General features: G+C 74.4%; 47 protein-coding genes and 2 pseudogenes (1 of these 49 running past the window's edge). 23 read left to right on the top strand and 26 right to left on the bottom strand.

Going from position 1 to position 56,060, the window contains the following annotated elements:
• The 3 genes in view from ACZ4U1_RS18100 to mug are tightly spaced (at most 59 nt apart) and all read left to right on the top strand, a layout consistent with a single transcriptional unit that may run on beyond the window.
• Window positions 1–301, top strand: the 3' portion of a protein-coding gene (locus tag ACZ4U1_RS18100) for a hypothetical protein (protein ID WP_467904309.1). The gene continues 146 nt to the left of window position 1, outside the view; only the last 301 of its 447 coding nucleotides appear in the window; the start codon falls outside the window, past its left edge; its stop codon occupies window positions 299–301.
• A gap of 59 nt (window positions 302–360) precedes the next feature.
• Window positions 361–1,803 carry an adenylosuccinate lyase gene (purB, locus tag ACZ4U1_RS18095; RefSeq protein WP_467904307.1) on the top strand — a complete coding sequence of 481 codons (1,443 nt, stop codon included), beginning with the start codon at window positions 361–363 and terminating at the stop codon, window positions 1,801–1,803.
• A gap of 53 nt (window positions 1,804–1,856) precedes the next feature.
• Window positions 1,857–2,387, top strand: coding sequence for a G/U mismatch-specific DNA glycosylase (gene mug / locus ACZ4U1_RS18090; RefSeq protein WP_467904305.1), 531 nt, complete (start codon window positions 1,857–1,859; stop codon window positions 2,385–2,387).
• Here the strand turns inward: mug and ACZ4U1_RS18085 are convergent.
• Genes ACZ4U1_RS18085 through ACZ4U1_RS18075 form a run of 3 tightly spaced genes read right to left on the bottom strand, consistent with a single transcriptional unit; the run spans window position 2,348 to window position 4,484 of the window.
• Entirely contained in the window at window positions 2,348–2,791 is a 444-nt protein-coding gene (locus ACZ4U1_RS18085; RefSeq protein WP_467904303.1) for a hypothetical protein, read from the bottom strand. The genes mug and ACZ4U1_RS18085 overlap by 40 nt on opposite strands.
• Window positions 2,792–2,850: 59 nt before the next feature.
• On the bottom strand, window positions 2,851–3,561 hold the full coding sequence (locus tag ACZ4U1_RS18080) for an ABC transporter permease (RefSeq protein ID WP_467904302.1): 711 nt from the start codon (window positions 3,559–3,561) through the stop codon (window positions 2,851–2,853).
• 2 nt (window positions 3,562–3,563) lie between these two features.
• A complete protein-coding gene (locus ACZ4U1_RS18075; RefSeq protein WP_467904301.1) occupies window positions 3,564–4,484 on the bottom strand; it encodes an ATP-binding cassette domain-containing protein in 921 nt (306 codons plus the stop codon).
• Between the two features lie 107 nt (window positions 4,485–4,591).
• On the opposite strand from ACZ4U1_RS18075, the gene ACZ4U1_RS18070 reads away from it, so the two are divergent.
• From ACZ4U1_RS18070 to ACZ4U1_RS18060, 3 genes are all read left to right on the top strand, one after another.
• Window positions 4,592–5,746 (top strand): sensor histidine kinase, encoded by a 1,155-nt coding sequence (locus tag ACZ4U1_RS18070; RefSeq protein ID WP_467904299.1) that lies wholly within the window; start codon window positions 4,592–4,594, stop codon window positions 5,744–5,746.
• Window positions 5,747–5,760: 14 nt separating this feature from the next.
• Entirely contained in the window at window positions 5,761–6,411 is a 651-nt protein-coding gene (locus ACZ4U1_RS18065) for a response regulator (RefSeq protein ID WP_467904297.1), read from the top strand.
• A 112-nt stretch (window positions 6,412–6,523) separates the two neighbouring features.
• Window positions 6,524–7,681, top strand: coding sequence for an ROK family transcriptional regulator (locus ACZ4U1_RS18060; RefSeq protein WP_467904295.1), 1,158 nt, complete (start codon window positions 6,524–6,526; stop codon window positions 7,679–7,681).
• A 66-nt stretch (window positions 7,682–7,747) separates the two neighbouring features.
• Here the strand turns inward: ACZ4U1_RS18060 and ACZ4U1_RS18055 are convergent, their stop codons facing one another.
• The gene (locus ACZ4U1_RS18055; protein ID WP_467904294.1) at window positions 7,748–8,509 is read right to left on the bottom strand and encodes a GntR family transcriptional regulator; all 762 of its coding nucleotides are present in this window, start codon (window positions 8,507–8,509) and stop codon (window positions 7,748–7,750) included.
• Window positions 8,510–8,686: 177 nt separating this feature from the next.
• A complete protein-coding gene (locus tag ACZ4U1_RS18050; RefSeq protein ID WP_467904292.1) occupies window positions 8,687–9,571 on the bottom strand; it encodes an RNA polymerase sigma-70 factor in 885 nt (294 codons plus the stop codon).
• Between the two features lie 121 nt (window positions 9,572–9,692).
• Between ACZ4U1_RS18050 and ACZ4U1_RS18045 the strand changes: the two genes are divergently transcribed.
• From ACZ4U1_RS18045 to ACZ4U1_RS18030, 4 genes are all read left to right on the top strand, one after another.
• Entirely contained in the window at window positions 9,693–10,346 is a 654-nt protein-coding gene (locus ACZ4U1_RS18045; RefSeq protein ID WP_467904291.1) for an NADPH-dependent F420 reductase, read from the top strand.
• A gap of 91 nt (window positions 10,347–10,437) precedes the next feature.
• Entirely contained in the window at window positions 10,438–11,268 is an 831-nt protein-coding gene (locus tag ACZ4U1_RS18040) for an alpha/beta fold hydrolase (protein ID WP_467904289.1), read from the top strand.
• A gap of 122 nt (window positions 11,269–11,390) precedes the next feature.
• Window positions 11,391–12,977, top strand: a complete 1,587-nt coding sequence (locus ACZ4U1_RS18035; RefSeq protein WP_467904288.1) for an alkaline phosphatase D family protein — start codon at window positions 11,391–11,393, stop codon at window positions 12,975–12,977.
• Between the two features lie 129 nt (window positions 12,978–13,106).
• Window positions 13,107–14,519: a GNAT family N-acetyltransferase gene (locus ACZ4U1_RS18030; protein ID WP_467904286.1), complete on the top strand. Its 1,413-nt coding sequence runs from the start codon at window positions 13,107–13,109 to the stop codon at window positions 14,517–14,519.
• A gap of 64 nt (window positions 14,520–14,583) precedes the next feature.
• Here ACZ4U1_RS18030 and ACZ4U1_RS18025 read toward each other — a convergent pair whose 3' ends face one another.
• Complete coding sequence (locus ACZ4U1_RS18025) at window positions 14,584–15,786, bottom strand: trans-sulfuration enzyme family protein (RefSeq protein WP_467904285.1); 1,203 nt, start codon at window positions 15,784–15,786, stop codon at window positions 14,584–14,586.
• Window positions 15,787–15,846: 60 nt separating this feature from the next.
• Here ACZ4U1_RS18025 and ACZ4U1_RS18020 point away from each other — a divergent pair, with 60 nt between their 5' ends.
• The 6 genes from ACZ4U1_RS18020 (at window position 15,847) to ACZ4U1_RS17995 (ending at window position 22,177) form a co-directional block, all read left to right on the top strand.
• Window positions 15,847–16,332 carry an Lrp/AsnC family transcriptional regulator gene (locus ACZ4U1_RS18020; protein ID WP_467904283.1) on the top strand — a complete coding sequence of 162 codons (486 nt, stop codon included), beginning with the start codon at window positions 15,847–15,849 and terminating at the stop codon, window positions 16,330–16,332.
• 53 nt (window positions 16,333–16,385) lie between these two features.
• Window positions 16,386–18,077: a DUF885 domain-containing protein gene (locus ACZ4U1_RS18015; protein ID WP_467904281.1), complete on the top strand. Its 1,692-nt coding sequence runs from the start codon at window positions 16,386–16,388 to the stop codon at window positions 18,075–18,077.
• Window positions 18,078–18,475: 398 nt separating this feature from the next.
• Window positions 18,476–19,150, top strand: coding sequence for a hypothetical protein (locus tag ACZ4U1_RS18010; RefSeq protein ID WP_467904279.1), 675 nt, complete (start codon window positions 18,476–18,478; stop codon window positions 19,148–19,150).
• Between the two features lie 143 nt (window positions 19,151–19,293).
• Window positions 19,294–19,524, top strand: a complete 231-nt coding sequence (locus ACZ4U1_RS18005; RefSeq protein ID WP_467904278.1) for a ferredoxin — start codon at window positions 19,294–19,296, stop codon at window positions 19,522–19,524.
• Window positions 19,514–20,905 (top strand): NAD(P)/FAD-dependent oxidoreductase, encoded by a 1,392-nt coding sequence (locus ACZ4U1_RS18000; RefSeq protein WP_467904276.1) that lies wholly within the window; start codon window positions 19,514–19,516, stop codon window positions 20,903–20,905. The genes ACZ4U1_RS18005 and ACZ4U1_RS18000 overlap by 11 nt, the downstream gene beginning before the upstream one ends.
• A 36-nt stretch (window positions 20,906–20,941) precedes the next feature.
• Window positions 20,942–22,177 (top strand): cytochrome P450, encoded by a 1,236-nt coding sequence (locus tag ACZ4U1_RS17995; RefSeq protein WP_467904274.1) that lies wholly within the window; start codon window positions 20,942–20,944, stop codon window positions 22,175–22,177.
• 39 nt (window positions 22,178–22,216) lie between these two features.
• Here ACZ4U1_RS17995 and ACZ4U1_RS17990 read toward each other — a convergent pair whose 3' ends face one another.
• The 5 genes from ACZ4U1_RS17990 to ACZ4U1_RS17970 form a co-directional block, all read right to left on the bottom strand.
• Window positions 22,217–23,317: a sensor histidine kinase gene (locus ACZ4U1_RS17990; RefSeq protein WP_467904272.1), complete on the bottom strand. Its 1,101-nt coding sequence runs from the start codon at window positions 23,315–23,317 to the stop codon at window positions 22,217–22,219.
• Window positions 23,314–23,967, bottom strand: coding sequence for a response regulator (locus ACZ4U1_RS17985; protein ID WP_467904271.1), 654 nt, complete (start codon window positions 23,965–23,967; stop codon window positions 23,314–23,316). Before ACZ4U1_RS17985 ends, ACZ4U1_RS17990 begins: the two co-directional genes overlap by 4 nt.
• A 105-nt stretch (window positions 23,968–24,072) precedes the next feature.
• The gene (locus ACZ4U1_RS17980) at window positions 24,073–24,717 is read right to left on the bottom strand and encodes a histidine phosphatase family protein (protein WP_467904269.1); all 645 of its coding nucleotides are present in this window, start codon (window positions 24,715–24,717) and stop codon (window positions 24,073–24,075) included.
• A 107-nt stretch (window positions 24,718–24,824) separates the two neighbouring features.
• Complete coding sequence (locus ACZ4U1_RS17975; protein WP_467904267.1) at window positions 24,825–25,355, bottom strand: GNAT family N-acetyltransferase; 531 nt, start codon at window positions 25,353–25,355, stop codon at window positions 24,825–24,827.
• 82 nt (window positions 25,356–25,437) lie between these two features.
• Entirely contained in the window at window positions 25,438–25,914 is a 477-nt protein-coding gene (locus ACZ4U1_RS17970; protein WP_467904265.1) for a rhodanese-like domain-containing protein, read from the bottom strand.
• Window positions 25,915–26,008: 94 nt separating this feature from the next.
• Between ACZ4U1_RS17970 and ACZ4U1_RS17965 the strand changes: the two genes are divergently transcribed.
• Window positions 26,009–26,455 (top strand): Lrp/AsnC family transcriptional regulator, encoded by a 447-nt coding sequence (locus tag ACZ4U1_RS17965; RefSeq protein WP_388327845.1) that lies wholly within the window; start codon window positions 26,009–26,011, stop codon window positions 26,453–26,455.
• Between the two features lie 66 nt (window positions 26,456–26,521).
• Here the strand turns inward: ACZ4U1_RS17965 and ACZ4U1_RS17960 are convergent, their stop codons facing one another.
• The 5 genes and pseudogenes from ACZ4U1_RS17960 to ACZ4U1_RS17940 all read right to left on the bottom strand — a co-directional run.
• On the bottom strand, window positions 26,522–29,515 hold the full coding sequence (locus tag ACZ4U1_RS17960; RefSeq protein ID WP_467904264.1) for an AAA family ATPase: 2,994 nt from the start codon (window positions 29,513–29,515) through the stop codon (window positions 26,522–26,524).
• Complete coding sequence (locus ACZ4U1_RS17955) at window positions 29,512–30,675, bottom strand: exonuclease SbcCD subunit D (RefSeq protein WP_467904262.1); 1,164 nt, start codon at window positions 30,673–30,675, stop codon at window positions 29,512–29,514. The genes ACZ4U1_RS17960 and ACZ4U1_RS17955 overlap by 4 nt, the downstream gene beginning before the upstream one ends.
• A 107-nt stretch (window positions 30,676–30,782) precedes the next feature.
• Window positions 30,783–31,409: a YigZ family protein gene (locus ACZ4U1_RS17950; protein WP_467904260.1), complete on the bottom strand. Its 627-nt coding sequence runs from the start codon at window positions 31,407–31,409 to the stop codon at window positions 30,783–30,785.
• A 35-nt stretch (window positions 31,410–31,444) separates the two neighbouring features.
• Window positions 31,445–31,987 (bottom strand): SixA phosphatase family protein, encoded by a 543-nt coding sequence (locus ACZ4U1_RS17945; RefSeq protein ID WP_467904258.1) that lies wholly within the window; start codon window positions 31,985–31,987, stop codon window positions 31,445–31,447.
• Window positions 31,988–32,661: 674 nt separating this feature from the next.
• Window positions 32,662–33,027, bottom strand: a pseudogene (locus tag ACZ4U1_RS17940) (hypothetical protein); the annotation flags it as partial.
• 141 nt (window positions 33,028–33,168) lie between these two features.
• Here ACZ4U1_RS17940 and ACZ4U1_RS17935 point away from each other — a divergent pair.
• The 3 genes from ACZ4U1_RS17935 to ACZ4U1_RS17925 all read left to right on the top strand — a co-directional run bounded on the left by ACZ4U1_RS17935 (window position 33,169) and on the right by ACZ4U1_RS17925 (window position 36,709).
• Window positions 33,169–33,576 carry a CoA-binding protein gene (locus ACZ4U1_RS17935; RefSeq protein WP_467904256.1) on the top strand — a complete coding sequence of 136 codons (408 nt, stop codon included), beginning with the start codon at window positions 33,169–33,171 and terminating at the stop codon, window positions 33,574–33,576.
• A gap of 212 nt (window positions 33,577–33,788) precedes the next feature.
• Window positions 33,789–35,423 (top strand): APC family permease, encoded by a 1,635-nt coding sequence (locus tag ACZ4U1_RS17930; RefSeq protein ID WP_467904254.1) that lies wholly within the window; start codon window positions 33,789–33,791, stop codon window positions 35,421–35,423.
• A 65-nt stretch (window positions 35,424–35,488) separates the two neighbouring features.
• Window positions 35,489–36,709: a 4-hydroxybenzoate 3-monooxygenase gene (locus ACZ4U1_RS17925; RefSeq protein WP_467904252.1), complete on the top strand. Its 1,221-nt coding sequence runs from the start codon at window positions 35,489–35,491 to the stop codon at window positions 36,707–36,709.
• A 174-nt stretch (window positions 36,710–36,883) separates the two neighbouring features.
• Here the strand turns inward: ACZ4U1_RS17925 and ACZ4U1_RS17920 are convergent, their stop codons facing one another.
• From ACZ4U1_RS17920 to ACZ4U1_RS17910, 3 genes are all read right to left on the bottom strand, one after another.
• Window positions 36,884–37,441 carry a YbaK/EbsC family protein gene (locus tag ACZ4U1_RS17920; protein ID WP_467904250.1) on the bottom strand — a complete coding sequence of 186 codons (558 nt, stop codon included), beginning with the start codon at window positions 37,439–37,441 and terminating at the stop codon, window positions 36,884–36,886.
• Window positions 37,442–37,483: 42 nt separating this feature from the next.
• Window positions 37,484–38,056, bottom strand: coding sequence for a helix-turn-helix domain-containing protein (locus tag ACZ4U1_RS17915; protein WP_467904249.1), 573 nt, complete (start codon window positions 38,054–38,056; stop codon window positions 37,484–37,486).
• Window positions 38,057–38,177: 121 nt separating this feature from the next.
• Entirely contained in the window at window positions 38,178–38,942 is a 765-nt protein-coding gene (locus tag ACZ4U1_RS17910) for an acyltransferase (protein WP_467904248.1), read from the bottom strand.
• 109 nt (window positions 38,943–39,051) lie between these two features.
• Here ACZ4U1_RS17910 and ACZ4U1_RS17905 point away from each other — a divergent pair, with 109 nt between their 5' ends.
• Entirely contained in the window at window positions 39,052–39,579 is a 528-nt protein-coding gene (locus ACZ4U1_RS17905) for a gamma carbonic anhydrase family protein (RefSeq protein ID WP_467904246.1), read from the top strand.
• A 12-nt stretch (window positions 39,580–39,591) separates the two neighbouring features.
• Here ACZ4U1_RS17905 and ACZ4U1_RS17900 read toward each other — a convergent pair whose 3' ends face one another.
• A complete protein-coding gene (locus tag ACZ4U1_RS17900) occupies window positions 39,592–40,236 on the bottom strand; it encodes a DedA family protein (protein ID WP_467904244.1) in 645 nt (214 codons plus the stop codon).
• A gap of 260 nt (window positions 40,237–40,496) precedes the next feature.
• Between ACZ4U1_RS17900 and ACZ4U1_RS17895 the strand changes: the two genes are divergently transcribed.
• Window positions 40,497–41,519, top strand: a complete 1,023-nt coding sequence (locus ACZ4U1_RS17895; RefSeq protein ID WP_467904242.1) for a lysylphosphatidylglycerol synthase transmembrane domain-containing protein — start codon at window positions 40,497–40,499, stop codon at window positions 41,517–41,519.
• Between the two features lie 22 nt (window positions 41,520–41,541).
• Here the strand turns inward: ACZ4U1_RS17895 and ACZ4U1_RS17890 are convergent, their stop codons facing one another.
• The 6 genes from ACZ4U1_RS17890 to ACZ4U1_RS17865 are packed head-to-tail and all read right to left on the bottom strand — an operon-like array spanning window position 41,542 to window position 55,615.
• Complete coding sequence (locus ACZ4U1_RS17890) at window positions 41,542–42,624, bottom strand: class I SAM-dependent methyltransferase (protein WP_467904240.1); 1,083 nt, start codon at window positions 42,622–42,624, stop codon at window positions 41,542–41,544.
• Window positions 42,621–43,826 carry a glycosyltransferase gene (locus tag ACZ4U1_RS17885; protein WP_467904238.1) on the bottom strand — a complete coding sequence of 402 codons (1,206 nt, stop codon included), beginning with the start codon at window positions 43,824–43,826 and terminating at the stop codon, window positions 42,621–42,623. Before ACZ4U1_RS17885 ends, ACZ4U1_RS17890 begins: the two co-directional genes overlap by 4 nt.
• Entirely contained in the window at window positions 43,823–44,623 is an 801-nt protein-coding gene (locus ACZ4U1_RS17880) for an alpha/beta fold hydrolase (protein WP_467904236.1), read from the bottom strand. The genes ACZ4U1_RS17885 and ACZ4U1_RS17880 overlap by 4 nt, the downstream gene beginning before the upstream one ends.
• Window positions 44,624–44,626: 3 nt before the next feature.
• Window positions 44,627–44,947 carry an acyl carrier protein gene (locus ACZ4U1_RS17875; RefSeq protein ID WP_467904235.1) on the bottom strand — a complete coding sequence of 107 codons (321 nt, stop codon included), beginning with the start codon at window positions 44,945–44,947 and terminating at the stop codon, window positions 44,627–44,629.
• On the bottom strand, window positions 44,944–49,605 hold the full coding sequence (locus tag ACZ4U1_RS17870; RefSeq protein WP_467904233.1) for a beta-ketoacyl synthase N-terminal-like domain-containing protein: 4,662 nt from the start codon (window positions 49,603–49,605) through the stop codon (window positions 44,944–44,946). Before ACZ4U1_RS17870 ends, ACZ4U1_RS17875 begins: the two co-directional genes overlap by 4 nt.
• Before the next feature lies 1 nt (window position 49,606).
• Complete coding sequence (locus tag ACZ4U1_RS17865) at window positions 49,607–55,615, bottom strand: SDR family NAD(P)-dependent oxidoreductase (RefSeq protein ID WP_467904231.1); 6,009 nt, start codon at window positions 55,613–55,615, stop codon at window positions 49,607–49,609.
• Window positions 55,616–55,697: 82 nt separating this feature from the next.
• Here ACZ4U1_RS17865 and ACZ4U1_RS17860 point away from each other — a divergent pair.
• Window positions 55,698–56,060: pseudogene (locus ACZ4U1_RS17860) on the top strand (hypothetical protein); the annotation flags it as partial.

Below are 56,060 nucleotides of genomic sequence, written 5' to 3'. Positions count from 1 at the left end.
GTCCCCCGGTACCGGGTCCGCCACCGGTACCCCGGCCTTCCCGGACGACGGCGCCTCCGGCGGGAGCGCCAATGTCTACGTCGCCCCCGGCCAAGCCGTCGAGGAGAGCGCCACCACGCCGACCACCGCCGCGAACGTGCTGACACTCGTGATCGCCGGCGTGTCGGGCACCGGCGGCTTCCTCAGCGGGGTCGCGGCCCTGCTCACCGTGCGGCAGAGCGCCCGCCAGGCACGCCCGCAGCAGGACGGGCCCTCCGGGCGGGTGCCGGCCGCCGCCACCGACGTGACGGGGCTCTCGTAGCTTCGTCCGACCGCACCCATGGCGTTGGCCTGCACAAACCGCCAGTAGAATCTGGACACGTGACTTCTGCGCCCGCCAAGCCCCGCATCCCGAACGTCCTCGCCGGACGCTACGCCTCCGCCGAGCTCGCCACGCTCTGGTCCCCCGAGCAGAAGGTGAAGCTGGAGCGGCAGCTCTGGCTCGCCGTGCTGCGGGCCCAGAAGGACCTCGGCATCGAGGTCCCGGACGAGGCGCTCGCCGACTACGAACGCGTCCTCGACACCGTCGACCTGGCCTCGATCGCCGAGCGCGAGAAGGTCACCCGGCACGACGTGAAGGCGCGGATCGAGGAGTTCAACGACCTCGCCGGGCACGAGCACGTGCACAAGGGCATGACCTCCCGTGACCTCACGGAGAACGTCGAGCAGCTGCAGATCCGGCTGTCGCTGGAGCTGATGCGCGACCGTACGGTGGCCGTGCTGGCCCGTCTCGGGAAGCTCGCGGGCGAGTACGCCGAGCTGGTGATGGCCGGCCGCTCGCACAACGTGGCCGCCCAGGCCACCACCCTGGGCAAGCGGTTCGCCACCGCCGCCGACGAGCTGCTCGTCGCCTACGGCCGCGTCGAGGAGCTGCTCGGCCGCTACCCGCTGCGCGGCATCAAGGGCCCGGTCGGCACCGCGCAGGACATGCTGGACCTCCTCGGCGGCGACGCCGGCAAGCTCGCCGAGCTGGAGAACCGGATCGCGCAGCACCTGGGCTTCGCGCAGGCCTTCACCTCCGTCGGCCAGGTCTACCCGCGCTCGCTGGACTACGAGGTCGTCACCGCGCTGGTGCAGCTGGCGGCGGCACCCTCCTCGCTGGCCAGGACGATCCGGCTGATGGCCGGGCACGAGCTGGTCACCGAGGGCTTCAAGCCGGGCCAGGTCGGCTCCTCGGCGATGCCGCACAAGATGAACACCCGCTCCTGCGAGCGTGTCAACGGCCTCATGGTCATCCTGCGCGGCTACGCCTCGATGACCGGCGAGCTGGCGGGCGACCAGTGGAACGAGGGCGACGTGTCCTGCTCCGTGGTGCGCCGGGTGGCCCTGCCGGACGCCTTCTTCGCGCTGGACGGCCTGCTGGAGACGTTCCTGACCGTCCTCGACGAGTTCGGCGCCTTCCCCGCCGTCATCGCCCGTGAGCTGGACCGCTACCTGCCCTTCCTGGCCACCACCAAGGTGCTCATGGGCGCCGTGCGGGCCGGGGTCGGCCGCGAGGTCGCGCACGAGGCGATCAAGGAGAACGCCGTGGCCACCGCGCTCGCGATGCGCGAGCAGGGCGCCGAGCGCAACGACCTGCTCGACAAGCTCGCCGCCGACGAGCGCCTGCCGCTCGACCGGGAGCGGCTGGCCGCGCTGATGGCCGACAAGCTCTCCTTCACCGGTGCCGCCGCCGACCAGGTCGGCGCGGTCGTCGGCCGGATCGAGGAGATCGTCAAGCAGCACCCGGAGGCCGCCGGCTACACCCCCGGAGCGATCCTCTGACCCGCCTGACCAAGGCGGACCTGGAGGCCGCCCGCGACCGCCTCGTCCCGGACGTGGTCGCGGACGGCCTCCGAGTGCTGTTCTGCGGCATCAACCCGGGGCTGATGACGGCCGCGACCGGCCACCACTTCGCCCGTCCCGGCAACCGGTTCTGGCCGGTGCTGCACCTGTCCGGCTTCACGCCCCGGCTGCTGAAGCCGGCCGAGCAGCGGGAGCTGCTCTCCTACGGGCTCGGCATCACCAACGTGGTGGCGCGGGCCACCGCGCGGGCGGACGAGCTGACCGCCGAGGAGTACGCCGAGGGCGGGCGGCTGCTGACCGCCAAGGTGACGCGGCTGCGGCCGAGGTGGCTGGCCGTGGTCGGCGTGACCGCGTACCGGGCCGCCTTCGGTGACCGCACGGCCCAGGTCGGTCCGCAGGAGCGGACGATCGGGGACACCCGGGTGTGGGTGCTGCCCAATCCCAGCGGGCTGAACGCGCACTGGACGGCGGCGACGATGGCGGAGGAGTTCGCCCGGCTGCGGGAGGCGGCGGACGTGCCCGGTCAGGGCGGGTCGGTATCCGTCACTATCCCGAGCAGCTGAAACGGCAGCTCCTTGTCCCACTGGGAGACCCCGAGGGCGACCCAGCGGCCCGCCTCCGGCACCCGCCACAGGTGGACGTCCGGGACGTGACCGCTGAGCCCGGCCCAGGGCTCCGCGACGTCCTCGCCCGCCATGGTCCGGTCGAGCACGCTGTACAGGCTGAACTGCTGCGGCCGGCCCCACCGCTCCCCCAGCCGCTCCGCGAGGCCGTCCCGGTCGGCCTCGTACTGCGCCTCCGTCTCGTCCCGTTCGCTGCCGTCGTCCTCCCAGAACTCCTCGCTCGTCTGTAAAGCGGCTATGTGATAGCCGGGCCCGCTCTCGCCGTGCTCCGTCCTGCCGTGCGCCGCCGGGAACTCCCGGGCGCACAGCAGGTCGATGAGGGCCAGGCACTTCGCGATGTCCATGGGATCCAGTAAAGCCGGGGCCACTGACAATTGGCGGTCCGTCAGCTGCCCGCCCGCTGTCAGGCGTCCCTGCGTCCGACACTCCACCCGCCCGCCGCCAGGGCCGCCGCCGTCCACAGCGCGGTCACCGCGAGCCCGCTCCAGGGGCCGAGGGCGCCGTCCGGGCTGCTGTGCAGGGCCACTTGGCCCGCCCGGTCGGGGAGGAAGTCGGCGGCGCCGCCGGACAGGTCGCCCACCACGAAGGACACGATCAGCAGGAACGGGATCAGCACGGAGAGGGTCGCGACCCCGCTGCGCAGCACGGCCGCGAGTCCGGCGGCGAACAGGGCCATCAGCGTCAGGTGCAGGCCGCAGCCGACCGCGCCGCGCACTCCCTCGCCCCAGCCGGGTGCGGACGCGCCGAGTGCCGCCCGGCCCAGCAGGAGCGTGACGAACCCGGTGAGCAGCCCGACGGCCAGCGCCGGCAGGGCGATCGCCGTCGCCTTCGCGGCGAACCAGCGCCCCCGGTCGGGCACCGCCGCCAGGGTCAGCCGCAGGGCGCCGCCCCGGAACTCCGACGAGACGGCCGTCGTACCGAAGGCGATCGCGGCGACCTGGCCGAAGCTGATGCCGAAGAACACCGAGAACAGCGGGTCGGAGTCGTCGGCGTCGGCCGAGGCGAGCGCCGCCGACGGGGCGGTGGCGACGAGGATCGCGGCCAGGGCGCCCAGCAGGGAGCGCAGGGAACGGATCTTGATCCACTCGGCGTGGAGCACGGGTGCGAAGGGCATGGTCAGGCCTCCTGACGGGATGCGGTGAACTCGGCCTCGGCAGCGGTCAGATCGAGGTAGGCCTCCTCCAGGGTGGCTTCCCGGGCGGCGAGTTCCAGCACGGGGACGCCCGCCTCGGACATCAGCCGGCCGATGTCGTCCACGCGCGCGTGCCGTACGGTCCACGTCCCGTCCTCGTCGCGGGAGGCGTCGTGGCCGTGCCGGGCGAGGAGGTCGCCGAGGGCGGCGGGGTCGGTGGTGCGGATGCGGACCTGGGGCTGTACGCGCGCGTGGATGAAGTCCTGGACCGGTGTGTCGGCCAGCAGGCGGCCCCGGCCGAGGATCAGCAGGTGGTCGGCGAAGGCGGCGGTCTCGCCCATGAGGTGGCTGGAGACGAGGACCGTACGGCCCTCGGCGGCGAGCCGGCGCAGCAGTGTGCGGATCCAGATGATGCCTTCGGGGTCGAGGCCGTTGGCGGGTTCGTCGAGCAGCACCACCTCGGGGTCGCCGAGCAGGGCGGCGGCGATGCCCAGCCGCTGGCGCATGCCGAGGGAGTACGTCCGCACCCGGCGCCGGGCGGCGGCGGCGAGACCGGTCTCCTCCAGGACGGTGTCGACCCGGCGGGCCGGGACGCGGTTGCCCGCGGCGAGGGCCAGCAGATGGTCGCGGGCGGTGCGCGAGCCGTGCGCGGCGCGGGCGTCGAGCAGGGCGCCCACCCGGCGCAGGGGGTCGCGGAGGCCGGCGTAGGCGCGGCCGCCGACGGTGGCGGTGCCGGCGGTGGGCCGGTCGAGGCCGAGGACGAGGCGGAAGGTCGTGGACTTGCCGGCGCCGTTGGGGCCGAGGAAGCCGGTGACCCGGCCGGGGCTCACGCGGAAGGTGAGCTGGTCCACCGCCCGCCGGCCGCCGTACTCCTTGGTGAGGTCTCGTACGTCGATGCTGGTCATGGCAACAGCCTGGCCGGGCGGGGCGCTCGGCTCCTCCCCCGCCGGTGGAGACCGTCTCCCCCGTGCGGGGGAGGTCCGTTGTCGGTGCCGCCTGCGACGATGACGTCATGGCTCGCCTTCTGCTCCCGCTGCTGCGCGGGACGACGTACACGCGCCTGCTGCACCTGTGGGTGCCGATGCTGGTGGTCAGCGTCTGGCTCTTCGTCGACCCGTCGACTCCCTGGGTGCCCGCGCTGCTGCTCGTCCCGCTCGGCCTCGTGCCCGCGGTGCGGCGGGGCGAGGGTGTCCAGGCGCGGCTGCTGCTCACGCCGGGCGAGCCGGAGCCGGGCATCTCGGGGGCGCCGGCGGTGACCTGGCGGGACCGGCTGCGTACGGTGCTGTGGCTGGAGCTGCGCATGCTGCTCGGCGCCGCGGCCGTGTTCGCCTCGGTGTGGCTGCCCATCCTCTGCTTCGAACTGGTGCGGTGTGCCTGGGGCGGGGCGCCGGACGGGGTCCCGCTGCTGGACCGGCTGCCGCCGCACCGCGCCTGGGCCCTGCTGGCTCCGCTGCCGCTGCTCGCCCTGTACGGCGCGGTCGTCGGGCTCGGCGAGCTGGTGACGGCCGCCGCGCGCCGGCTCCTCGGGCCGTCGGCGGCCGAGCGGCTGGCCGCGCTGGAGGAGCGCACCGGGCAACTGCTGGAACGCACCCGGATCGCCCGGGAGTTGCACGACTCGATCGGGCACGCCCTGACGGTGGCGGTGGTGCAGGCGGGCGCCGCGCGCGCGGCCGGTGATCCGGAGTTCACCGACCGGGCGCTGGGCGCCATCGAGGAGGCCGGCCGGGCCGCACTGGAGGACCTGGAGCGGGTGCTGGGCGTGCTGCGGGAGGCCGAGCGGCCGGTGAGCGCGCGGCCCACGCTGGCCGACGCCGGCCGGCTGCTGGAGTCGGCGCGGGTCTCCGGCGCCAAGGTCGACGCCGAGGTGACGGGACCGGTCGAGGGCGTGCCGGACCCGGTGTCCCGCGAGGGCCACCGCATCCTTCAGGAGGCGCTCACCAATGTGCTGCGGCACGCGGGAGCCGTGCCCGTCCGGGTCCGGGTCGCGGTCACCGACCGACTGCTCACCCTGGAGGTCCGCAATCCGCTGCCCGGGCCGATACCCGGCCCCGGGCGGGGCAGCGGCCTGCGCGGCATACGCGAGCGGGCCGCGCTGCTCGGCGGCACCGCCCGGACCGGCCCGGACGAGGGCGACTGGCAGGTGCGGGCGGAGCTGCCGTTCGGCTGATCTAGGCTGGCCGGATGCCGGTCACCGTACTCCTCGTCGACGACGAACCCCTGGTCCGCGCGGGTCTGCGGGCCGTGCTGGAGGCGCAGCCCGACATCGAGGTGGTGGGCGAGGCGGCCGACGGCGCGGCGGTGGTCCCGCTGGTACGGCAACTGCGGCCGGCCGTGGTGGCCATGGATGTACGGATGCCGCTGATGGACGGGATCGAGGCCACGCGCGCGGTGCTGCGCACCGTGCCGGAGCCGCCGAAGATCCTCGTCGTGACCACCTTCGAGGACGACCGGTACGTGTACGAGGCGCTGCGTGCGGGCGCCGACGGGTTCCTGCTGAAGCGTGCCCGTCCGGCCGAGATCGTGCACGCGGTGCGGCTGGTCGCGGAGGGCGAGTCGCTGCTGTTCCCGGCCTCCGTACGGCGACTCGCCGTCCGGTACGGCGACGGTGACCGGCCGGCGCGGGCCGCCCTGGAGCGGCTGACCGAGCGGGAGGCGGAGGTGCTGCGGCTCATGGCCCGGGGACTGTCGAACGCCGAGATCGCCGCGCGGCTGTTCGTGGGCGCGGAGACGGTGAAGTCGCATGTGAGCGCGGTCCTGGCCAAGCTGGGCGCGCGGGACCGCACCCAGGCGGTGATCGCGGCCTACGAGTCGGGGTTCGTGGAGCCGGCCTGAACGGAGCCGGCCTGACCGAAGGGTCCGGCCGCGGGCGGAACCCGGCACTCGCCGGGGGTGGCCGGGCCGAGTACGATCCGGCCAACACGCCCGCGAGCTGGGAGGACGGACGGTGGGGCAGCTGACCGGCGGCGATCCCTCGCTGCTGCGAAGGATCAATTCCGCGGTGGTGCTGCACGCGCTGCGTGCCACGGACTGCGCGACGCTCACCGAGATCACCCGGGTCACCGGACTGTCCCGGCCGACCGTCGAGGGCGTCGTGGAGGGGCTCATCGAGGGCGGCCTCGTGGTGGAGGCGGCGGCCGACGACGGCGGCGCCCGCCGGCAGGGGCGGCCCGCCCGGCGGTTCCGCTTCCGGGCCGAGGCGGGCCATCTGCTGGGCCTGGAGATCGGACCGCACCGCGTCGCCGCGCTCCTGTCCGACCTGGACGGACGGGTGCTGGGCGCGCAGGCCAAGGAGGTCGACGAGAAGGCACCGGCGGACGAGCGGCTCGACCGGCTGCGCGGCGCGGTCGCCGAGCTGCTGCGCCGGGCCGGGGTGGCACGCAGCTCGCTGCGGGCGGTGGGCGTGGGCACGCCGGGCATCGTGGAGGCCGACGGCACGGTACGGCTGGGCACGGCCCTGCCGCAGTGGACGGGCCTGAAGCTGGGCGAGCGGCTGAGCCGTTCGTTCCGCTGTCCGGTGCTGGTGGAGAACGACGCCAACGCGGCGGCCGTGGCCGAGCACTGGAAGGGCGCGGCGACCGAGACGGACGACGTGGTGTTCGTGCTGGCCGGGCTGAGCCCGGGGGCCGGCTCACTGATCGGGGGGCGGCTGCACCGGGGTTACGGCGGGGCGGCCGGGGAGATCGGCGCGCTGCATCTGCTGGGCCGGGAGGCTACGCCGGAGGCGCTGCTGTCCACCACCGACGAGCCGCTGCACCCGCTGGACGAGCAGGCGGTCGCCGAGGTGTTCGCGCTGGCGAGGAAGGGCGACCAGCGGGCTCGGGCGGCCGTCGAGCGGTTCATCCAGCGGCTCGTGCACGACGTCGCCGCGCTGGTGCTGGCGCTCGATCCGGAGCTGGTGGTGATCGGGGGCTGGGCGGCGGGTCTGGACGGTGTCCTGGAGCCGCTGCGGCGCGAACTCGCCCGGTACTGCCTGCGGCCGCCTCGGGTCGCGCTCTCCCTTCTGGGAGAGGCTGCCGTGGCGACCGGGGCGCTGCGGTTGGCTCTGGACCATGTGGAGGAGCAGCTGTTCGCCGTAGAGGGCTCGGTGACCGCACGTCGGTGACGGGAGCGCCGGGTGCGGTCCCGTGCGGGGGCGGCGCCGTTTGCGGCTGGTCGCCCCCGCCCGGTGTCAGGAAGCTCGCTTCTCCGGGTCGTGGTGTATCTCCACCCCCGCCGACTCGCCGAACGTCAGCCGGCAGGTGTCGGCTCGGTAGGTGGCGATCGAGAGGGCGGCCGTGCGGCCCCGGGCGAAGAAGCGGGTGGTGACGACGAGGACCGGGGAGCCGGGGAGCCGGTCGAGTTCCCTGGCGTCGTCCGCGCGGGCGGAGCCCAGTTCGACGGCGCGGTCCTCGCCCTCCAGCGGCAGGTGCTGCAACTCGCGCAGCACCGCACGCGCGCGTGCCGCGCCGGACGGGGCGTCGATCGCGGTGAGGCCGGGCACCGAGGCCGCGGGGATGTAGAGCAGTTCGGTGGCGACCTGCTGGCCGTGGGACATGCGGGTGCGGCGGACGGTGTGGACGGTGTCGTCCGGGCCGGTCTCCAGGGCGGCGGCGACGGTCGCGGGCGGTGTCGCCCGGACGCTGTCGACGGGCTGCCAGGCGTCTCCGGCGGCGCCGGGCCAGGCGTGCTGTTCGGTGCCGACGGACACGCCCACGCGCGGGGGCGCGACGGTCGTGCCGACTCCGCGGCGGCGCTGCAGCCGGCCCTCCAGCTCCAGCTGTTCGAGGGCCTGCCGGAGCGTCGCGCGGGCCACGCCGAAACGGGCCGCGAGGTCGCGCTCGTTGGGCAGGATCTCGCCGACCGAGAACTCCGAGTCCAGTGCCTCGGTGAGCACGGTCTTGAGATGCCAGTACTTCGGTTCCGGTACCGATTCCAGCTGCGTGGTCCCCACCCTGTCCTCCGCAAGAGCCGTGGTCCGGCGGTTTTTGGCGCCCTTGTTTATTAAAGGTTGTTGCACTTCTCTGCGACCATAGGGCGACCGTCACCCTTGGTCAAGACCAATCCGCACGACAGAGCCCCCGTCGTACGACGGGGGCTCGCGGGTGGGACGGTGGGCCGGGCCGCCGGCTCAGTCGCCGGTGAGGTGCCGGAGCTTGTCCGGGTTGCGGACGACGTAGACGGCGGTGACCCGGCCGTCGGCGATGTCCAGCTGGAACAGGCTGTCGGGCTTGTCGTCGACCAGGACCAGCACGGCCGGGCCGCCGTTGACCTCCAGGGGCTGGACGGACAGCCCCGCCGGGAGTTTGCTCGCGGCGCCGATGAGGAAGCGGGCGACCTTGTCGGCGGTGTGCAGGGTGCGCAACGGCGCCTTGGCCTTGCCGCCGCTGTCGCCGACCAGCCGGACGTCCGGGGCGAGCAGGGACATCAGCCCCTGCAGGTCGCCCTCGGCCGCGGCGGCGAGGAAACGCTCGGTCAGGTCGCGGCGCCGGGCGGGGTCGACCTCGTACCGCGGGCGCCGTTCCGCCACGTGCCGGCGGGCCCGTCCGGCGAGTTGCCGTACCGCGGGCTCGGCGCGGTCGAGCAGCGCGGCGATCTCGGCGTACGGGTAGCCGAAGGCCTCCCGGAGCACGAACACGGCCCGCTCCAGCGGGGACAGGGACTCCAGGACGACCAGGACGGCGAGGGAGACCGTGTCGGCGAGCACGGCGCGGTCCGCGGAGTCGGGGGCGGTGTCGGCGAATTCGGTGAGGTACGGCTCGGGCAGCCACGGCCCGACGTACGCCTCGCCGCGCGACTGCACCTGGCGCAGCCGGTCGATGGCCAGCCGGGTGGTGATGCGCACCAGGTAGGCGCGCGGTTCGCGGACCTCGGTGCGGTCGGCCTGGTACCAGCGCAGCCAGGCCTCCTGGACCACGTCCTCGGCGTCGGCGACCCGGCCGAGCATGCGGTAGGCGACTCCCATGAGCAGGGGTCGGTGCTCTTCGAAGACGTCGGTGGCTGGGTCTGCGGTCACGGGTCCATCCCATCCGACACGCCCTGCGCTGTCCACCCGGAATGCCCGGCTCCGGGGGCGGTGCGGATCACAATGACCGCGGACCGCCGGCGGGCGGCGGCCGGTGACCGTGAGGTGGGCGATGCGGTACGCGGTGCTGGGCACGGGCGAGGTGGGCCGTACCCTGGCCGGCCGGCTGCTGGAGCTGGGCCACGAGGTGACCCTCGGTTCGCGCACCCGGGACAACCCGGTGGCGGTGGAGTGGGCGACGGCCGAGGCCGGGCGGGCCCACGCGGGGACGTTCGCGGACGCGGCGGCGGCGGGCGAGGTGGTCGTGAGCGCGGTGGGCGGCCGGGTCGCGCTGGACGCGCTGCGGGCGGCGGGCGCGGAGCACCTGGACGGCAAGGTGCTGGTGGACGTCTCCAACCCGCTGGCGTTCGAGGACGGGCAGCCGCGGCTGGACCCGGTGGAGTCGGACAGCGTGGGCGAGCAGATCCAGCGGGCGTTCCCGCACGCGCGCGTGGTGAAGACGCTGAACACGGTCAACTGCCGGGTGATGGTGGATCCGGGGCGGGTGCCGGGCGAGCACCAGCTGTTCGTGTGCGGGGACGACACCGGGGCGAAGGAGCAGGTGACGGCGTTGCTCGGGGAGTTCGGCTGGCCGGCCGGGCGGGTGCTGGACCTCGGCGGGATCCGCTCGGCGCGCGCGGTGGAGATGTATCTGCCGCTGTGGCTGACCCTGTTCCGCCGCTTCGGGGACGCGGACTTCAACATCGAGGTCCGCCGGCCGGGTTGAGAGGCGTGGGGCCCCCAGGGGCTACCCGCTGGTAGTAATTGCTGACAAGCTGTCTACGGCGTCCGTCAGCAGCCCAGACGAGGAGCACCCCATGTCCGCCACCGCCTCCTTCACGGTCCCCGCCCCGCACGGCCCCAGCGACGTCACCGTGTCCTACGCGCGCGTGGGCCGCGGCGAACCGCTGGTCCTGCTGCACGGCATCGGCCATCACCGGCAGGCCTGGGACCCGGTCGTGGACATCCTGGCGACCGAGCGCGAGGTGATCGCCGTCGACCTGCCGGGCTTCGGCGCGTCCCCGGGACTGCCGGACGGCCTGGCCTACGACCTGCCCACCACCAACGCCGTACTCGGCGCCCTGTTCGAGGCGCTGGAGCTGGACCGCCCGCACGTCGCCGGCAACTCGCTGGGCGGGCTGCTCGCGCTGGAGCTGGGCCGGGAGAAGCTCGTACGGTCCGTCACCGCCCTGTCCCCCGCCGGTTTCTGGTCCGAGGCCGAGCGGCGGTACGCCTTCACGGTGCTGCTCGCGATGCGGGGCATCGCCCAGCGGCTGCCGCTGCCCCTGGTGCAGCGGCTGTCCCGTACGGCGGCCGGCCGTACCGCGCTGACCAGCACCATCTACGCCCGTCCCGGGCGCCGTTCGCCGGAGGCGGTGGTCGCCGAGACGCTCGCGCTCGTCGGGGCGAGCGGATTCGAGGCGACCCTGCGGGCGGGCGCCGCCGTCCGCTTCACCGACGACCTGCCGGGCCTGCCGGTCACCGTGGCCTGGGGCACCCGGGACCGGATCCTGGTGCGCCGCCAGGGCGTCCGCGCCAAGCAGCTGATCCCGCACGCCCGGCTGGTCCGGCTGCCGGGCTGCGGCCACTGCCCGATGAACGACGACCCGGCGCTGGTGGCGCGGGTCATCCTGGACGGCAGCCGCTGACCGTCGCCCCCGACCGCCCCTTCAGCCGACTGGAGTTCACTTCCGGTTCGCGTGCGCGCCTCGGCGCCCCAGTAGGTGTGGCTCTGCACACTGGCCGGATCCCGTCCCTGGAGGCTTGAGCCATGTCCCACCGTCCGCTCCCCGGCCGCCGCAGCGTGCTGCGCGGCTCGCTCGCCGCGTCGGCGGCTCTGACCCTGCCCGTGGGCCTCGGCGCGGCCCCGGCGTTCGCCCGCTCCGGACGCCCCGAGGCGGGCTGGGGCGTGCAGACCGGTGACGTGACCGCCGACTCCGGCCTGGTGTGGGTGCGTTCGGACCGGCCGGCCCGGATGATCGTGGAGACCTCGGCCACCGAGTCGTTCCGCAACCCGCGCCGATGGCACGGCCCGCTGCTGGGTGCCGGCACGGACTTCACCGGCACCACCCGGCTGCACGGCCTGCCCTCCGGCGAACAGATCCACTACCGGGTGCTGCTCGCCGACCCGGACGACCCGCGCCGCACCGGCGAGCCCGTGACCGGCACCTTCCGCACCGCCTCCCGGCGCCGCCGGGACGGGGTGCGCTTCCTGTGGTCGGGCGATCTGGCCGGCCAGGGCTGGGGCATCAACCCGGACCTCGGCGGCTACCGCATCTACGACGCCATGGCGAAGCTGGACCCGGACTTCTTCCTGTGCAGCGGCGACACCATCTACGCCGACGGACCGATCAGCGCCACCCAGGCGCTGCCCGGCGGCGGCACCTGGCGGAACATCACCACCGAGGAGAAGTCGAAGGTCGCCGAGACCCTCGCCGAGTACCGGGGCAACTTCCGCTACAACCTGCTCGACGCCAACCTGCGCCGGTTCAACGCCCAGGTGCCCTCGGTCGTCCAGTGGGACGACCACGAGGTGCGCAACAACTGGTACCCGGGCGAGGTGATCGCCTCGACCGACACCCGCTACACCGAGAAGAGCGTCGACGTCCTCGCGGCGCGCGCCCGGCGGGCGTTCAGCGAGTACGTCCCCCTCTCCACCCTGCGTCCGGGCGCGAAGGAGGGGCGGGTCCACCGGGTACTGCGCCAGGGGCCGCTGCTGGACGTGTTCGTGCTCGACATGCGCACCTACCGCAACGCCAACTCCCCCGACGACCAGACGACCGACCCGCAGGGCATCCTCGGCCGGGAGCAGTTGGAGTGGCTCAAGCGGGAGCTGGCCCGGTCGCGCGCGGTGTGGAAGGTGATCGCCGCCGACATGCCGCTCGGTCTCGTCGTACCGGACCCGACGGAGAGCAAGCCGAACTACGAGGCGGTGGCCCAGGGCGATCCGGGCGCGCCGCTCGGGCGGGAGCTGCAGATCGCCGAGCTGCTGCGGTTCGTCAAGCACCGGCGGATCACCGGCACGCTGTGGCTGACGGCGGACGTGCACCACACCTCCGCCCAGCACTACCAGCCCTCGCGGGCCGCGTTCACCGACTTCGAGCCGTTCTGGGAGTTCGTCTCCGGGCCGCTGAACGCCGGTGCCTTCCCGGCGAGCGCGCTGGACGGCACCTTCGGTCCGGAGCGGGTGTTCGTGAAGGCGCCGACCGCGTCGAACGTCTCGCCCGCGGGCGGCTACCAGTTCTTCGGCGAGGTCGACATCGACGGGGACAGCGGTGAGCTGACGGTACGGCTGCGGGAGCAGGACGGCACCGTGCTGTTCACGCAAGCGCTGCAGCCGGGCCGGGTCGGTCAGTGAGCACCGGCCAGGAAGCCGACCGGTCGACCGGTCGGCCATAGAAAGTGCAACAAATGGGACGGAGCATGCTTTACCCATCGGTCACAATCAGTTCGTGATCACGCAACACCGTTCCTCCACAGTGGCTGCATGACTCCAGAGATGCCTGATGTGAGCCGGGCGAGGCACGGACGGCCCGTGCACCACTGGCGGCGGGACGTCGTCGAACTCGCCGCGCTCTTCACCGCCGTGGCCGTCGCGGACGCGGTGGCGAACCTGATCGGGCACGGGCCGGACGGCCCGGCCCTGCTGGTGATCTCGGCCGTCGTGCTGGCCGCGACGGCGGGATTCCACGTGTGGTGGTCACGCCGCCACGGACACGCGCCGCCGGTGAGCGATACCGGTGCCCGGCCGACCGCGCGGACGCGGCCGGCCGGGCCGTCCGAGCAGCCCGCCGCCGACGAGGACGGCGCCTGCGAGGGCCCCGGCACGCTGTGGCGGATGCGGACGACGGTGAAGGACGAGCCGGGTTCGCTGGCCGCCCTGTGCGCGGCGCTCGCCGGGCGGCGGGTGGACATCCTGAGCCTGCAGACGCACCCGCTGGCCGACGGCACGGTGGACGAGTTCCTGCTGCGGGCGCCGGGCGCGCTCGCGGCGGCCGAGATCACCCGGGCGGTCGCACTGGCCGGGGGCACGGCCACCTGGATCGAGCGGGCCGACGCCCACGACCTGGTCGACGTGCCCACCCGGGTGCTCGGCCTGGCCGCCCGCACCGCCCTCGACGCCTCCGAACTCCCGCTGGCGCTGCGCCAGTTGCTGGGCCGCTGCACGATCCGGTCGCTGCCCGGCACACCGGCCGGCGGCGGCCGCGGTCCGGCACCGGTGCCGGTCGAGGGCGTGCTGGAGGACACCGTGATGCGGCTGCCGGCGCCCGAGGGCGGTGTGCTCACCGTGGAGCGGCCGTACCTTCCGTTCACCCCCGCCGAGTTCGCCCGCGCCCGGGCGCTGGTGGAGCTGGACGGCCGGCTCGGGCCGCGGATCCCCGACGGTCAGGACGTACTGACCCTGCCCGAGGGCAACGACATCACCGTGCGCCGGGTGGACACCGGGGACCTGGCCGCGGCCCGGGCGATGCACGACCGGTGCTCGCCGCACACCCTCGGCATGCGCTACCACGGCCCGGTCGGCGACGCGGACCGCTATCTGAACCACCTGCTCAGCCCCCGATTCGGCCGGACGCTGGCCGCGCAGACCGCCTCCGGCAGGATCGTCGGCCTCGGGCATCTGCTGTGGGACGGCGACGAGACCGAGGTCGCGCTGCTCGTCGAGGACGAGTGGCAGCGGCGGGGCGTCGGCGGCGAGCTGCTCGGCCGGCTGGTGGCGATGGCGGCGGAGGCCGGCTGCGCGAGTGTGTACGCCGTGACCAAGGCGTCCAACACCGGCATGGTCTCCGCCATGCGCGGCCTCGGCCTGCCGCTGGACTACCAGGTGGAGGAGGGCACGCTGGTGATCACGGCCCGGCTGGACGCGGCACCGGTGACCACCGCGCCTCGCCCGGCCTGAGTCCGGGGTCCCCACGCCGGTCGGGCAGTGGGTGAGGTGCCGGGCCCCGTGGGGCCCCGCCCCCTCAGCGCACCGCCTCCCGCAGCGGTGCCACCTGCCGTTCCCGCACACCCCCCAGGGCCTGGTCCAGGTCGGCCCACAGGTCGTCCACGTCCTCCAGGCCCACCGACAGCCGCAGCAGACGGTCGCTCACGCCCGCCCCGCGCCGGTCCTCGGCGTCCACGATGCGGTGGCTGATCGACGCGGGATGCTGGATGAGCGTGTCGACGCTGCCCAGGCTCACCGCGGGGGTGACCAGCCGGACCCGGGAGATCACCTCGTGCGGGTCGCCGTGCACCTCGAAGGCGATCATCGCGCCGCCGAGCCGCGGATAGCGCACCCGGGCCACGCGCGGGTCGGCGGCGAGCCGGCGGGCCAGCTCGGCGGCGTTCGCGGAGGCGGCCCGGACCCGCACCGGGAGCGTGGACAGGCCGCGCAGCAGCAGATAACCCGCCAGCGGATGCAGGACTCCCCCGGTGGCGAACCGTATCTGCCGCAGCCGGCCCGCGAACTCCTCGTCGCAGGCGACCACCCCGGCCAGCACATCGCCATGACCGCCGAGGTACTTGGTGGCGCTGTGCAGCACCATCCGGGCACCCTGCTCCGCCGGGCGCTGGAGCACGGGCGTGGCGAAGGTGTTGTCGGCGAGCAGCGGGACCGAGCCGCAGGCGTGGGCGATCGCCCGCAGGTCGAGTTCGGCGAGGGTCGGGTTGGCCGGGGACTCGACCATCACCAGGCCGGTGTCCGGGCGCAGCGCGTCGGCGACGCCGGCCGGGTCGGTCCAGGTGACCTCCGTACCGAGCAGCCCGGCGGTGAGCAGGTGGTCGCTGCAGCCGTACAGGGGCCGTACCGCGACCACGTGGCGCAGGCCCGTCGCGGACCGGGCGAGGAGGACGGCGCTGAGCGCGGCCATGCCGCTGGCGAAGGCGACCGCGGACTCGGTGCCCTCCAGGCGGGCGAGCGCGGTCTCGAAGCGGGCGACGGTCGGGTTGCCGAGGCGACCGTAGACGGGCGGCCCCACCGGGTCGGCGCCGTCGGTGGCGAAGGCGTCGATGCGGGCGGCCTCGGCGCGGCTGTCGTAGGAGGGATAGGTGGTGGACAGGTCGATCGGCGGGGCGTGCAGGCCCTGGCGGGCGAGGTCGTCACGGCCGGCGTGCACGGCCTCGGTGGCCAGGGCTCTCGGTGCGGTGCGTACGCTGCCGTAGGCACTCGGGCTCGCTGTGTCCATGGCCGGAAGGGTGAACATCGAACGGTTCCCGGGGATCGAACACCGTGCTACGTTCGGCCAGTGGCCGAATCCGTCGTACTGGATCCGGTGGATCTGCATCTGTTGCGGCTGTTGCAGAACGACGCCCGGATCACCTACCGCGACCTCGCCGCCCAGGTGGGCGTGGCGCCGTCGACCTGTCTGGACCGGGTGACCCGGCTGCGCCGCTCGGGCGTGATCCTCGGCCACCGGCTGCAGCTGGATCCGGCCAAGCTCGGGCGCGGCCTCCAGGCGCTGCTGTCGGTGCAGGTACGGCCGCACCGGCGGGAGCTGGTGGGTCCGTTCGTGGAGCGGATCCGGGCGCTGCCGGAGGCACGGACGGTGTTCCATCTGACCGGGCCCGACGACTACCTGGTGCACGTGGCCGTCGCGGACATGGCCGATCTGCAACGGCTGGTGCTGGACGAGTTCACGGCGCGGCGCGAGGTGGCCCGGGTGGAGACCCGGCTGATCTTCCAGCAGTGGGAGTGCGGGCCGCTGCTGCCGCCCGGCCACGCCCAGAGCTGAATCCCGGCAAACCCGGGTGACGTGGTGATCCTCCGCGTACGAGGATGGGCCGCATGTCTGAGACCCAGATCCCGCTGCCCCGTCAGGTCGCCGACGCCTATGTGGACGACCTCATCGCCCTCGACCCGGTCACCGGTACGTACCTCGGTGTGAAGGAGAGTTCGAGCAGGCTCCCGGACTACTCGCCGGCCGGTCAGGAGGCCCTGGCGGAGCTGGCGCGCGCCACCCTGGCCAAGCTCGACGAGGCGGAACGGCAGCCCGGTGCGGACAGTGACGTGGAGCGGCGCTGCGGGCGGCTGCTGCGGGAGCGGCTGACGGCCGAACTCGCCGTGCACGACGCGGAGGAGCACCTGCGCCGGATCGGCAACATGGACACGCCCGGCCACGCGGTCCGGGAGATCTTCACGGTCACCCCGGCGGACACGGAGGAGGACTGGGCGGCGATCGCGGAGCGGCTGCGCGCGGTGCCGGGCGCGCTCGCGGGCTACCGCGCGTCCCTCGAACTCGGCCTGGAGCGCAAGCTGTTCGCGGCGCCCCGGCCGACGGCGACCTTCATCGGCCAGCTCACCGAGTGGACGGACACGGACGGCGAGGGGCGCGGCTGGTACGAGGACTTCGCCGCCGCGGGCCCCGAGGCGCTGCGCACCGAGCTGGACGAGGCCGCGCGGACCGCGACCGCCGCCCTGGTGGAGCTGCGGGACTGGCTGCGGGACGTGTACGCGCCGGCGATCGAGGGCGCACCGAACGTGGTGGGCCGGGAGCGGTACGCGCGCTGGGCCCGCTACTTCAACGGCACCGACCTGGACCTGGACGAGGCGTACGCGTACGGCTGGGCGGAGTTCCACCGCATCCTCGGCGAGATGCGGAAGGAGGCGGAGAAGATCCTGCCCGGCGCACAGACGCCGTGGGTGGCGCTCGCGCATCTGGACGAGCACGGCCGGCACATCGAGGGCGTGGACGAGGTCCGGGAGTGGCTCCAGGGCCTGATGGACAAGGCGATCCAGGAACTGGACGGCACCCACTTCGACCTCGCCGAGCGGGTGCGGAGGGTGGAGTCCTGCATCGCCCCGCCCGGCGGCGCCGCGGCCCCCTACTACACGCCCCCGTCGGAGGACTTCTCCCGGCCGGGCCGCACCTGGCTGCCCACGATGGGCCTGACCCGCTTCCCCGTCTACGACCTCCTGTCGACCTGGTACCACGAGGGCGTGCCCGGCCACCACCTCCAGCTCGCGCAGTGGGCGCACGTGGCGGAGAACCTCTCCCGCTACCAGGCGACGATCGGCGGGGTCAGCGCCAACGCGGAGGGCTGGGCGCTGTACGCGGAGCGGCTGATGGACGAGCTGGGCTACCTCACGGACCCGGAGGAGCGGCTCGGCTACCTGGACGCGCAGATGATGCGGGCGGCCCGGGTGATCGTGGACATCGGCATGCACCTGGAACTGGAGATCCCGGCGGACTCGCCGTTCCACCCCGGTGAGCGGTGGACGCCGGAGCTGGCGGAGGAGTTCTTCGGCCTGCACAGCAGCCGGCCGGCGGACTACGTGGAGAGCGAGCTGACCCGGTACCTGACGATCCCGGGCCAGGCGATCGGCTACAAGCTCGGTGAGCGGGCGTGGCTGCTGGGCCGGGAGAAGGCCCGCGAGCGGCACGGCGACGCGTTCGACCTGAAGGCCTGGCACATGGCGGCCCTGTCCCAGGGTTCGCTGGGCCTGGACGACCTGGTGGACGAGCTGTCCCGGCTCTGACCGCAGTCGGGGATGCCAGGACGTCCACCGGGCCGGCGCCGACGGCGTTCACCGTGCTCCCGCGTCCGGCGAGCGCCGTCGACCGGGAGCGGGTGACGGAGGCGAGGGCGCCCTCCTGGAGGGCGTGGGCGTTCCCGCCCGGCATGCCGCCGCCGAGGTCCTGGCCGCAGGTCGTCTGCGTGACCGGTTCCGGCCCGTCTGCCCGGTCCGGTGACGCATGCGGTACGACCGCGCAGGGGCAGCGGGCGGCGCGCAGTTGGCGTGGACACTCCCCTTCGGGAGGGCGGAGCCGGGGGCGGGAGCGCGATTCCGGTCGGCCGTACGGGCGCCCTCCGCTGGCGTGGGCGGGGCGCAGGCGGCTAGCTGGTGCCGGGGGCCGATGCGGAAGGCGGGCCGGCATGCAGGAGACGGGGACGGGGCGGCAGGCACTTCGGACACCATGGGCCGCCGGCCTGGCCGGAGTGCTCTTCGCGTTGCTCCTGGCGGCGGCGATGGTCCTGGTCAGGCTGGGGATCCCGGAGGGGGTCGACGATGCCGCCGCTCGGGGGTTCACGGACGCCACGCGGCGGAGCGCGCTGCGGGCGGCCCTGGCGCTGGTGCCGTTCGCCGGGATCTTCTTCCTGTGGTTCATCGGCGTGATCCGCGCGCACGTCGGCGCGGGCGAGGACAAGTTCCTCGCCACCGTCTTCCTGGGCAGCGGGCTGGTCTTCACCGCCACGATGTTCGGCGCCGCCGCTGCGGCGAGCGCCGTGCTCGTCGTGGACCATCCCGCCGGCCTGCCACCGGTACCCGGCACCTGGGACTTCGGCCGCCACTTCGCGTTCACGCTGATGACGGAGTACGCCCTGCGGATGGCGGCCGTCTTCGTGTCCTCCCTGTCGGTCATCGGCCGCCGCCTCAGGGTCCTGCCGCGCTGGCTCGCGATCGTCGGCTTCCTCACCGCCCTCACGCTGCTGTTCGTCTCCTCGTACGTGCCCTGGGCGGAACTCGTCTTTCCCGCGTGGTCACTGCTGCTCAGCGTGCACATCCTGACGGTGGGCCGCCGCGACCGGAGCCGGCCGGCTCCCGTGTAGGTCCGTCGGCCGCTCACTCGTTCGGCGTGCCCGGCGCGCGGGCGACCCGGCCGCGCTCGCATGCTGGCGTGCGGGGGGACGACCGCCGCCCGCGCGAGCCGCGTGGGACGGCCGGACCTGGCCATCGGAAGGGCGGAGCGTCGATGCGGATCGTCGTCGATCTCAACAAGTGTCAGGGGTACGCGCAGTGCGCGTTCCTCGCGCCCGACGTCTTCGCCATGCACGGCGAGGAGTCGCTGATCTACAACCCGCGCGCGGACGAGGAGCAGCGGGAGCGGCTGGCGCGTGCCGTCGCCGCGTGCCCGGTGCAGGCGATCACCGCCGACGGACTGGACCGCGTGGGCGAGGTCCGGGAGGCGTCCGATGGCCGCTGACTACGTGGAGTGGCTCCGGCGCGAGGGCCGGATCGTGATCGTCGGCGCCTCGCTGGCCGGCCTGCGGGCCGCCGAGACGCTGCGCGCCGAGGGCTTCGCCGGTGAACTGACTCTGATCGGGGACGAGCCGTACGAGCCGTACGACCGTCCGCCGCTGTCCAAGTCCGTCCTGCTGGGCATGGCGTCACCGCACCACACCGAGCTGCCCCACCGCCGGGAGATCGACGCCAAGTGGCGCCTCGGCGTCGCGGCGACCGGTCTCGACCTGACGGCCAAGCGGGTGCGGCTGGCCGACGGGGACGAGGTGGAGTACGACCGGCTGCTCATCGCGACCGGGGTGCGCGCCCGGCCGTGGCTGAAGCCGGAGGAGGCCCGGCTGGACGGCGTCTGCCTGCTGCGCACCCGTGAGGACGCGGCCGACCTGTGCCGGCGGCTGAAAGCGGGGCCGCGCCGGGTGTTCGTCATCGGTGCCGGGTTCGCCGGTTCGGAGGTGGCCTCGGCGTGCCGGGAGATGAACCTGCCGGTCACCGTCGCGGAACGCGCGGGCGCGCCGCTGGTGGGCGCGCTCGGCGGGGTCATCGGCGCGGTCGCCGCCGACCTGCAGACGGAGAACGGCGTGGATCTGCGCACCCATGTCACGGTGACCGCGCTGGAGGGTGACACGGCCGGCCGGGTGCGGGCCGTCCACCTGTCCGACGAGAGCGTGGTCGAGGCGGACGTGGTCGTGGTCTCGCTGGGGTCGCTGCGGAACACCGAGTGGCTGGAGGGGTCGGGACTGGGCGCCGGGCCCCGGGGCGTCGCCTGTGACGCGGGCTGCCGGGCCTTCGACTTCCGGGGCATCGTGACGGACGACGTGTTCGTGGCGGGGGATGTGGCGCGCTCCCCGCACGCGCTCTTCGGCTACCAGTTCCTGTCGCTGGAGCACTGGGGCAATGCCGTCGCCCAGGCGGAGACCGCGGCGCACAACATGATCTGCCACGGCGCCGACCGGCGCCCGCACCTGTGGATGCCCGCCTTCTGGTCCTCGATGTTCGGCGTGAACATCAAGTCGGTCGGGGTGCCGCCCATGGGCGAGCAGCTCATGGTGACGCAGGGCTCGCTGGCCGAGCGCCGGTTCGCCGCCGTCTACGGGTACCAGGACCGGATCGTGGCCGCCGTGACGTTCGACAACACACGGTGGCTGGAGTTCTACCAGCGGCAGATCGAGCGCGGCGCGCCGTTCCCGGTGGAGTACCCGACGATGGACCGGCGGCCCGAGGGCCGGCAACCGGTGGACGCCCGGTTCCCGGACCCGTCCCTGCCGACCCACGGCCCCATGGTGACCCTCAGCGGTTACTCGCCGGCCGACCAGCAGCTGGTCTTCCACCCCGCCCGCCACTGACCGCCGCCGACGGCCTCGACGCTCCAAGGACCCGCCATGCCGCACGCCTCGATGATGCGCCAGATCACCGACTTCGCGAACCGCGCCAACCCCTATCCGGTGTACGAGGAACTCCGCAGGACACCGGTGCTCCGCGAGGAGGAGGACGGCCCTTACCTCATCAGTTCGTACTACGACATCAAGGCGCTCCTCCACGATCCGCGGATCAGCTCCGACGCCGCCAACCTGGCCGCCGCCGGGGACGACGCGCTGGACCAGGCGGAGGAGACGGGCGGGCTGCCGCCGTCCTTCCTGCGCCTCGACCCGCCCGAGCACGACCGGCTGCGGCGGATCGCCAACAGCGCCTTCGGGCCGCCGCACCGGCCGCGGCGGATCGAGAACATACGGGGCCAGATGCGGGAGATCGTCACCGAGCTGATCGACGGTTTCGGGGACGCCCGGCAGATCGACCTGGTCGACCAGTTCGCCTACCCGTTCCCGGTGACGGTGATCTGCCGGCTGCTCGGGGTGCCCCGGGAGGACGAGCCGAAGTTCCGCACCTGGGTCGATCCGCTGGTGGCGAGCCTCGACCCCGGCACCGGCCAGGACGACGCCGAGTACCAGAAGACGGCGCGGGAAGCCCGTATGCAGCTGGGCATGTACCTGGCGGGGCTGGTCGAGGAGCGGGCCAAGGAGCCGCGGGACGACATGCTGTCCGACCTGGTGAACAGCCGGGGCCCGGACGGTGCCATGACGATGATGGAGGTGCTCAGCACCTCCGTGCTGCTGCTGATCGCCGGTCACGAGACGACGGTCAACCTGATCACCAACGGCATGCTCACCCTGCTGCGCCACCCGGAGTACCTGCGGCGGCTGCGCGAGGACCCGGGTCTGTCGGTCAACATCGTGGAGGAGCTGCTGCGGTACGAACCGCCGGTGCAGCTCGTGCCGCAGCGCACCTGTATCACCGACATCGAGGTGCGCGGGGTGACCATCCCCAAGGGCTCGCGGATCTGGCTGGTGCTGGCGGCGGGCAACCGTGACCCGGAGCGCTTCGCGGACCCCGAGCGGTTCGACCCGGACCGCGGGGACATCCAGCACCTCGGTTTCGGCAGCGGCATCCACAGCTGCTTCGGTGCTCCGCTGGCCCGGCTGGAGACCCAGATCGCGCTGTCCGAGCTGGCCCGGCGGCTGGAGAGTCCCCGGCTGGTCGAGGATCCGCCGCCCTACCGGCAGAACGCGGTGCTGCGCGGCCCCCGGCATCTGGGGGTCGCCTTCGAGGGGCTGCGCTGAGCACGCCGTTCGCTCATCGCGTCATCCCGTGACGTGACGTCACTGCGTGACTTCCGCCGGCAGCACCACACAGACCTCGTACCCGCCGTCGCGCGTCGGGCCCGAGGTCATGGTGCCGCCGAGGAGTTCGGCGCGCTGGCGCAGACCGATCAGGCCGTGATGCGCGCCGGGCAGCGGGAGGGGCGGCTGGGTCGGCGCCGTGTTGGTGACCCGGACGCGGACGGAACCGTCGGCGTGCAGCAGGTCGATGCGCGCGGTGGCGCCGGGAGCGTGTTTGCGCGTGTTGGTCAGGGCCTCCTGGACCGTGCGGTAGACCGCGCGCTGGACGGTGGCCGGAAGGCCTTCGGGCAGATCCATGGTCAGCTCGGTCTCGATGCCGCTGCTGTCGGCCAGCCGCTGGATGTCGGTGAGCGCCGGCTGCGGGGTCAGTTCCGTGGGCTGGCCGCCGGAGGCACGCAGGACCCCGACCATGTGGCGCAGCTCGTCCAGCGTCTGCACGCTCAGCCGCCGGATCGTCGCCGCCGCGTCCTTGGTGTCCTTGTCGCGCGCGCCGACCTGGAGTGCTCCGGCGCGTACGGCGATCAGGCTGACCTGGTGGGAGACGACGTCGTGCATCTCCCGCGCCAGCTGGGCGCGCTCCCTGGCCAGGACGGCCTGGGCCGTCAGCAGCTGCTGGTGGTCACGGGCCTCGGAGATCTCGGTCAGTCTCAGGGACAGATCGCGCCGGGTCCGCACGAGCTGCCCGAGGAAGACGGCGGCGGCGGCGGTGGCGGCGCTGTAGCCGAACGCGATCAGCCTTCGGGTGTCGGTCAGATCGAGGTCCGGTGCCGGCAGGGACAGCTGGTCGCTGAGCGCGAAGGCCGGGACGCACAGGAACAGCAGCGCCCCCGGGCGGCTGAGCGAGGCAAGCGTGTACAGGGCGGCCAGGCAGGCGACGACCGCGTCGGAGAGCAGGACGGCGGGGAGGGTGAGGAGGAAGGTGAGCAGCGGCAGCCACCGGCGCAGCAGCAGCACCACGGCGGCGGCCAGGCCGCTGGCCATCCGCAACGGCTCGTCGATGTCCCAGTGGGCCCACACGTCGAGCAGGGCCATGGACACCGCCACGCCGTCCAGCACCAGCGGGGGCGGGCGGCGGGTCATCCGGTCTCCTGCGTGAGGAGCCCGGCCCGCTGGGCGAAGAGGGCGGCCTGGACCCTGCCGCTGACCTCCAGCTTGGTGAGGATCGCGCTGACGTGGTCCTTGACCGTGCCGGTGCTCAGGTGCATGCGGGACGCGATGTCGGCGTTGGACAGGCCCTCGGCGATGAGGACGAGCACCTCGCGCTCGCGGCCGGTCAGCCGGTCGAGGGCCTTCGGCGGGCGTTCCTGCGGTCCGGCGCTCAGATAGCCGTCCACCACGGTGCGCGTGACCTTGGGCGCCAGCACCGTGCCGCCGCGGGCCAGGCTGTGCACCGCCAGCGGCAGCGCCTCGGGGTCGGTGTCCTTGAGGAGGAATCCGGCGGCGCCGGAGCGCAGTGCCGTCTCCACGTACTCGTCCATGTCGAACGTGGTGAGCATGGCCACCACGGGAGGCTGCGGCAGCCGGCGGATGTCCCCGAGGACCGTGAGCCCGTCGACGTCCGGCATCCGGATGTCCAGCAGCACGACGTCGGGGCGCTGCTCGCGCACCGCCCGCAGGGCCTGGCCGCCGGACACCGCCCCGACGACCTCGATGCCGTCGGCCGCGGCGAGGATGCGCTGGAAGCCCGTGCGGATCAGGGCTTCGTCGTCGACCACCAGTACCCGGATCACGTGTGCTCCAGCCTCTAGGGCATCACTGTCCGATTCGTACCATGCCCGGGGCGGCTTCGCCGCCGGGCGCGGTACGCACGGGCGCCCTGACCCCGGGTGCCGTGATCAGGCGATCGCGGGCCGCCGTGTGGCGGGCATGGTCAGCACCGCGACGGTCGCCGAGCCGTCGGCGGGCTGCCGGCGCTGCGGGACCGTGAGCCGGCCGAGCCGGGTGCTCCACAGGCCGTCGCGCAGCGTCAGCGTGACCACGCAGGAGGGCGGCACCTCCATCCGGCGGAACGTGCGGGCGGGCAGGGACAGGGCGTGGACCAGGGCGGCTCTGATCACGGACGCCTCGGTGATCGCGAGGACGGGTCCCGTGCCGGCGGGCAGGGCGCCCAGCCAGGCGGCCGTGCGACGGCAGAGCGCGCGGACGGACTCGCCGCCGTGCGGTGCGGCGTCGGGATCGGTCAGCCAGACGGAGAGGCCGTGGGGGTCCTCCGCCGCGATGTCCTCGACGGTCCGGCCGTCCCAGGTGCCGTGGTCCAGGTCGCGCAGGGCGTTCTCGGGCAGGGCCTCGATCCCGAGGGCCTCAGCGGTCTGGGCGCAGCGGGCGGAGGGGCCCCGGAGGGCCGGCAGGTACGGCGGGAGGGTCGCTTTCACGGCTGCCAGCTCACGCCGGCGGCGCTCGGTCAGGGCACCGTCCCCGAAGACCCGGTCAGGGCCGCTGTCCGCGGCGGTCGCGCAGAGCATCGTCAGTCGCACCGTCACCGTCGACCTCCCTCTCCGAGGTTTCCCCTTGCACACCACATCCCAGGGAAGGTGCCCCTTCAACCTCCGGCAGGTGGCCGGATCACCCCCGCCGGTCGGCGGGTTCCTCACCGGTCTGCGGGTTCCTCGCCGGTCTGCGGCCGGAGCATGGCCAGGTCGCACTGGTACCAGGTACCCGGCTCACCGCCGAGGTCGGCGGGGTCGGCCGGTCCGATCGGGACGAACCCGGACTTGGTGAGCACCCTGTGGGAGGCGGCGTTGCGGTGGGTGGTGGCCGCCCGCAGGGCGCGCAGTCCGTGCCGCTGTGCGGCCAGGCGGCACAGCTCCCGGACGGCCTCGGTGGCCACCCCCCGGCCGGCGACGTGCTGGGCGACCCGGTAGCCGAGTTCCGCCGTGTGGTGATCGATGTTGACCAGGTTGAACCGTCCGTGTACCGATCCGTCCTCGGCGAGGAGCACGTAGAAGGCGCAGACGCCGGCCTCCTGCTCGGCCAGCAGGGCGTTGTACCGGTCGGTGAACCGGTCGAAGTACTCGTCGCCGCGGTCGGAGACCGAGGCGGCGAAGTAGGACCGGTTGGACAGCTCGAAGTCCAGGACCGCGGGGGCATGGCTGGCGTGCAGCCGCTTCAGCTCGGGCACTGCCCGACTGTACCCGGACGGGGTGCCGAGCCCACCTCGGTTCCCCCGGGCGACCGAGTACGGCGCGCCCCGGGGGCGTGGGTCAGCAGCCGCAGTCTCCGTCGACGGGCGCGGTCAGCGGGTCGGCGTCCCGGCGCGCCGGGCCCTGCCAGGTGTCGTAGGCGAAGCCCTCGCGCGCCCAGTACTCGAAGCCGCCGAGCATCTCCTTGACCTGGTAGCCGAGTTCGGCTAGGGCGAGGGCGGCGCGGGTGGCGCCGTTGCAGCCGGGGCCCCAGCAGTACGTCACCACGGGCACGTTCTTGTCGAGGAGCTGTTCGGCCTGCTCGGGGATGAGCGCGGTCGGCAGGTGGACCGCGCCGGGGACGTGGCCCTGGTCCCAGGACTCGGTGGAGCGGGAGTCGACCACGACGAACCCGGGGTCGCCGCCGGCCGCCAGCGCGGCGGCGACGTCGGAGACGTCGGCGTGGAAGGCGAGGCTCGCGCGGAAGTAGGCGGCGGCCTCGGCGGGAGCGGCGGGGGCGACGCGCAGGACGGGGTTCTCGGAAGCCGTGTTGATCATGACGGAGAATCTACGGTCCGCGGACCGCGCCCTGAAGGGCAGATCCCCGGGCTTTCCCTTGCCCGGCCGGGGATTCCCCTGCTATCCATCCGGGATGACCGTGTATTCCCCGGACGCCACCGACTGGCGCATCCTCGAAGTCCTCCAGCGCGACGGACGGGCCAGCTACGCCGAGCTGGCGCGCGCCGTGTCCATGTCGCCGAGCGCCGTCACCGAGCGGGTCCGGCGGCTGGAGGAGGCGGGCGTCATCCAGGGGTACGCGGCGGTGGTCGATCCCGAGCGGCTGGGCCTGCCGATCCTGGCGTTCGTACGGCTGCGCTATCCGAACGGCAACTACAAGCCGTTCCACGACCTGGTCGCGGCGACGCCGGAGATCCTGGAGGCGCACCACGTCACGGGCGACGACTGCTTCGTCATCAAGGTCACCGCGCGGTCGATGTCCCATCTGGAGGAGGTCTCGGGGAAGATCGGCGCGCTCGGCTCGGTGACCACCAGCGTGGTGTACTCGTCCCCGCTGGCCCGCCGGCCGCTGGGCCGCTAGGGGGTTTCGCTCGGATCAGGGCGGACCCGGGCGACCCGGACGACACCCCCTGGCACCGGTACGGCGTCAGGCCACGCCCCGCTGCCGCAGCGCCGAGCCCGATCTGCCCTTGACCACCTCCAGCTGGGCGTGGATCCGGCGGCGCAGGTCGGGGACATGGCTGACGATGCCGACGCTGCGGTCCCGTTCGCGCAGGCTGTCCAGGACGTCCAGGACCTCGTCCAGGGTCTGGTCGTCCAGGCTGCCGAAGCCCTCGTCGATGAAGAGGGTGTCCAGCCGGACGCCGCCCGCCTCGTCGGTGACGACGTCGGCGAGGCCGAGGGCCAGGGCGAGGGAGGCGAAGAAGGTCTCGCCGCCGGACAGGGTGGCGGTGTCCCGTTCCCGTCCGGTCCAGGCGTCGACCACGTGGAGCCCGAGCCCGCTGCGTCCGCGCCCGGTGCGGTCGTCGGAGTGGACCAGGGTGTAGCGGCCGGACGACATGCGCTGGAGGCGGACGGTCGCGGCGGCGGCGACCTGTTCGAGCCGGGCCGCCAGGACGTACGACTCCAGGCGCATCCGGCGTTCGTTGTCGGCGGAGGTGCCCGCGGTGAGGGCGGCGAGCCGGGCCACCCGGTCGTACTCCTCGCGCAGCGGGCCCAGCCGGCGTACGGCGTCGGCGGCCCGGGCCGAGAGGCGGTCCAGCTCGGTGCAGCAGCGGGCGGCGGCATCGCGCGCGGAGGCGGCCTCGCGCAGCCGGCGTTCCGCTGCGGTCGCCGTGCGCTCGGCCGCGGCCGGGTCGGCGGCCGGCTGCTGGGCGGCCGCGGCGGTGCCGGGCTCGGCGAGCACCGCGCGGACGGCGGCCTCCTCCTGCTGCCAGGCGTCGAGGCGGTGCTGCAGCTCGCGGTGGGCGGCGGGGTCCAGGAGGGCCGCCGCTGCGGCCTGCGGGGTGTCGAAGCCGGCCCGGTAGGCGGCGTCGGCGAGCCGGGCGTCGGCGTCCTTCAGCCGCTGGGCGGCGTCCTCGGCGGCGCGCACGGCGTCGGCGGCTTCGGTGAGCCGTGCCGCCCGCCGCTCCAGCTGCGCGGCGCGCGCGGCCACGCTGTCGGCGCCGCCCCGCGCCTGCTCCAACTCCGTTTCCAGTGAGGCCTGTTCGCGCTCCAGGGTCTCCCGCCGGGTCAGCCGGGAGGCGGCCCGTACGGCGGCCTGCTGGCGGTCGGCGAGCCGCTGTTCGCGTTCCTGCTCGGCCCGCCGCAGCTCCTGCTGGACGGCGTGCAGGGCGGAGGCCTCGTGGCGGGCGCGGGCGTACTCCTGCTCCAGGTGCTCCGCCTCGGTGGCGAGTCGGGCGGTGGGGGTGTCACCGGCCTCGGCGGTGGCGGCGGCGAGGGCCTCGCGGACCGCGCCGAGGCGCTGCTCGTCCTCGGTGTGCTGTTCCTCGGCCCGCTGGTAGGCGGCGAGGGCGCGGTCCTCGGTCTCGCGGTCGACGTGTCCGGCGACCTTGCGGGCGGGGGCGGGGTGGTCGGTGGCTCCGCAGACCGCGCAGGGCTCGCCGTCGGTGAGGTGGGCGGCGAGTTCGGCGGCGATGCCGTTCAGCCGCTGTTCCTTGAGATCGAGCCAGTGGGTGCGGGCGTCGAGGGCGCGCTGCCGGGAGGCCTGCGCGCGCTGCCCGGCCTGGTCGAGGTCGGCGGCGAGCCGGTCGCGGGTGCGGGCCGCGTCGAGCCGCCGCCGCATGGGTTCGCGCTGGACGGCGAGCTGTTCGGCGCGGGTGGCGGCCTCCTGGGCGGTGTCGACGCGGGTCTGGAGGGCCGCCCGGGTGGTGTCCCAGTCGGCGAGCCAGGCCTCTGCCTCGCGGAGCACGTCGTCGTCGGCGCGTTCCTGCCGGTCGAGTCCGGTGCGTTCCTCGGCGAGTTCGGCGAGCCGCCGTTCGGCGCGCCGGGCCGCGTCCAGGCCGCCCAGTTCCTCGGCGGCGCGGCGGGCGGCGGCGGCGAGTCCGCTCGCGCCGGCGTCGGCGTAGGCGTCGGGGAGCAGCGCACGCGCGTGTGCCTCGGCGGCCGCGGCCCGGCGGTGTTCCCTCTCGGTCTCCTCGCGCAGCTCCAGCGCGGGCGCGACGGCCTCCGCCTTGCGGGCCCGCTCCATGCGCTCCTGGTTCTCCCGGTGTGCGCCGGCCCGCTCCTGGAGGCGCTCGGCGCGCTGCCGGGCCTCGGCGAACCTGCTCTGCAGCCGGGCGAGTTCGCGCGTCTCCTCCAGGGCGCGCCGGGCCTCGGCGTGGGCGGACTCGGCGGCCGAGAGCCGGCAGTGGGCGACGGTGAGGCGTTCCCGGGCGGTGCTGCGGGCGACGGCGGCGGCGCCGAGGACGGCCTCGGCCAGGCCCGGATCACCGGGGGCCAGCTCGGGCAGCTCCATGGCGTCGCCGGCCTCCTGCTGCATGCGGTGGGCGTCGGCGAGCAGGGCCGTGTCGCCCTCGCGCACGCGTGCCTCGGTGGCCCGGCGGCGTTCGGCGAGGCGTTTCTCGACGTCGGCGAAGCGCTGGGTGTCGAAGAGGCGGCCGAGGAGCCGGCCGCGGGCCTCGGCGTCGGCGCGCAGGAAGCGGGCGAAGTCGCCCTGGGGCAGCAGGACGACCTGGCAGAACTGCTCGCGGCTCATGCCGAGCAGCTGCTCGACCTCGGTGCCGATCTCCTGGTGGGAACGGCTGAGGTCCTTCCAGGCGCCGGCCTGGGCGTCGTACTCGCGCAGCCAGGTCTGGGCCTTGTCGACCGTCATGCCCCTGCCGCGCAGCTTGGGCCGCTCCCACGGGGGCTGCCGGGTGATCTCCAGCCGGCGGCCGGCGACGGTGAGTTCGAGGCGGACCTCGGTGCGGGTGCCCGGCTGGGCGTGGTCGCTGCGCAGGTTCATGCCCTGGCTGCTCTGCCGGGCACCGGGGACGGTGCCGTAGAGGGCGTAGCAGACGGCGTCCAGGACGGAGGTCTTGCCGGCGCCGGTGGGGCCGTGCAGCAGGAACAGGCCGGCGGCGGAGAGCGCGTCGAAGTCGACGGTCTGGGCGCCGCCGAAGGGCCCGAAGGCGGTGATGTCGAGCCGGTGCAGCCTCACCGGGCCACCTCCCGCACGGCGTCGTCGGCGCGCACGGCGTCGAACGCCTCGCGCAGCACGGCCGCCTCCCGCTCGTCGGGTGCCGCGCCGCGCACATGGGCGACGAAGTCCTGGGCGATCTGCTGGTCGCTGCGGCCCGCGAGGCGCCGGGAGTACGACACCCCGGGCTCCTCGGGGGCGCGGTCGGGGGCGAAGACCAGGCTGAGGGTGTGCGGGAAGCGCTCCGTGAGCCGGGCCATGGGGTCGGCCGGGCGGACGGGGTCGGTGAGGGTGGCCTCGACCCAGGCGTCCTCGTGGCGGGTCAGCCCGGGGTCGGCGAGGAGGTCGTCCAGGGTGCCGCGGAGACGGGCGAGCGGGCGGGGCACCGGGCAGTCGACGCGTTCGGCGGTGACCGAGCCGTGCGCGTCCAGGTCGACCAGCCACATGCTCTTGCGGTGGCCGGCCTCGGAGAAGGAGTAGGCGAGCGGCGAGCCGGAGTAGCGCACGCGGTCGGTGATGGTCTGGCAGCCGTGCAGATGTCCGAGCGCCACATAGTCGACGCCGTCGAAGACTCCGGCCGGTACGGCCGCCACTCCCCCGACGGTGATGTCCCGCTCGCTGTCGCTGGCCTGGCCGCCGGTGACGAAGGCGTGGGCGAGGACGACGGAACGCGTGCCCGGCGCGCGCGTGGCGAGGTCGGCGCGGACCCGGTCCATGGCGGCGCCGAGCACGGTCTCGTGGCCGGCCCTGTCGACGCCGAACTCGTCCTTCACCAGGGCCGGTTCGAGGTACGGCAGGCCGTAGAAGGCGACATCGCCGTGGGCGTCCCGGAGCATCACGGGGGTGCCTGCGGCGGACGGCTCGGTGCGCAGGTGGATGCCCGCGCGGCCGATGAGTCCGGCGCCGACGCCGAGACGGCGGGCCGAGTCGTGGTTGCCGGAGATCATCACCGTGGGCACGCCGAGGTCCGCGAGGCGGTGCAGCGCGGTGTCGAACAGCTCGACCGCGGCGAGCGGCGGCACCGCCCGGTCGTACACATCGCCCGACACGACCACCGCGTCCACCTCGCGCTCACGCACGGTGGTGACGAGGTGACCGATGAACTCGGCCTGGGCCCCGAGCAGGTTCACCCGGTGGAAGGCCCGGCCGAGGTGCCAGTCGGACGTGTGCAGCAGTCTCATGAGCCCCGAGACTAACGGCCGGGTCTGACATCACGGGCGGTTGCGCCCGTATCAGCCCGTCATCACCCCGACCTCACAGGGTCGTTATGCCCGATTCGCGGCAATCGTCAGGCGTCGCCGTAGGCTTCACCGCCGAGTTCGAAGCCGGCCGTGCCCGCCGTCACATCGGCGAGCCAGGCGCGGAAGGCGTCCACGTCGGCGTCCGGCAGGCCGATCTCGATGGTGACGGCCTCGCCGTAGCGGACGTTCCGCACCTCGCGTCCGGTGGCGCGCAGGTCGTTCTGGACCTTGCCCGCGCGCTGGTGGTCGACGGTCACCGTGGCCAGCCGGAAGCGGCGCCGGGTGATCGTGCCGAGCGCGTCTAGGGCCTCGCCGACCGAGCCGCCGTAGGCGCGGATCAGTCCGCCCGCGCCGAGCTTGACGCCGCCGTAGTAGCGGGTGACGACCGCGACGACGTACCGCATGTCGCGGCGCAGCAGCATCTGCAGCATGGGCACGCCGGCGGTGCCGCCCGGCTCGCCGTCGTCGCTGGCCTTCTGCACGGAGGCGTCGGCGCCGATGACGTAGGCCCAGCAGTTGTGGGTGGCGTCGGCGTGCTCCTTGCGCACGGCGGCGATGAAGTCCTGGGCCTCCTGCTCGGTGGCGGCCGGGGCGAGGGCGCACAGGAAGCGGGAGCGGTTGATCTCGGTCTCGTGCACGCCCGCGCGGGCGACTGTGCGGTACTCGTCCTGCATCCCGCCAGCCTATGCGAGCGCCGGGAGACCCTCGCTCAGCTCTTCTTCTTCCCGCGCGGGACCGTGAACGAGGTGAGCAGGGCGCCGCCCGGGGCGAGGTCCGGCCAGCCGGTGCCGTGCCAGGTGAGCACGGCGATCGCGGCGGTGGGGAACTTCGCGCGCACCCGCTCCAGCGTGTCGTCGAGGCCGTCCGCGGCCAGCGCCGGCACCAGCTCCTCCAGGCCCGGGTTGTGCCCGACCAGCAGCAGCGTCCGCACCTCGGCCGGCACCTCGTGCACCACCTCCAGCAGCTCCCGTACGCCCGCCGCGTACAGCCGCCGGTCGTAGCGCACCGGCGGCGGAGTGGCCCACTCGGCGGAGGCCAGCTCCCAGGTGCGGCGGGCTCGTACGGCGGTGGAGCACAGGGCGAGGTCGGGCAGGGTGCCGGCGGCGAGGGTGCGTCCGGCGGCCGGGGCGTCGCGCAGCCCGCGCGGCGCGAGGGGCCTGCTGTGGTCCTCGACACCCTCGGGCCACGCGGACTTCGCGTGCCGCAGCACCACCAGCCGGCGCAGCGGGCCGGTGCCCGCCGGCCGGTTCACGCCGGGCTCCCGATGTCGCGCGCGAGGTCGAGGGCGAGCAGGCGGTCGGCGTAGGCGTACGTCTCGAAGCGGGCGCCGTCCGGGATGCCGGGCGCGCTCTCCGCGTCGCGCAGGACACCGAGGACCGCGGGCAGGTCCAGGTCGTCCTCCCAGGCGGCGCGCAGCCGGTCCCGCACCTCGGCGGGCACCGGCCGCGAGGGCCGCCGGGCCCAGCCGGCGACGGCCCGGCGCCACCGGGCGAGGCTCCGCGCCGCGTCGTCCAGCGCGGCCGGGTCCAGCCGCGCGGGTTCACTCCGCGGGACGGCGAGCAGGGCGAGACGGAGGACGGAGGGGTCGGAGAGGAGCAGCGGGAGCGGGGAGGGAGGAGCGGGGGCCGCGGGCGGGTCGGGGACGACACCGGGACCGGGACGCTCACCGGCACCCTCACGTGCACCCGCATCGGCACCGGCACCCTCACGTGCACCCTCACGTGCACCCGCCTCGGCACCGGCACCGGCACCGGCACCGGGCGCACCTTCCGTGTCCCCACCGGTCACGGCCCCGGTCCGCGCAACCGGCTCCCCGCCGGCACCGGCACCCCGTCTCTCCTCCGCCTCGCCACCGGCACCCGGTCTCTCCCCCGCCTCCCCACCGACGCCCCGGCCCCCCGTCGCACCCCGCTCGCCCCCCGGAGTCCACTGCGCCGGAGCGACCGAAACCACCGGTCCCTCGCCGAGTGCGTCCTCGGCACCCCGTTGGGCCACGTGGATGACCTGGGCCTCGCCCAGCCCGGAGGCGAGGTCGCGGTCGTCCTCGAAGGGGCGGACGGCGAGGCGGGTGGCGGCGGTGCGCAGTTCGGGCCGGTCGCGGGGGGCCGTGAGGATCGTCCAGACCGGGGTACCGCCCAGTTCCAGGGCGCGGACGAGCAGGTCGGCGGTGAGCAGCACCCGCAGGCCCGTCGGGTCGAGGCCGGAGGCGTGGGCCTCGATGCGGGTCAGGCCGCGACGGGCGGGCGCGGCGGGGACGGGCTCACCGGTTCTGGCGTCGAGGATGCGCAGCACGGGGCGAGCGTAGGCGGACCGGCGGCCTTATGCAGCGGCTCGCACCGATTCCGGACAGCGTGCCGGGTACGGCGGGAATCCGGACCCGCCGCGACGATGTTGCCCGGACACCCTGTTCCCCGCAGCCCGAGGAGGCGGCCGATGTACGGCGACGAAACGACTGTCCGCAGGATCCTGACCGAGCTGGGCGACACCTGGGCGGTGGTCGGCCTGTCCTCGAACCAGCGCCGGGCCGCCTACGGGGTGGCGCGGGTGCTCCAGCGGTTCGGCAAGCGGATCGTGCCGGTGCACCCGAAGGCCGAGACGGTGCACGGGGAGCGCGGCTACGCCTCCCTCGCGGACATCCCCTTCGACGTGGACGTGGTCGACGTCTTCGTGAACGGCGAGCTGGCCGGCGCGGTGGCGGACGAGGCGGTGGCGAAGGGCGCGCGGGCGGTCTGGTTCCAGCTGGGGGTCGTCGACGAGGCGGCGTACGAGCGGACCCGGGCGGCGGGTCTGGAGATGGTCATGGACCGGTGCCCGGCGATCGAAATTCCCCTGCTGAACTAGCCGGCACTGACTGTCTCACTTTCTTCTCACAATTCGCTGCTGAATATTGACATTCGGACCAGCCGTCTGAGCTGTGCGAAGACTGTGCCCAAGACAGGCAAGATCCTGGGTCAAGTTTTGTAAAACAGTCTTTTGCCGGTGCGGAAAGCCTTCCTAGCCTGTGGCCTCCTTGCTCGTTAATTCTGCGTTCATGAACTGAGAGGCCACTTGACATGGCGAAAGTCGACGCCTTGCCACAGGCCACGACGGAGTCCGGCGGTCTGCGCCGTGACGTCGGACTGATCGGTCTGATGTGGGCCTCCGTGGGCTCCATCATCGGCTCCGGCTGGCTGTACGGCGCCGAGAAGGCGGTCGTCGTGGCCGGCCCCGCGGCGATCATCTCGTGGGTGATCGGCGCGGTCGCGATCGTGCTGCTGGCGCTGGTGCACGCCGAGCTGGGCGGCATGTTCCCGGTGGCGGGCGGCACGGCACGCTATCCGCACTACGCGTTCGGCGGCCTGGCCGGCATGTCGTTCGGCTGGTTCGCCTGGCTGCAGGCCGCCACCGTGGCCCCGATCGAGGTCGAGGCCATGATCGGCTACGCCGGTCACTGGAAGTGGGCCCAGGGCCTGCAGCACACCGACGGAACCCTGACGACCAGCGGTTTCCTCACCGCCGTGGTCCTGATGGCGGTCTTCGTCGGCGTCAACTTCTTCGGCGTCCGGGCCCTGGCCCACACCAACAGCGCCGCCACCTGGTGGAAGATCGCCGTCCCGCTCGGGGCGATCTTCGTCATCGCCGCGACCAACTTCCACACCAGCAACTTCACCTCGGAGGGCTTCGCCCCGTTCGGCGCCAAGGGCATCCTCGGCGCCATCAGCTCCAGCGGCATCATCTTCGCGCTGCTCGGCTTCGAACAGGCGATCCAGCTGGCGGGCGAGAGCCGCAACCCGAAGCGCGACCTGCCGCGGGCGACCCTCGGCTCGGTGGCGATCGGCGCCGTGATCTACATCCTGCTGCAGGTCGTGTTCATCGCCGCGCTGCCGCACACCTCCTTCGCCCACGGCTGGGCGCACCTCGACTTCCCCGGCATCAGCGGCCCCTGGGCGGGCCTGGCGACCCTCGTGGGCCTGGGCTGGCTGGGCTGGGTGCTCTACGTGGACGCGATCATCTCCCCCGGCGGCACCGGCCTGATCTACACCACCGCCACCTCGCGCGTCTCCTTCGGCCTGGCCAAGAACGGCTACGCGCCGAAGGCGTTCGCGAAGACCGACAAGCGCGGTGTGCCGTGGTTCGGCCTCCTCATGTCGTTCGTCACCGGTGTGATCTGCTTCCTGCCCTTCCCGAGCTGGCAGGAGCTGGTCGGCTTCATCACCTCGGCGAGCGTGCTGATGTACGCGGGCGCGCCGCTGGCCTACGGCGTCTTCGCCGACCGGCTGCCGCATCACGAGCGTCCGTACCGGCTGCCCGGCGGCAAGATCATCTCGCCGCTGTCGTTCGTGGTCGCCAACCTCATCATCTACTGGGCCGGCTGGGACACCCTGTGGCGGCTGGGCTTCGCCATCCTGCTCGGCTATGTGCTGCTGGGCTCCTACGCCTGGTACGCCACCAGCAAGCGGCTGCCCGACGCGCCCCGGCTGGACTTCAAGGCCGCGCAGTGGCTGCCCGGCTACCTGGCCGGCCTCGGCGTGATCTCCTGGCTGGGCGGCTTCGGCGGCCGGGGCACCATCCCGCTGTGGTGGGACATCGCGGTCGTCGCGGCGTTCTCCCTGGTCATCTACTACTGGGCCAAGGCCACCGCGTCGCGGCCCGAGGCGATCGAGCGGAGCATCGACGAGGTCGTGGTCACGGAGGCGCCCGCGCACTGACCCCCGCCCGTCCCGCACACGGTGTCCCGTCGGCTCGGCTGACGGGACACCGTCATAATGCTCGCGTGACGTCTCCCTCCCCCCACCCCGACTCCCCTGCCCCCGCCCGCTTCCCGGTCGTGGTCGTGGGCGCCGGACCGGCCGGCCTGACCGTCGGGAACATCCTGCGGGCCGCCGGTGTCGACTGCCTGGTCCTGGAGACCGAGAGCAGGGCGTTCATCGAACAGCGGCCACGCGCCGGCGTCATCGAGGAGTGGGCCGTACGCGGCCTGGAGCGACGCGGCCTGGCCGCCGGTCTGTCGGCCCGTGCGGAGCGGCACTCCGAGTGCGAGTTCCGCTTCGACGGACAGGGTCACCGCTTCCCCTACGCGGAGCTGACGGGGCGTCACCACTGGGTGTATCCGCAGCCGCTGCTCGTGACCGACCTGGTGCGCGAGTACGCCGACGTGCGCGGCGGGGAGATCCGCTTCGGCGTGCGGGACGTACGGCTGCACGACCTGGACTCGGACCGGCCCGCCGTCTCCTACACCGACCCGGATAGCGGGGAACGGCGGCTGGTGCACTGCGCGTTCGTCGCCGGCTGCGACGGGGCGCGGGGGGCGAGCCGGGCCGCGCTGCCGGGGCGAACGCGGATCTCCCGGCACGACTACGGCATCGGCTGGCTGGCGCTGCTGGCCGAGGCACCGCCGTCCGCCGACTGCGTGCTGTTCGGGATGCACGCCGACGGGTTCGCCGGGCACATGCCCCGCAGTCCCGAGATGACCCGCTACTACCTCCAGTGCCCGCCCGGCGACGACCCGGACAGCTGGTCGCACGACCGCGTCTGGGACGAGCTGCAGCGGCGTCTCGGCGCGGCGGACCGGCCTCCGCTGACGGAGGGGCGGCTGCTGGAGAAGCGGGTGCTGGACATGCACAACTACGTCGTCGAACCCATGGTTTCCGGCCGGCTCTTCCTGGCCGGCGACGCCGCCCACCTCGTCGCGCCGATCGCCGCGAAGGGCATGAACCTGGCGCTGAACGACGCGTTCCTGCTCGGTGACGCGCTGGTCGCGTATCTGGCCACGGGCGACTCCTCGGGCCTGGACGGCTATTCGGACGCCTGCCTGCGCCGGGTGTGGGACTACCAGGAGTTCTCGGAGTGGCTCTCCGAGATCTACCACGGCACCTCCTGCGGCGACCCCTACCGGGCCGGCACCACGCTGGCCCGCCTGCGCCGGCTGTTCACCTCGCCCGCGGCGGCGGCCGCCTTCGCCGAGCAGTACCTGGGCACGGCCGACGCGTTCTGATCCGCCCCGCGCACCGGTCGCGTGACGTCGGCCTCGCCCGCGGTCAGGGTGTGCAGCGGGGCGAGGCGGGTGGGGTGAGCTTTACCGGACGAGACGGTGAGCGGGGCCCGGCGGGACGCACTCGGGGGGGGCAGACGGGCTGCCCTTCGGGCCGGGTGAAGCTCCGGGGGTGGGTCAGGGCGTGCCCAGGCCCTCCAGGACCACCGCGCCGGGTAGTACCGCGAGGGCCTTGCCGGGGACCAGGAGTTTGCCGCGGCGGCGGCCGCTGCCGATCAGGACGTAGGGGAGGTCCACGACGGCCGAGTCCAGCAGGAGCGGCCAGGCGGTGGGAAGGCCGATGGGGGTGATGCCGCCGTACTCCATGCCCGTCTCGCCGGTCGCCGTCTCCATCGAGGCGAAGGAGGCCTTGCGGGCGCCCAGTTGGCGGCGTACGACCCCGTTGACGTCGACCCGGGTGGTGGACAGCACCACGCAGGCGGCCAGGGTGGTCTCGCCGGCCCGCTTGCCCGCGACCACCACGCAGTTCGCCGACTGCTCCAGCAGGTCCCGGCCGTAGTGCTCCACGAAGACGGCCGTGTCGGCCCACTGCGGCTCGGTGTCGACGTACAGGATCCGGTCGGCCGGGACCGCGCCCCGCCAGTCGCGTACGGCGTCGGCGACCGGCGTGGTGAGGTCGTCCAGGCAGTCCGGGGCGGGGGTCGCGGTGTCGAAGTCTCCGATGGGTGCGCGCATGGCCGCACGCTAGCAAGTGCCGCCCGCCCGCCGTACCGGGTCTCAGGGCACGGGCGGCACCGAGACGGCCATGATCATCTCCATCGGCTCGTCGCCCTGGTTGCCGTACTGGTGCGGGACGTTGGCCTCGAAGGAGACGCTCGCGCCCGCCGGGACGCGGTACTCCTCGCCCTCGACGGTGAGCGTCAGCTCGCCCGCGGTGACGTGGACCAGCTCCACGGTGCCGGCGGGATGCGGTTCGGAGGGGCTGGTCTCCCCCGGCATCAGCCGCCAGTCCCACATCTCCAGCGGCCCGGGCGCCTCCGTGCCGGCGAGCAGCCGGTTGTAGCTGCCGGCCTCGGTGTGCCAGAGCCGTACGGCGCGTTCGGCGGGGACCACGCGGACCTTGGGCCCCTGCTCGTAGTCGAGGAGCGTGGTGATGCTGACGCCGAGCGCGTCGCCGATCTTGACGACGGTGCCGATGCTGGGGTTGGTGCGGGCCTGCTCGATCTGGATGAGCATGCCGCGGCTGACGCCCGCCCGGGCGGCGAGCACGTCCAGCGTGAAGCCGCGCACCGAGCGCCAGTGCTTGACGTTGCGCGCCAGGGACTGGGTCAGGAGGTCGAGGTCCGACACGTTGCGTCCAACTATCCGGAAGGTCACTAGGGGGATGGCACAGTTCAGCCGACTGAACTACGGTTCGGTGCACCTGAGTGTGCACCGAACTGTACCGGCGACCGGATGAACCGGCCCCCGTTCAGCCCTCCGGCTCCAGCGCGGCCAGCCGTGCCACCGCCTCCTCGTCCAGGTCCGCCAGCGCCCGGAGCTGCCCCGGCGTCATGCCGTCCGGTATCGGCACGGGGGCGGGCGTGCGCAGCGGCGGCTGCCAGCCGTCCTCGGGCGTCCAGCGCCGTACGACCCTGGCGGGCGCCCCCGCCACCACCGCGTGGTCGGGCACCGTGCCCCGGACCACCGCACCGGCCGCCACGACCACGTTCCGGCCGATCCGCGCGCCCGGCAGGATCACCGCGCCGGTGCCGATCCAGCAGCCCGGGCCGATCTCCACCGGCTCCATCCGCGGCCACTGCCTGCCGATGGGCTCGTGCGGGTCGTCGTAGGAGTGGTTGGTGGAGGTGACGTAGACGTACGGGCCGAAGTAGCAGTCGCTGCCGATGGTGACCGTCGTGTCCGCGATGACATGGCTGCCCCGGCCGAGGACCACGCCGTCGCCGATGCGCAGGATCGGGTCCGGGCCGAGGTCCAGGTCGGGCATCAGGCCGGCGGTGAGGGTGACCTGCTCGGCGATGATGCAGTAGGAGCCGATCCGGATCCAGGGTTCGCCGAAGATCGTGCCGAGCGGGAAGGCCAGGCGGGTGGCTTCGCCGATCGAGCCGAAGCGGTACCCCGCCGGGTGCTCGGCCGTGACGGAGCCGTTGCGCTGCACCCAGGACCAGGCGGCGTGGACGGCTCGCTGGGCCAGGCCCTGCCGCCAGGATGAGAACGTGTTCTTGCGCTTCGGCACGGGGTCACGTTACTCACCGGTTGCCTCCCACGCAGAGGGCGGGCTGCTGTGATCTTTGCCCCACCCGGTGTCGTACCGTGCCGTGTACTGCCGACACGAGGAGACGGTGATGACGCAGCAGGCGCTGATCGTGGGTATCGGGGGCAAGGAGCCGCGGATCGATCCGGAGGCGTTCGTGGCGCCCACGGCGTCCGTGATCGGGGACGTCACACTGCACGCGGGGGCCAGCGTCTGGTACGGGGCCGTCGTGCGCGGGGATGTGGAGAGGATCACCGTGGGGGCGCAGGCGAACGTGCAGGACAACGTCACCCTGCACGCCGACCCCGGGTTCCCGGTGACCGTCGGGGAGCGGGTGTCCATCGGGCACAACGCGGTGGTGCACGGGGCCACCGTGGAGGACGACTGCCTCGTCGGGATGGGGGCGACCGTGCTCAACGGCGCCGTGATCGGCGCGGGGTCCCTCGTGGCGGCTCAGGCCTTGGTGCCGCAGGGGATGGTGGTGCCGCCGGGGTCGCTGGTGGCGGGGGTGCCGGCCAAGGTGAAGCGGCCCCTCTCCGAGGAGGAGCGGGAGGGGGTCACCCTCAACGGCACCTTGTACGCCGAGCTGGGCAAGGCGCACAAGGATGTGCACCAGTAGCGCGGGGCGCCTTCAGTCGCCGGCGTTCGCCGGTTCCGCTTCTCGCTCGGCCGGCTGGGCCTTCTGCGCCTTGCGCTTGAGGATCAGCATCGAGGCCAGGCCGATGAGGACCGCCACGCCCAGGCCCACGTACGAGAACCGCTTCAGCCAGTCCTCGGCGACGACGCCGACGTAGTAGATGACGGCCGTGGTGCCGCCGGCCCAGCAGATGCCGCCGAGGACGTTGGCGATCAGGAACTTCCAGTACGGCATGTGGAGGACACCCGCGAGGGGGCCGGCGAAGATACGCAGGAGGGCGACGAAGCGGCCGAAGAAGACCGCCCACATGCCCCACTTCTCGAAGGACCGCTCGGCGGTCGCCACATGGCCGGCGCTGAAGTGGCGCGGGAACTTCCTGCCGAGCCAGGCCAGCAGCGGGCGTCCGCCCTTGCGGCCGATGGCGTAGCCGATGGAGTCGCCGATCACCGCGCCCGCGGTCGCGCAGGCGCCCAGGACGACCGGGTTGACGCCCGTGTGCTGGGAGGACATCAGCGCCGCGGAGACCAGGACGATCTCACCCGGCAGCGGGATGCCCAGGCTCTCCAGACCGATCACCAGGGCCACCACGGCGTACACGGCGGCCGCCGGCACCGAGTCGAGCCATTCCTGGACGTGCACCGCCGGTTCCTCCCCTGTCGCTGTACCGCTCTCCGGCTTTCCGGGCCGCCGCATGTAAAGCGCGGCCCAAGGGAAGGCTACCTGGTCGGCGCCGAACGGCTGCCCGCCCGCGCCCGCCCCGGCGGCACCGTACCGCCCTCGCCCCTTACGATTCCGGCCATCCCGGTGTCACGCGGGAGGGGAAGGCTCTCCGCGGTTTCGCCCCGCCCGCCTCCCCCAGGCCCCCACCGTGGGGCCCGCCGCGGAAGGACGACGTCCCCGTGTCCCCACTGTCCCCCTCCTCCCTGTCCCCGTCGGTCACCGGTCCGGAGTCCGCGTGCGCCGAGGCGGCGGCCCGCCCGGTGTCCCGCTGGGCGGGACGGCCGGTACGGCTGGCCCTGTGCCTGGCGCCCCTCCTGCTCGCCGCCGGCTGGGCCGTGGCCAACCGGCCCGTGCTGGGCGAAGGGGTACGGCGGCTGGTCGCGGCCGACCCGTGGTGGCTGCTGGCCGGAGCCGGTTTCACCTGTCTGACCTGGGTGGCCGCCTCCTGCGCCCGGCAGGGCGCCCTGCCCGACCCGCTGCCGCCGGGACAGCTGCTGGCCTCGCAGTTCGCCGCCGGCGCCGCCAACCACGTGCTGCCCGGCGGGCTCGGCGCCCACGCCGTCACCCTGCGCTTCCTGCGCGGGAGAGGCGTGCCACTGGACCGGGCGACCGCGTCGATCGGGTTGTACTCGCTGGCCAGGTCCTTGGCGAAGACGCTGGTGCTGCTGGTGTTCCTGGCGGCGTCGCCGGACTGGCGGCGCCTGGGGGACCTGGTACCGGACGGGCGGCTGCTGGTGCCGCTCGCCGCCGTCGCGGCCGGGGCGGTCGCGGTGGCGGGGGTGCTGCTGACGGTCGTACGGCCGCTGCGGCGGCCGGTGACCGGGCTGCTGCGCTCCGCCCTGGCCGACGCGCGGGTGGTGCACGGCCGGCCCCGCCGGGTGCTCGCCCTGTGGGGCGGGGCGGTCGCGATGCCGCTGGTGCAGGCGGGCACGCTGGCCTGTGTCGGGGCCTCGCTCGGGCTGGGGCTGCCGTGGCCGCAGATCGTGCTCGCCCACCTGGCGGCGGGCACGGCGGTCGGTGCGGTGCCCGCGCCGGGCGGACTCGCGGTCGACGCGGCGCTGGTGTGGACCCTGGTCGCCTTCGGCGCCTCGCCGGCGGCGGCCACCGCGACCGTCATCGGGTACCGGGTGCTGATCGACTGGGCGCCGCTGCTGCCGGGGGCGGTGGTGCTGTCGGCGTTGATCCGGGCGAGGGTGTTGTGACGCGTTCGGGGGCCTCGAGGGGTCAGCTGCGGCGGGCCAGCAGGCGGTAGGCGTTGGACAGACCCAGGCGGTGGGACAGGGGGCGGAGCGCGAGGCGGTCCAGGAGCGTGGCGGTCAGGAGCGCGGGGACGCCGGCCAGGAGGAGTGCGGTGCGGGTGGCGCGGCGCAGGGGGCCGGGGGGTTCGGGGAGCCAGGGTGCGTCCTCGCGCGGGGCGGTGTGGTCGAGCGCCAGCCAGACGGCCGCCAGCAGGTCGACCGGGTCGTGGGGCTCGGCGTGCTCTTCCGCGACCACCGTGAACCCGAGGTCGGTGAGCCGGCGGCGCAGGTTGGCGACCGGCATGAGGTGCAGGTGCTGCGGCTGGAGCCAGGGCAGCCACCAGCGGCCGAGGAGCCGGGCGTAGCGGCTCTCCGGGTCCGGGACCTCGATGAGGAGGTGGCCACCGGGGCGGACCGCCTGGTGGGCGGCGCGGAGTTCGCGGTCGGGGTCGGTGCTGTGCTCCAGGTAGTGGAACATGCTCACCACGTCGTAGCGGGCGGTGAGTTCGGGGGCCAGGTCGGGGAAGGCGCCGCGGTAGGCGTGGTCCACGCGGCCCTCGCGGGCGGCGAGTTCGACGCCGTCGGTGAAGTCGAGCCCGTCGAAGGACGTGTCCGGCAGGACGGTGCGGGCCGTCGCGCAGAAGTGGCCGTGGCCGGTGCCGACGTCCAGCCACGTCTTCGGCGCGGGGTCGTACGGCAGCACGGCCTCGGCCCGGCTCCGGTACATCGCGCCGCGCCCGCCGAAGGTGCCGCTCATCCGCTGCTCGCCGAGACCGTCGTAGAAGTCCCGGTAGTAGAACTCCAGGCCCTCGGCGGTCAGTCTGGGGTTCTGGAAGATGTGGCCGCAGTCGGCGCAGCGGTCCAGGGTGAAGCGGCCGGGCTTGTGCTGGAGCAGGTCGGTGGTGTGCAGGCGGGGGGTGAGGCGGCCGGAGGAACACCAGGGGCAGGTGGTGCGCCGGGGGGCGAGGAAGCGGTCGGTGCCGGCGTCCAGGTCGGCCCGGTAGGCGGGGCGCAGGGCGGCGATGCGGGCTGCCTTGTCACCGGAATCGTGCTGACGGGCGTCTCTCATCGGCTCTCCCCTGCCAGTCGTTCGAGGTGGGCCGCCGCGGCCGGGGCGCCGCCCGCCGCGCGGAACGCGGTGCTGATCCGGGCGGCGGCGGCCCGGTGGGCGGGTTCGTGCAGGACGGTGTCGAGGGCCGCGCCCAGGCGGGTCGCGGTGACCCGGCCGAAGCGGACCCGGACGCCCGCGCCGGAGTCCACGACCTGTGCCGCCACCACCGGCTGGTCGTCCCGGATGGGCGCGACGACGAGCGGGACGCCGTGCCACAGGGCCTCGCAGACGGTGTTGTGCCCGGCGTGGCAGACGACGGCGTCCATCCGTTCCAGGAGCGGGAGTTGGGGTACGGACGGCAGGAGCAGGACGTCCTTGTCGTCCGGTGCCACGGACGGTGCTGCGGACGGGGCTGCGGACAGGGTGCCGGCCGGGTCGGCGATCACCGCCTGGATCCGGTCGGCGCGGTCCCGCAGCGCGGCCAGGGTCTCGGTGAGGAACCGGCCGCCGGTGTCGGCGTTGGCCGTGCCGAGGGTCACCAGGACCTTGGCCCGGCCGTGGTCCAGCCGTTCCCAGGGGAAGTCCGGTCCGGCGGGGCGGCCGGCGAGTGACGGGCCGACGTAGTGGATGTGCGGGGCCGACGGTGCCTGGGGGCCGATGAGTTCGGGGGTGCTGAACACCAGCAGCAGGTGGGGTGAGGAGCGCGGGTCGGCGGTGCCGGACGGGTCGCCGATGCGGGCGCGCAGCCCGGCCAGGCGCTCCCGGAGCCAGGCGGCGACCTTGGGCAGGCCGTCGTAGGCGCCGCTGAACTCGGCGGACGTGGTCGCCGAGGTGGCCCAGGGCAGGCCGAGGCGCTCGGCCACCAGGGCACCGGCGAAGGCCTGCTGGTCGGCGACGACCACATCGGGACGGAACGCGGCGACGGCCGCGCCGACCCCCGGTGCCATCGCGTCGGCGAGCGGCAGCAGGTACCACTCCCACAGGAACCGCAGTGCCTCCGCGCCCCGCAGGCCGGGGGGCCGTACGGCGCCCCGGGCGCCCGGCACCGGTCCCGCGCAGCCGAACACGACGGCGTCCGCGCCCGCGAGCCGCCGTACCAGCGCCGGGTCGGCACACGCCCAGGCCACCCGATGGCCGTGCGCGGTGAGCCGGGCGGCGACGCCGACGGCGGGGTTGATGTGCCCGGTCAGCGGTGGGACGACGAAGAGGAAGCCGCTCACCGGACGCCCGCCCCCGCGCCGACCAGGTCCAGGATGTGCCCGCCGACGGTGCCGGGCGCCTCGACCAGCACCGAGTGCTCGTGCCCGGGCAGGACGACCGCCCGGAAGTCCGTCAGCAGCCGCCGCTGCTCCGGCACCAGCTCCGCCAGGTCGGAGTCGCCGCCGTACACGCCGAGGACCGGGCAGCGTACGGCCCTGATCTGGGCCTCGGTGAGCACCCGGCTGGCGGGGATGTCCCGGCCGAGGGTGGTCTCGCGGGCCAGCCGGGCCGCGCCCTTGGCGAGGCGGGCGGTGTTGTGGCCGCGGTGGGCGGTGATCCAGGCGAGCGCGTCCCGTTCGTTGTGCGCGAGTTCGGTCGTCACCCGGCGCAGGATGCGGCCGAGTTTCGCGGCCCAGGCGGCCGTGGCCGGCTCGGACTCGATGAGGGTCAGGCTGGCCACGCGGCCGGGGTGGCGGGCCGCGTAGCCGAAGGCGATGGTGCCGCCGTAGGAGTTGCCGACGAGGTGCACGGGCCCGGTGACGGCCAGCCGGGCGAGGAGCGCCTCCAGGTCCGTGATGTTGTGGTCGAGGGTGTAGCCGTGCGGCGGGCGCTCGCTGCGGCCGTGGCCGCGCAGGTCGTACATGACGACGTCGAGGCCGGCCGCCGCGAACGCGGGGGCGACGGTGAAGTAGTAGCTGGCCAGGCTGTCGGTGAGCAGGCCGTGCACGAGGACGACGGTGGAGTGCGGGGTGCGGCCGTCGGTGGGGCCGGTGCGCTGGACGTGCAGCCGGATGCCGCCGGCGTCGACCATCGCCATGGCTCAGCCCGCCCGGTCGGTCTTCAGGCTCCACACCACGTGCTCCACGAGCCGGCCGACGGTCAGGTCGATGATCTCGTCGAAGTCCATGCCGGCCAGGAACTCGGCGAGGTTGACCCGCGGTCCGTACCGTTCCTCCAGCAGCCCGGCCAGGGTGACGAGGTCGATGCTCTCCAGTTCCAGGTCGCGGTTGAAGGTGGTGGACATGCCGATCACCACGTCGTCGTCGCCGTACTCCGCGAGGACCGTGCGGAGCATGCCGGTGACGTCGGCGAGCACGGAGTCGGCGGTGGGCTGCGCCGGGGCCGGCGGGGTGGGGTTCATCGGGGGTACTCCTCGGCTGATGGGCCAGCTGGTGGTCCGGCTGTGCCGTCGGGGGCTGCGTCCTCGGCTCCGGGACCGGTCGTCCAGGCGACCAGGTAGGTGCGCCGGGGCAGTCCGGGCGGGTTGGCCACGGGTGCGCAGTGCACGGTGTAGGCGCGTTCCAGGCGGCCGGAGACGAGGAGCCGGCTGCCGTCCGAGGTGGTCTCCAGCACGGCGAAGTCCCGGGGACGGCCCCCGAATCCGACGCCCTCGGCCTTGGCGACGGCCTCCTTGGCGGCCCAGAACCGCGTGAACCACTCGGCCTCCGGGGCGCCGCCGTCCGCGCACCGGGCGTGCAGGAGCCGCAGTTCGGCCGCGCCGAGCGCGGTGCTCAGGGTCGCCGGGTCGCGGTCGGTGACCTCCTCGATGTCGATGCCGGGGCCGGGCTGCGGGCGGTGCGGCCGTACGATCGCCACGCCCGCCTCGGCCCGGTGGGCGAGCGAGACGTCCAGCGGGGGCAGCTCGCGGCCGTGGACCCCGGTGACGTACGGGCGGCCGAGTTCGTCGTTGCCGACCCGGATCTCCGCCGGGAAGACCGGTCCTTCGCCGTGCTGCCAGAGCCAGTGCCGTACGGCGTCCTTGACCGCGATCCGGCCGAGCAGCCACTGCCGGCGCCCGCGCGGTGGACGCGCCGCGTACGCGGCGCGCTCGGCGCTCCCCAGCGAGTTGCGCATGATCAGCTCGCGTGAGGCGAGGTCCGGCCACCGCTCGTGCACCAGCGCCCAGCCGCCGGGCAGGGCCGTGGACAGGGTGTGGCGCTCGGGGAAGCGTTCGACGGGCCGGGTGGTGGGGTCGTTGTCGAAGCGGCGGTCCTGCCAGCCGGTCAGCCGGGCCCACACCCGTCCGGCGACGGTCAGCTCCGCGTCCGCCTCCAGCACGGTGTCCGTGAGGGAGGTGATCCGCAGCAGGCAGTGCACCTCGGTACCGGGTTCCGGGTGCGGTCCGTGGAACCGCGCCTCCTCCAACCGCACCGGGAAGACGACGGTCCGCTCGGTGCGGGTCGCCATGATCCAGTAGCCGAGCAGCTGGCCCACGTTGTCGAGCAGGGCCCCGGGGGCCGCGGGCGTGGTGATCACCCCGCGGATGTGCCGCTCACCGAGCGCGGTCAGCTCGCTCAGGCCCTGGAACCGGGGGCCGTGGAACATCCAGCGGTCGCGGTAGAGCTGGGCGGCGGTGTGCTCGGGCAGGCGCTCGGGCGCGTCCGGGAGGGGGCCGGGCGGGGGCGGTGCGGGGTGGTGCGGGGCGAGTTCGACCACAGCGCGGGCGGTGGGGCCGAAGGTGACGGTGACCCGGTCAGGCCGGCCCGGGTCCGGGGTGACGGTGACGGGGACGTCGACGGGGGGTACGGCGGTGAGCCACCGGTCGAACCGCGCCCCGAGCACGGCGACGGCACGCAGACCGGGGGCCGCCCGCTCCGCCGCGTCCGTCATGTGCCGGACGATCGTGGTGGCGGGGACGACCGGCCAGCGGTCCTCCAGGTCGGGCCAGCCGGGGCGTTGGGGGAAGAAGCAGTGGTCCAGGAGGTGGGGCATGGTGTGGGGGGAGATGTGCACGGTTGTGGTGGTGGGGCGAGGGGTGGAGGTGGTCGTGGGGGTGGCGGTGGTAGTGGGGGTGGCGGTGGTGCCACGGGCTGTGGGGGCGGGGGTGTTCCGGTCGGCTGGCCGGCGGCTCGCCGCCATCAGCTCCGCCGCGGTGGTCGCGGTGTCCTGGAGGAGGGCGGTGAGTTCGGCGGCGGCCGGGTGGTGCCGGGCGAGGTCGTCGAGTGCGGGGGTGCTGGAAGGAGCGTGCCCCGGGACGAGCGCCACCGCGCCCAGCGCCGGCCGCAGGTCCGCCCGCAGGGCCTCGCGGGACCGGCCGTCCAGGGAGACCAGGGCGCTGCCGAGGTCGAGGCGGACGGGCGGACGGGCGCCGGCGGGGCGGGCCGCCGGGGGCCGGGAGGGGGCGCCCGGTGCCACCGCCGCGCCCGCTGTCCACAACGCGGTGGCCACGCGCCGGAGTTGGGCGAGTCCGCTGTGGTGGGGCGAGTTGGCGGCGACGGCCAGGTGGTCGCGGTCGCCGAGGGTGTCGCCGATGAGCGAGGGCAGCCGGCCGGGCCCGGTCTGCACGAAGACACGGTGGCCGGCGGCGTACAGGGCCTCGGTCAGCTCGCGGAACCGGACGGGTTCCAGCAGGTGCCGTACGAACAGTTCGCGGACCGCCGGCTCGTCCCGGGGGAAGGGCGCCGCGGTCGTCCCGGACCACACCGGCACGGTGGGCGGGTGGAGCCGGAAGCGGTCGGCGGCCTCCTTGATGGGGGCGAGGAACGGTTCGAGCATCGGTGTGTGGAAGCCGGAGCGGAAAGGCAGCATCTGGCAGATCACACCTTCCGCGCGCAGCGCCCGGACGAACTCCGCCACCGCCGGTCCGGGGCCGCAGACCATGGACTGGTGGGGCGCGTTGTCGTGGGAGAGCACGATCCCCGAGTCCGCCCAGGTGCCGGCGAGCGCGGCGCGCACCTGGGCGGCGGAGGTGCCGACGGCCGCGAAGGCGAGGCCGGGGACGGTGACCGTGTCCGGGTCGAACCCGGCCATGAACGCGTCCACTTCGGCCGCCGAGTACAGCCCGGCCGCGACCATGGCGGTCCATTCGCCGACGCTGTGCCCGGCGACCGCGTCCGGTACGACGCCCATACGGCGCAGGGCCTGGTCCAGCAGCCGGCCCACGCCGACGACACCGAAGCCGTGCCGGCCGATGTCGCCGACGACCCGGACGTCCGCGCCGGTAGCGGCGACCGGGGGCAGGCCGAAGTGGGCGGCGATGTCGTCGGTGCGGGGCGTGAAGTCGGCCTCCAGACCGGGGAAGACGAACGCCACCTTGCCGCCGGCCCGGCCGAGCAGCGGACCCGGCCGGAACCACACGTCGCCGCGGCCGTGCCAGGCCCCGCCCTTGGCGACCGCGCGACGGGCCAGGGCGAGCCGTTTGGCGGTCGGGTCCACGACACCGAGCCGGACCGGGCCGGCGTCGGTGTGCGGCCGGTCCGGGGCGAGCCCGGCGGCGAGCACGGCCGGATCGTCCGCGCCGAGGAGGGCGGCGAGACCGTCCACGTCATCGGCCGAGAGCAGGAGGACGCGCTCGGGTTCGGTGACCTGGGCGGGGGTCCGGGCGGCCGTGGGGGGAACAGGCGGGGCGGGGCGGGGATCCCTGCGCGGTGCCTCCTCCAGCACCACGTGTGCGTTGATGCCGCCGAACCCGAAGGCGTTGACCGCGGCGCGTCGGGGCGGCCGGTGTTTGCCGGTGTCCCAGGGCCGGGCCCGGTCCAGGGTGCGGAAGCGGGTGGCGGCGAGGCCGGGGTGGGGGTCGTCGCAGTGGAGGGTGGGCAGGAGGGTGCGGTGGTGGAGGGCGAGCGCGGCCTTGACCAGGCCGGCCACTCCCGCCGCCGGCATGGTGTGGCCGATCATCGACTTCACCGAGCCGAGGACCGGCCGGTCGTCGTCCGGGCCGTAGCCCGTGCCCGGCCCGAACACCTCGGCGAGTGTGGCGAGTTCGGCCGCGTCTCCGGCGGGTGTGGCGGTGCCGTGCGCCTCGAGCAGGCCGAGCGAGTCCGGTGCGGCGGGGTCGAGTCCCGCGGCCCGCCAGGCCTGGCGCACGGCCCGGGTCTGCCCGCCCGGATCGGGCGTGACGAGTCCGGCCGTACGGCCGTCGCCGGCCACGCCCGTGCCGCGGATCACGGCGTACACCCGGTCGCCGTCGCGTTCGGCGTCCGCGAGCCGTTTGAGTACGACGACTCCGGTGCCCTCGCCGATGAGGATGCCGTCGGCGTCGCGGTGGAAGGGGCGGATGCGCTCTGTCGGGGAGAGCGCGCGGAGCTGGGAGAAGACGCTCCACAGGGTGATGTCGTGGCAGTGGTGCACTCCCCCGGCCAGCATCAGGTCGCAGCGGCCGGTGGTGAGCGCGGTGACCGCCTGGTCGACGGCGACCAGGGAGGAGGCGCAGGCGGCGTCGACGGTGTAGGCGGGGCCGCGCAGGTCGAGGCGGTTGGCGATGCGGGAGGCGGCGAGGTTGGGGACCAGGCCGATCGCGGCGTCGGGGCTGTCGGTGCCGAGCCGCTCGGTGAACGCGGCCCGGACGCGGTCGAGCTGGCCGGGGGCCAGGTCGGGTAACAGCTCGCCGAGGGTGCGGGTGAGCTGGTGGGCGGTGCGCACCCGCTGGTCCAGCCGGGCCAGTCCGGGGGTGAGGTAGCCGCCGCGGCCGAGGACGACGCCGATCCGGTGCCGGTCGGGCAGCCGGTCGGTGCCGCCCGCGTCGGCGAGCGCGGCGGCGGCCACGTCGAGGGCGATCAGCTGGTCGGGCTCGGTACCGGGCACCGAGGCGGGCATGATGCCGTAGCGGGTGACCTCCACCTCGGGCGGGCCGTCCACGAATCCGCCGCGCCGGCAGTACACCTGGCCCGCTACGGCGGGTCCGGCGGCCGAGCCGGGACGGTAGTACTCGGCGTCCCAGCGGTCCGCGGGGACGTCGGTGATGGCGTCGGTGCCGCTGCGCAGATTGCTCCAGTAGGCGTCCAGGTCGCGGGCGCCGGGCAGCAGCACCGCCATCCCGACGATGGCGACGGCGTCGAGCCGTTTCTGACGCTCCGTCATGTCACCGGCCCGACGCGGTGTAGACGACGGAGCGGGCCGCCGGGTCGCCCCAGGCGAGTTCGCGGAGCAGGGCGGCGGTGCCCTCCTCCGGGTCGATCAGCGCGACCCCGCGCCGGGCGTACTCGCGGCCGAGTTCCGCGCCGACCATGCCGGTGTGGGTGCCGGCCGGCGCCCAGGGACCCCAGTGGACGGTCAGCGCGCGCCGGCCGGTCCGGGCGGCCCACTCGGTGCCGAGCGTCTCCAGGGCGTCGTTGGCGGCGGCGTAGTCGGCCTGGCCCCGGTTGCCGAGGACGGCGGCGATGCTGCCGAACAGCACGGTGAACGCCGGTGCGGCGGACAGGTCGTCCAGCGCGGCGAACAGTGCGCCGGCCCCGGCCGTCTTCGTGCCGTAGACGCGTTGGAAGGACTCGGGGGTCTTCTCGGCGATCAGCCGGTCCTCGATCACCCCGGCGGCGAAGACCACACCGTCGAGCCGGCCGTGCTCGGCGTGGATCTCCTTGACGGCCTGGAGGACGGCGTCGCGTTCCCGGAGGTCCACCGAGCGGTAGCGGGCCGGGCTGCCGAGGGCGGTGAGTTCGGCGAGCGTGGTGGTGATCTCCCGCTGGGCGAGGATGCGTTCGGCGGTCCGGTTGATCTCGGCGGGCCTCGGCGCGCCGGGGCCCGCGGCGAGCGCGGCCCGCAGCTCGGCGGGGATGCGGGCGGCGGCGGTGTGCGCGGCCTCGGGTGCGGTGGGCGCGGGGGTACGGCCCAGCAGCTCGATCCGGCACCGGCAGGCGGCGGCCAGTGTGGCGGCGAACCTCGCCGTGATGCCCCGGGCACCGCCGGCCAGCAGGACCACGGAGTCCCGGTCGAGCCCGAGCGCGGCGGCCTCGGCGGCACCGTCCCCGGCGGGTCCGGCGCCGGTGCTGCCGAGCGGGCCGAGGGGTGCGGGCACCAGTTCCAGGCCCCGGCGGTCCCGGGTGGCCGTGCGCAGGACGACGGGGGCCGGTTGTGGAGCGCGCAGTTCGGCGAGCACGGCGTCGGCGACGGCCGCCGGCCCGATGTCACCCACCGCCAGCACGCGGGCCAGGAGGTCCGGGTACTCGCGGCCGACGCTGCGGATCAGCCCGTCCAGGCCCGCCGCCCGCAGTACCCCGGGGCCGTCGGCGGCGCGCACGGCCAGCAGCAGGCCGGGGCCGCACGCCAGCGCCGCCCGGAGCACCGGGAAGGCGTCCGGCAACACCGGGTGGTCGGGGCCGGGGAGCGCGTCCAGGTACAGGACACCGTCCACCGGGCCGTCGGCCGGGCCGAGGAGATGGCCGTGGTCGAGCAGCACCGCGCCGGCACCGCACCCGCCGAGCCGCGCGGCGACCTCGCCCGCCACGGCACCGGCTCCGCCGAGGACGGCGTACCGCTTGCCGGACAGATCGGCGGCGAGACCGGGATCCGGATCCGGCAACGGGACCGGCCGCAGCTCACAGCGTTGGGGGGCGACACCGCGAGGAATGTCGGGGGTGGGGGCGGGCGCCCTGCCGGCTGTGTCCGATCCCGGTGCTCCCTCCTCGGCGCCCGTTCCCATCCGTGTCGTCAGCCATGCCGTGACCGCCGCCGCGGTGCGGGCCTTGGCGAGTTCCTCCAGCTCCGCGTCGGCCAGGAGTTCCGCGCCGCCCGCGATGCCCAGGCGCTGAGCGAGTTCGCCCGCGATCTCGGCCCGTTTGATCGAGTCGATGCTGAGGTCGGCCTCCAGGTCCAGGTCGGGTTCGATCATGTCGACGGGGTAGCCGGTGCGCTCGCTGATGATCTCGCGCACGACCCGTTCCACGTCGTCCGCCGCATCCGCCCGGCTGGGGACGGTGTCGGCCTGTACGACCGGTTCCGGTTCCGGTGTCGGTGCTTGTACCGGTGCTTGTACCGGTGCTTGTACCGGTGCCGATACCGGTGCCGGTGCCGGTGCGGTGGCGCCGAAGTAGGTCAGCAGCACGTCCCGCTGCGCGGCGATCATCTCCCGGCTGGTGCGCAGGAACTCGGAGATCAGCGCGTCCCGGTCGGTGGGGACGCCGTTGGGCTGGTCGGTCGTCACAGTCGTCTCCACGACGCGTCGGGCCGGTGCGAGGGCACCGGGCAGGAGGGCCCCGTCGGCGGTACGGACCAGGTGTCCGTCGACCGTCCAGCCGGGCCGCTTCGGCGCCGGGGTGCGCAGCGCGTCGACGGCGTCACGGCCCCGGAAGAGCCAGGCGGTGCGCACCGGCTGCCCGGCGACGGCGAGCCGGGCGAGGGCGTCGAGCCAGCCCGCCAGACCGCTGTCGGCACGCGGTTCGCAGGCGACCGTGCGGTGCGGGCGGTCGCCGAGGATCTGGCCGACGAGCCGGGTGAGGACCGTACCCGGGCCCGCCTCCACGAAGATTCGCGCCCCTGCCTCGTACATCGCCTCGATCTGCGCGGCGAAGGCGACCGGCGCGCCGATCTGGGCGGCGAGTCCGGCGCGCACGGCGTCGGGGTCCGACGGGTACGGCGTGGCGGTGCGGTTGGCCCAGACGGGGAACTCGGGGGCGCGGACCGGCTTGTCGGCGAGGACCCTGGCGAACCGCTCCCCCGCGGCGGCCACCAGCGGGCTGTGGAAGGCGCAGGCCACCGGGATGCGGCGGGCGCCGAGGCCGGCGGCACGCAGCGCCCGCACGGCGGTGTCGACGTCCGGAGTGGGTCCCGAGATCACCGTCTGCTCGGGCGAGTTGAGGTTGGCGACGACGACCGATCCCGGTGCCCCGGCGGTGCGCAGGGCGCGTACGACGGTGTCGGCGGGGGCACCCACGGCGGCCATGGTGCCGGGCTCGTCGCCTGCCGCCGCCAGGATCGCTCCGGCCCGCTCGGCGCTCAGCTCCAGCAGGGTCTCCGGGTCGAGGGCGCCGGCCGCGGCGAGGGCGACCAGCTCGCCGTAGCTGTGCCCGGCGGCGAGGTCCGGGTGGACGCCGGCCGAGGTGAGGAAGGCGTGGGCGGCGAGGCCCGTGATGCCGAGGGCGGGCTGGGCGGTGCGGGTGTCGGTGAGCGCGGCCCGGTGGCGGTCGCGGGCGGTGTCGTCGAAGGCGGCCGGCGGGAAGAGCCGGTCGGCGTGGGCGCGGCCGAGATGCAGGTAGTGCCGCAGCTCGGGCAGGGTGACGAGGAGTTCGGCGAGCATGCCGGTGCGCTGGCTGCCCTGGCCGGGGAAGAGGAAGGCGACCAGGCCGGCGGCCCGGTCCGGGGAGTCCCCCGCGCGGCCCGGGCCGGGGTCGGCGAGGTGGTCCCCGGCGGCCGGCCGCGTCCCGCCGCTCCCGCCGGCCACGGCGGCACGGCCGGACCCGCCTGCCGCCTCCGCCCGTACGTCCTCACCACCCGGAACCGCGAGATGCACCCCGGAGTCCGGATCGGGGCGCCCCGCCAGGAACCGTCGTATCTTCCCGGCCAGTTCGCCGGGGTCCCGGGCCACCAGGGCCGCCTGTACGGGCTCGTGGGAGGTGTCGGCGCGGCGGGCCGCGGCGAGGGCGAGGTCGCGAAGCCGCCAGGGGCTGCCGTCGGACTCCGCGGTGCGGAGGATCTCCTCGGCCTCCCGGCGGGCCGCCGCCATGTCCCGGCCCCGGAAGAGGAACAGTTCGGCGGGCCAGGCGTCCAGTGTCTGCCGGGGTGGTGGTGCGTCGCCGTACGCCGCCAGTACGGCGTGGAAGTTGGTGCCGCCGAAGCCGAACGCGCTGACCCCGGCGAAGCGTTCGCCGGCCGGTGCCGCCCAGGGCTGGGCGCGGGCGTGGAAGACGAACGGGCTGTCGGTCTCGTCCCAGGCGGGGTTCGGGCGGTCGATGTGGAGGGTGGGCGGCTTGACGCCGGTGTACAGCGCGAGGGTCGTCTTGATGAGGCCGGCGAGTCCGGCGGCGCACTTGGTGTGCCCGATCTGCGACTTGACCGAGCCGAGCGCGCAGCCGCCGGTCGCGGCGCCCGCCTCGGCGAACACCTCGCCGAGCACGGTCAGTTCGGTGCGGTCGCCGACGACGGTCCCGGTGCCGTGCGCCTCCACCAGGCCGACCGCGGCGGGCGGTACACCCGCGTTGCGGTACGCCCGCTGGAGCGCGGCCCGCTGGCCCTCGGGGCGGGGCGCGGTCAGGCCGCGGGCGCGGCCGTCGCTGGCGGAGCCGAGGCCCTTGACCACGCCGTAGATCCGGTCGCCGTCGCGCTCGGCGTCCGTGAGCCGTTTCAGGACCACGCAGGCCACGCCCTCACCGAGGGCGATGCCGTCGGCGGAGGCGTCGAAGGCGCGGGACCGGCCGGTCGGGGAGAGCGCGTGGACGGAGGAGAACAGGACGTAGTCGTTGATGCCGTTGTGCAGGTCGGCGCCGCCGCACAGCACGAGGTCGCTGGTGCCGCAGACGAGTTCCTTGCAGGCGACGTCCAGCGCGGCGAGGGAGGAGGCGCAGGCCGCGTCGACGGTGTAGTTGGCGCCGCCGAGATCCAGACGGTTGGCGATCCGGCCGGAGATGACGTTGGCGAGCATGCCGGGGAAGGAGTCCTCGGTGAGCCGGGGCAGCTGCTCTTCCAGGCCGTCGGGGACCTTGCCGTGGTACGAGGGGAGGACGGCGCGCAGGGTGACGGCGTTGGACAGGTCGCTGCCGGCCTCGGCGCCGAAGACGACGGAGGTGCGGGAGCGGTCGAACTGCCGCCCCTGCTCGCCGTATCCGGCGTCGTCCAGTGCTCTGCGGGCCGCCTCCAGGGACAGCAGCTGGACGGGTTCGATGCTGCCGAGGGAGGCGGGCGGGATGCCGTAGCGCAGCGGGTCGAAGGGGACGGGCGGCAGGAAGCCGCCCCACTTCGACGCGGTGCTTCCGGCGGTGTGGTGCACGGCGGGGTCCCAGCGGTCGGGCGGGACCTCGGTGACGGCGTCGCGTCCGGCGACGATGTTCGCCCAGAAGGTGGCGAGGTCGGGGGCCTGCGGGAACATGCACGCCATGCCGACGATCGCGATGTCGAGCGGTGGGGGCGGCGGCGGTCCGGCCACACGGTCCTGCCCCGGCCGTACCGCCCGTGCCCGCGCGGCGGCTCGTGCGGCGAGGAAGTCGGCGGCGCCGTCGGTCACCGCGTGGTGCAGGGCGGCGACGGTGGTGGGCGCCGAGCGCAGGACGGCGACCTGGCCGGCCATGAACAACCCGTCGCTGAGCTGCATGTCCTCGTCGACGGTTCGCACGACTCCGTCGTCGGCGCGGGCCAGGCCCTTGCTGGCGATGCGTAACCGGCCGACGTTGAGGCGTTCCAGCCGCTCCCAGACCTCCCGGTCCGGCACACCCCGGGCGCGTAACGCGGCCTCCCGCTCACGGTAGTCGCGGGTGAAGGGGCTGGGCACGCAGCGGGTGGCGTGTCCGGGCGCGGTCTCCAGCAGGGCGGTCGCGGTGGCGGCGAGGACCTGCCGCTGGAACAGCGGCCGGACGGTGCCGTGGACGACGGCCTCCTCGGTGAACAGGTAGGCGGTGCCCATGAGGAGGCCGACGGCGGCACCCCGGGCGGTGAGCGGGGCGGCCAGGGCGGCGACCATGGCCGCCGACCGCTCGTCGTGAACGCCGCCCGCGAAGAACAGCTCCAGCTGCCGCGCCGTCTCGGCCCCGGCGTCCGTCAGGAAGTCCTCCAGGACGGCGAGTTGGGCCTCCCAGAGCGGGAAGGAGGCCCGGGGCCCGACATGCCCGCCGCACTCGGACCCCTCGAACACGAACCTGCGCACGCCCGCGTCCAGGAACTGGCGCAGCAGCCCCGGCGAGGGCACGTGCAGGAAGGCGCGGATCCCGGCCCGCTCCAGCGCCTCGGCCTGGGCGGGCCGGCCGCCCGCGATGATCGCGTGGGTGGGACGCAGCTCCCGTACGGCGTCCAGCTGGGCGCCGCGGACGTCCTCGGGCGCGAAGCCGAGCACGCCCACGCCCCAGGGCCGGCCGTCCAGCACGGCCCGCGCCTCGGTGAGCATGTCCCGGGTCCGCTCACCGTCGGCCAGCGCCAGCGCGAGGAAGGGCAACGCCCCGTCCTCGGCCACAGCAGCAGCGAACCCCGCTTGATCACTGACCCGCGTCATGGGCCCCTGCGCCACCGGAAGCCGAGTCCCCAACGCCCGGCTCATGGCAGACCCGGACCGCAGGGCGATGGCCGCCGGGGGCGTCGACATCACGGCCGACCCGAGCGGCAGGTCCGTCGCCTCCGATACCGCCGACGCCACGGGCGCCCCGGGCGGCAGGTCCGTAGCAACCGGCGCCGACACCATGACCGACCCGGGCGGCAGGGCGGTACCCGCCGGTGACATCGACGCCACAGCCGACCCAGACGGCAGGTCCGTCGCCTCCGATGCCGCCGACGCCACGGGCGAACCGGGCGGCAGGTCCGCAGCCACCGGCGCCGACACCATGACCGACCCGGGCGGCAGGGCGGTACCCGCCGGTGACATCGACGCCACAGCCGACCCAGACGGCAGGTCCGTCGCCTCC

The sequence above is a fragment of the Streptomyces sp. NPDC028928 genome (assembly GCF_055564915.1).
This window is presented reverse-complemented; position numbering and strand designations above follow the sequence as displayed.

What these genes read in the sequence shown, in the direction of transcription:
- ACZ4U1_RS18025 (WP_467904285.1), bottom strand. Translation starts at nt 15,786, where the DNA reads ATGGACACAGCGAGCCCGAGTGCCTACGGCAGCGTACGCACCGCACCG.
- ACZ4U1_RS17990 (WP_467904272.1), bottom strand. Translation starts at nt 23,317, where the DNA reads ATGACCCGCCGCCCGCCCCCGCTGGTGCTGGACGGCGTGGCGGTGTCC.
- ACZ4U1_RS17875 (WP_467904235.1), bottom strand. Translation starts at nt 44,947, where the DNA reads ATGAACCCCACCCCGCCGGCCCCGGCGCAGCCCACCGCCGACTCCGTG.
- ACZ4U1_RS18030 (WP_467904286.1), top strand. Translation starts at nt 13,107, where the DNA reads ATGACTCCAGAGATGCCTGATGTGAGCCGGGCGAGGCACGGACGGCCC.
- ACZ4U1_RS18005 (WP_467904278.1), top strand. Translation starts at nt 19,294, where the DNA reads ATGCGGATCGTCGTCGATCTCAACAAGTGTCAGGGGTACGCGCAGTGC.
- ACZ4U1_RS17930 (WP_467904254.1), top strand. Translation starts at nt 33,789, where the DNA reads ATGGCGAAAGTCGACGCCTTGCCACAGGCCACGACGGAGTCCGGCGGT.
- ACZ4U1_RS18015 (WP_467904281.1), top strand. Translation starts at nt 16,386, where the DNA reads ATGTCTGAGACCCAGATCCCGCTGCCCCGTCAGGTCGCCGACGCCTAT.
- ACZ4U1_RS17920 (WP_467904250.1), bottom strand. Translation starts at nt 37,441, where the DNA reads ATGCGCGCACCCATCGGAGACTTCGACACCGCGACCCCCGCCCCGGAC.
- ACZ4U1_RS17950 (WP_467904260.1), bottom strand. Translation starts at nt 31,409, where the DNA reads ATGCAGGACGAGTACCGCACAGTCGCCCGCGCGGGCGTGCACGAGACC.
- ACZ4U1_RS18000 (WP_467904276.1), top strand. Translation starts at nt 19,514, where the DNA reads ATGGCCGCTGACTACGTGGAGTGGCTCCGGCGCGAGGGCCGGATCGTG.
- ACZ4U1_RS18085 (WP_467904303.1), bottom strand. Translation starts at nt 2,791, where the DNA reads ATGGACATCGCGAAGTGCCTGGCCCTCATCGACCTGCTGTGCGCCCGG.
- ACZ4U1_RS17955 (WP_467904262.1), bottom strand. Translation starts at nt 30,675, where the DNA reads ATGAGACTGCTGCACACGTCCGACTGGCACCTCGGCCGGGCCTTCCAC.
- ACZ4U1_RS18075 (WP_467904301.1), bottom strand. Translation starts at nt 4,484, where the DNA reads ATGACCAGCATCGACGTACGAGACCTCACCAAGGAGTACGGCGGCCGG.
- ACZ4U1_RS17890 (WP_467904240.1), bottom strand. Translation starts at nt 42,624, where the DNA reads ATGAGAGACGCCCGTCAGCACGATTCCGGTGACAAGGCAGCCCGCATC.
- ACZ4U1_RS18045 (WP_467904291.1), top strand. Translation starts at nt 9,693, where the DNA reads ATGCGGTACGCGGTGCTGGGCACGGGCGAGGTGGGCCGTACCCTGGCC.
- ACZ4U1_RS18035 (WP_467904288.1), top strand. Translation starts at nt 11,391, where the DNA reads ATGTCCCACCGTCCGCTCCCCGGCCGCCGCAGCGTGCTGCGCGGCTCG.
- ACZ4U1_RS18065 (WP_467904297.1), top strand. Translation starts at nt 5,761, where the DNA reads ATGCCGGTCACCGTACTCCTCGTCGACGACGAACCCCTGGTCCGCGCG.
- ACZ4U1_RS17905 (WP_467904246.1), top strand. Translation starts at nt 39,052, where the DNA reads ATGACGCAGCAGGCGCTGATCGTGGGTATCGGGGGCAAGGAGCCGCGG.
- ACZ4U1_RS17995 (WP_467904274.1), top strand. Translation starts at nt 20,942, where the DNA reads ATGCCGCACGCCTCGATGATGCGCCAGATCACCGACTTCGCGAACCGC.
- ACZ4U1_RS17880 (WP_467904236.1), bottom strand. Translation starts at nt 44,623, where the DNA reads ATGGCGATGGTCGACGCCGGCGGCATCCGGCTGCACGTCCAGCGCACC.
- ACZ4U1_RS17970 (WP_467904265.1), bottom strand. Translation starts at nt 25,914, where the DNA reads ATGATCAACACGGCTTCCGAGAACCCCGTCCTGCGCGTCGCCCCCGCC.
- ACZ4U1_RS18010 (WP_467904279.1), top strand. Translation starts at nt 18,476, where the DNA reads ATGCAGGAGACGGGGACGGGGCGGCAGGCACTTCGGACACCATGGGCC.
- ACZ4U1_RS17965 (WP_388327845.1), top strand. Translation starts at nt 26,009, where the DNA reads ATGACCGTGTATTCCCCGGACGCCACCGACTGGCGCATCCTCGAAGTC.
- ACZ4U1_RS18080 (WP_467904302.1), bottom strand. Translation starts at nt 3,561, where the DNA reads ATGCCCTTCGCACCCGTGCTCCACGCCGAGTGGATCAAGATCCGTTCC.
- ACZ4U1_RS18070 (WP_467904299.1), top strand. Translation starts at nt 4,592, where the DNA reads ATGGCTCGCCTTCTGCTCCCGCTGCTGCGCGGGACGACGTACACGCGC.
- ACZ4U1_RS17935 (WP_467904256.1), top strand. Translation starts at nt 33,169, where the DNA reads ATGTACGGCGACGAAACGACTGTCCGCAGGATCCTGACCGAGCTGGGC.
- ACZ4U1_RS17870 (WP_467904233.1), bottom strand. Translation starts at nt 49,605, where the DNA reads ATGACGGAGCGTCAGAAACGGCTCGACGCCGTCGCCATCGTCGGGATG.
- ACZ4U1_RS18040 (WP_467904289.1), top strand. Translation starts at nt 10,438, where the DNA reads ATGTCCGCCACCGCCTCCTTCACGGTCCCCGCCCCGCACGGCCCCAGC.